We start from the raw sequence: 57,242 nt of genomic DNA on the forward strand, positions 1-57,242 counted from the left end.
ATTGTTGCTGGTATGCCATCAGCGATTGCTGGCACGCTTGAGCTTAGCCGTACAGGCGCTTTGTCGGCCGGCCTTGTGGTTGGCATACTCGTGCTTGCTGTCGCTATTATTGCTTTGATTGTTTTTGTTGAGCGCGCACAACGCCGCTTGCTGATCCAGTATCCGAAGCGTCAAGTCGGCAACAGAATGTTCCAGGGCGATACGTCGCACCTGCCACTAAAGCTTAACACAGCTGGTGTTATTCCTGCGATCTTCGCATCATCACTTCTATTGTTGCCTGCGACACTTGCTGGTTTCTCTGATACCAGCAATCTTCCTGACTGGGCGACAAGCGTTCTTGCTGCCCTTGGTCATGGACAGCCGCTTTATATGGTGTTTTATGCTGCTTTGATTGCGTTCTTTGCTTTCTTCTACACTGCGATTGTTTTCAATCCGCAGGAGACAGCTGACAACCTTAAAAACCATTCTGGCTTTATTCCAGGCATTCGCCCTGGTGCTCGTACAGCTGAGTATATCGATTACGTTTTGACGCGCATCACAGTTGTTGGTGCAATTTACTTGGTTTTGGTTTGTATATTACCCGAATTTCTAATAGCGCGCACAGGCGTACCGTTCTATCTGGGTGGTACATCATTGCTGATCGTGGTCAGCGTCACACTGGATACGGTCGCTCAGGTGCAAGGTCATCTTATCGCCCACCAGTATGAAGGCTTGATCAAGAAGTCTAAATTACGCGGGGGGAAAAAGCGTAGATGAGATTAATTCTTCTAGGGCCGCCGGGTGCGGGTAAGGGAACGCAAGCACAAAAGCTTGTTGAGGCTTACGGCATTCCACAACTTTCGACTGGTGATATGCTTCGTGCAGCTGTTGCAGCTGGCACCGAAGTTGGTCTTCGCGCTAAAAGCGTTATGGATGCAGGTAACCTTGTATCAGATGATATCGTGAATGCGATTGTATCAGAACGCCTTGAGCAACCTGATTGTGACAAAGGGTTCATTCTTGATGGATACCCGCGCACGCTGGTGCAAGCTGATGCCGTAGAGGATCTGCTTGCTGAAAAGGGCATGCCGCTTGATGTCGTGATTGAGCTATCCGTTGAAGACGAAGTTCTTGTTGAACGCATTGCTGGTCGTTTTACCTGCGCAAATTGTGGCGCTGGTTATAATGATACTTTGCAGCCTACGGCTAAAAAGGGCGTGTGCGACAAATGCGGTGGTACAGAGTTTAAACGCCGTAAGGATGATAATCCAGAAGCGCTAAAGACGCGGCTTATGGCCTATTATAAAGAAACATCGCCGCTGCTTGGTTATTACTATGCCAAAGGCATGTTGCAATCAGTTGATGGCCTACAGGCGATTGAGCAAGTGGGCGAAAGCATAAAAAAAGTTTTGGATGAGGTTTAATCCGAAACGATAGAAATCCATACAGTCGGTATGATTCGTGCATACCGGCTGTTGACAGTTGTTCACGTCAGGCTTATAGCCCACCGACTCCCTTAAAAACGCGTGAGTTTTGATTCCTGTTGGGATTGGTTTGCGTATTTGATAGCGAGCCTCGCAAGGGCCGGCCTCCACCGGACGCGAGCAACATAAACGCCATTTTGGCATACATGGAGTATTGAGCATGGCTCGTATTGCCGGGGTTAACATCCCAACACAGAAACGTGTAATTATCTCACTACAATACATTCACGGTATTGGTGCGCAATTCGCGAAAGAAATCATCGAGAAAAACAACATTGCGCCAGAGCGCCGCGTCAACGAATTGTCTGACGCTGAAATTCTCGGCATCCGCGAAACAATCGACCGTGACTATCAGGTTGAAGGCGACCTTCGCCGCGAAACATCTATGAATGTTAAGCGCTTGATGGACCTTGGTTGTTACCGTGGTCTTCGTCACCGTCGTGGTCTTCCTGTTCGTGGTCAGCGTACGCACACAAATGCGCGCACACGTAAGGGCCCAGCAAAAGCGATCGCTGGTAAGAAGAAATAATCATAAATTTTCGGTTTAGCCGCCGGTGCTACGGCGGCGCTTGAAATCAAAGGAACTATTAAATGGCTAAAGAAGCTGGACGCGTTAAACGCCGCGAAAAGAAAAACATTTCATCTGGCATTGCTCATGTGAATTCTACTTTCAACAACACAATGATCACAATCACTGATGCACAGGGCAATGCAATTGCTTGGTCTTCAGCTGGTATGCAGGGTTTTAAAGGCTCTCGTAAATCTACACCGTTTGCTGCTCAGATGGCTGCAGAAGATTGCGCTAAAAAAGCACAAGAACACGGTATGAAGTCTTTGGAAGTTGAAGTTAACGGTCCTGGCTCAGGTCGTGAATCAGCATTGCGTGCGTTGCAGGCTGCGGGTTTCACAATCACGTCTATTCGTGATGTGACAACTATTCCGCATAATGGCTGCCGCCCTAAAAAACGTCGCCGGGTATAAACCCGACCACGATGTGATTTGGGTGTCGTTAATCCAGCGATGCTCGATAAAAGACAGAGCGCTACGATTGGATGGTAGCGTTGTAGTTGAAGGAAAATGCTGTGATACAAAAAAACTGGCAAGAACTGATTAAGCCGAACAAAGTTGAATTCAAAGGCTCTGGTAAGAAAGTGTCTTTGATCGTTGAGCCGCTTGAACGCGGTTTTGGCTTGACTTTGGGTAATGCGCTTCGCCGCGTTTTGCTATCTTCACTTCGTGGTGCTGCTGTTACTGCTGTGCAGATTGACGGCGTTCTACACGAGTTCTCTTCCATTCCTGGTGTTCGCGAAGATGTTACAGACATCATCTTGAACATTAAGGAAATTGCGATCAGCATGGAAGGCGATGGCCCGAAACGTATGGTTGTGCGCAAGCAAGGACCAGGCGCTGTTTTGGCTTCTGACATTCAGACTGTTGGCGATGTTGAAGTTCTCAACCCTGACCATGTCTTGTGTACGCTTGATGAAGGCGCTGAAATCCGTATGGAATTCACCGTTGATGCGGGTAAAGGTTATGTTCCTGCTGAACGTAACCGTGCTGAAGATGCGCCAATCGGTCTTATTCCGGTTGATAGTCTTTATTCACCAGTTCGCAAAGTTTCTTACAAAGTTGAGAACACACGCGAAGGCCAAGTTCTCGATTATGACAAATTGCTCATGACAATCGAAACAAACGGCACTGTTTCAGGTGAAGATGCTGTGGCTTTTGCTGCACGTATTCTACAAGACCAGCTTGGTGTGTTTGTTAACTTTGAAGAGCCAGAAAAAGAAGCGCAGGAAGAACAAGTTCAAGAACTTGCATTCAACCCAGCTCTTCTTAAGAAGGTTGATGAGTTGGAACTTTCTGTTCGCTCTGCAAACTGCTTGAAGAACGACAATATTGTTTATATTGGCGATCTTATTCAGAAGAGCGAAGGCGAAATGCTTCGTACGCCTAACTTCGGTCGTAAGTCTCTTAACGAGATTAAAGAAGTTTTGGCATCTATGGGCCTACATCTCGGTATGGAAGTACCAACTTGGCCACCAGAAAATATCGAAGATCTCGCAAAACGTTACGAAGATCACTATTAATTTTTGAACTTACTCCGGCTGAGCCGGACAACTTAGGAGAAGGCTCATGCGCCACGGTAAATCAGGCCGCAAGCTAAATCGTACAAGCAGCCACCGTAAAGCAATGTTTGCAAACATGGCAGCTTCACTTATCGAACACGAACAAATCGTGACAACTTTGCCAAAAGCAAAGGAATTGCGTCCAATCGTTGAGAAGCTCGTTACTTTGGGCAAACGTGGTGATCTTCACGCACGTCGCCAAGTCGCGTCTTCAATTCGTGACGAAATTCAGACACGTAAATTGTTTGCTTCATTGGCACCGCGCTATGCGGATCGTCACGGCGGCTATTTGCGCATCATGAAAGCGGGCTTCCGCACAGGTGACAATGCGCCTATGGCAGTCATCGAATTCGTTGATCGTGATGTTGATGCACGTGGTGCGGGCGACCGTGCACGTCTTGAAGCAGAAGATCAGAACGAAGAAGCTGCAGCATAATTTCGCCTTTAAAAGCGATTTAAGAAGTAAGGGCCTTTCGGGGCCCTTTTTTCGTTCTATATTGGACTTGCTATAGTGATTTGCTCGGAGACAAGAATGCTTATTCGTTTTGTTGCTACAACTATTATTTTGGCGGCTGCTGCAATTGGCCCAAAGACTGCTCATGCGCAGAGTCCCGATAATAGCATCCGTGGTTTTCTCAACGAGTTATTTCAGCCCAATGAGCCTGAGCAAAATAGTGATGTGGCAGAACCGCAGGCTGAAACAACGTCAATCATGCGGCGTGTGCCACTTGGCCAAGGCGACATTCAGCTTTCCTTTGCGCCGCTTGTTGAAAAAACATCGCCTTCTGTTGTGAACGTTTATGCAGCCCGCAAAGTCGAGCAAAGACAGTCACCTTTTGCTGGTGATCCATTTTTTGAGCAGTTTTTTGGCAATCGTCTTGGGCAGCGCCAGCCACGTGTTGAAGCGTCGCTCGGTTCAGGTGTTATTGTTGACGGTGCAGGGCTCGTTGTAACGAACAATCATGTGATTGATGGTGCTGATGAGATCAAAGTGGCGCTTTCAGATGGCCGCGAGTTTGAAAGCGAAGTTGTGCTGCGTGATGAACGTTCTGACCTTGCTGTATTACGCATTAATGCAGGTGAAGATTTGCCTGCACTTAAATTTGCAGAGTCTGATCAGTTGCTAACAGGCGATTTGGTTTTGGCAATCGGCAATCCATTTGGTGTGGGCCAAACAATTACATCCGGTATTGTTTCAGCCGTTGCGCGTACGCGCGTTGGCGTGTCTGATTTTGGTTTCTTTATCCAAACAGATGCTGCGATTAATCCCGGCAATTCCGGCGGTGCTTTGATTGATATGACGGGTAATTTGGTTGGCATTAACACCGCTATCTTTAGCCGCTCTGGTGGCTCAAACGGTATAGGCTTTGCTATTCCGGCCAATATGGTGCGTGCGGTTGTGGCGCAGGCCAAAGGTGGCAGTGATGCATTTGAACGACCTTATATTGGCGCTGATTTTGAACCTGTTACGCCAGATATTGCTGAAAGCCTGGGCTTGCAGCGTCCATCAGGTGCTATCATTGCAAGTGTTGTTGATAAAGGACCTGCTGATAATGCGGGCTTGAAAGTTGGTGACGTATTGCTGGCGATTAACGGTCACCGGATCGAACATCCTGATGCGCTTGGTTATCGTTTGGCGACACTTTCCCTTGAGGAAGAAGCCGAGGTTGACGTCTTTTCACGTGGCAAGCTTGTAACTGTGAAAGTTAAACTTGCGGCACCTCCGGCTGAAGTTGCTGCGAGGACCTTGATCATCGAGGGACGTAGTCCGTTTGCTGGTGCAAAAATATCTGAGCCGACATCCCAGATTATCCGTAAGCTGCGGATACGCGGTGATGTTCGCGGTGTTGTCATTACAGATATTGAGCGTGGTTCAAATGCTGCGCGTTCAGGCTTTAGGCCCGGCGACATTATCGAAGATGTAAACGGCGAACAGATGAGCAGTATTGACATTGCTAAGGATGTTTTGAACGTTGATCGTCGTTCTTGGCGTTTTCAAATTATTAGAAATGGCCGTTCTATCCGTCAGTTTTTGCGGTATTAAATTGGCTGAACTTTTTGATACTGAAGATAAGCAGAACGCAAACAGTGGCGATTTAAATCGACCGCTGGCAGATCGGCTGCGCCCCAAAGAGCTTTCCGATGTTGTTGGTCAGGACCATTTAACTGGGGATGAGGGTGTTTTAACGCGTCTGTTTTCTACCGGTGGAGCAGGGAGCCTCATTTTATGGGGACCGCCCGGCACTGGCAAAACAACTTTAGCGCGTTTGATTGCTGGTAAGACAGATCATCACTTTGAGCAACTTTCTGCTATTTTTAGTGGTGTCGCTGATTTGAAGAAGATATTTGAATCGGCACGTTTGCGCCGTAGCAATGGCACTGCGACCATTCTTTTCGTGGACGAAATACACCGTTTTAACCGCGCACAGCAGGACAGTTTTTTGCCTGTTATGGAAGATGGTACGATTACCTTGATCGGTGCGACCACTGAAAACCCGTCATTTGAACTTAATGCTGCGCTATTGTCACGGGCGCGGGTGCTTACTTTAAAGCGCCATGATGAGGATAGTCTTTCACTTCTTTTGACCAAAGCTGAAGCGCTTATTGGTCGGCCTCTGCCCGTTGATGAAGATGGGCGCATCGCCATCATCGCTATGGCTGATGGTGATGGACGCGCAGTGCTAACACTTGCAGAAGAGCTTTATCGTTCAACATTGCCGGATGAGCGCATCGGTGTTGATGGTTTACGTAAAATTTTGCAACGCCGTGCGCCGCTTTACGACAAGGGCCAAGACGGTCATTACAATCTCATATCGGCCTTGCATAAGTCTGTGCGGGGTTCTGATCCGGATGCTGCGCTTTACTATCTTGCGCGTATGCTCGATGCTGGCGAAGATCCGCTTTATCTAGGGCGGCGCTTGGTGCGTATGGCGTCAGAAGATATTGGTCTTGCTGATCCGCAAGCGCTGCAAATTACGTTGGCTGCAAAAGATGCGTTTGATTATCTCGGCTCGCCTGAGGGTGAGTTGGCACTGGCGCAAGCGTGCGTCTATTTAGCGTCTGCGCCTAAATCCAATGCCGTTTATAAAGCTTATAAAGCGGCGCGTATATCAGCACAGCAATTTGGTTCATTGTTGCCGCCTAAGCATATTCTAAATGCTCCAACCAAATTGATGGGTGCTGAAGGCTATGGTGTTGGCTATCAATATGACCATGACGCACCGGATGCTTTTTCAGGGCAGGACTATTTTCCAACCGAAATGGGGCGCCAGAAATATTACGAGCCCGTCGAGCGCGGTTTTGAGCGCGATATTGGGAAACGCTTGGACTACTGGTCAAAATTAAGAAGACAGCGTGGCAGTTCTTGATAGCAGGTCAAATTGTAACCTTGCTGATTGAACGATCAATGCGTAAATGAAACACATAAATGAACAAGTGATGGTGCTGCGATGAATCGTGATACAAAAAAGCTTATCAAAAGCATGGCAATCGCCGCTATTGTATTGGCAATTCTATTTTACTTCATACCGTTGATTACGATTTTTTGGCTGATCTGCGGTCTGCTTGATATATCACGCAATAAAGCAAAGACCGGTATGATGTTCCGGCGCTATTTTAGCGGCAACGGATTGCTGACTTGGTTTTTATCGCCATTCAACCTGTTTGTAGATATTATTTCACCGCGCAATCCCGGTGTTCTTAAGCTTGAGGATTTGCCCGAAACACACCGTGCTGAAATAGATGATGTGCTGGACGTATTCCGCGCACAAAAAGATACAATTATCGCCGATATTGACTCTGTTTTTGGCGAAGGCCGACGCGGCATGTATGTGTATCGCTGGTTTGGTAAAAAGCAGATTGATAATGTGCCGGAATTGAACGGCGATTATAAATTTGTCAAAACAATTGCGGTTTCTGTGTTTAGCGGCAAAGAAAAGACAACGTGGCACTATGGTCCACACCGTTTGAGCTATCGCGTTTTGCTTAATTTGTCGCCGATTGAAACAGACAAAGTGTTTATCGAATGTCAGGGCAAAAAGAATTTCTGGCACGAAGACCCGCTTTATATTTTCGACGATACATTGTTCCATCGCTCTATCAATGATCTGGATGCAAGACGTTACGTAGTGTTTATGGATGTGGCGCGCCCAAGTTACGTGCCTGCCTTTATTGATGCTGGTTTGGCTTTTGTGTCATTTGTTGGCGGCCGCTTGAAGAAGTTCTTCTATAAAAATTGGAAGTTGATCGGGGCGAAAGCGAACTGATGCGTTATGTTTAGTTTCTTGCTCATTGGTATTGGCGGCGCTTTGGGCGCAATGCTGCGGCATGGCGTGAATGTGAGCGCCATGCGGGTGCTGGGCGCTGGATTTCCTTATGGCACCATCATCGTCAATATCGCTGGCTCTTTTTTAATGGGGCTTTTGATTGCATGGCTCGCGCGCCGCATGGGCGGTTCGAGCAATGAATTACGACTGTTTCTTGCCACCGGCTTTCTCGGTGGCTTTACGACATTTTCTGCATTCTCTTTGGATGCGGTTGTTTTGTATGAGCGCGGTGATATCGCTCAAGCAGGACTTTATATTGCGATTAGCGTTATCGTTTCGGTCGGCGCGCTTTTCGCCGGTTTGCTGCTTATGCGCAGCTTAGGTTAGGGAATTTTATGGCGGGCGTTGAAAATATTGAAGTTGACGGCGAAGAAGATGGCATGCGCTTAGACCGCTGGTTTAAGTCGCACTATCCAGGGTTAGGCTTCGGGCCGTTGCAAAAACTATTACGCTCTGGCCAAGTGCGGGTTGATGGTGGCCGTGTAAAATCAGATACGCGTCTTCAAAAAGGTCAAAGCGTTCGTATTCCGCCTATGCAGACGGATAGAGCAAGTGATGGCAATATGACGGCGCATTCCATTCGTAATACGGGTGATGCAGAAGCTATTCGCAAGATGACGTTGTTTGAAGATGAGCGCGTGCTGGTTATCAACAAGCCGCCGGGCCTTTCGGTGCAGGGCGGTTCAAATGTGCCGCGTCATATTGACGGAATGCTTGAAGCGCTTCGTAATCAGAAGGGTGAGAAGCCGCGTCTTGTTCACCGTCTTGACCGTGATACATCCGGCGTTCTGATGGTTGCGAAAACACGCAGCGCGGCTCAAAAACTGGCCGAATCGTTTCGTCACCGTGAAACGAAGAAGACCTATTGGGCACTTGTGAAAGCTGCGCCGCCGAAAACTGAAGGCACAATCAAAAGCTGGCTTTTGAAAAAGCAGACACCGGATGGCGACCGCATGGAAGTCGTTCGTCATGGTATTAAAGGCGCAGATCACGCTGTTTCAAACTACCGGATTATTGAGCGGATTGGCCAACGTTTAACATGGCTAGAGCTTGAGCCTTATACAGGGCGCACACACCAGCTTCGTGTTCACACCTTGCAGATGGAATGTCCGATACTGGGTGATCCAAAATATTTTGAAGATGATCCGAACTGGGATTTTCCAGGCGGCATTCAAAATAAATTGCATTTGCATGCACGGCGTCTACGCATACCGCACCCGTCAGGCGGTGCGATGATCGATGTCAGTGCACCAATGCCGCAACATATGGTTCAAAGCTGGAACCTCCTCGGTCTTGAAGAGGCCCGCGGCGATGAAATGGAAGACAGCTAAACCTTAAAGCTGGGATTTTAGTTTGGCCAACAAAGCGCGTCTTTGTTGGTCATTTGTGCTTTTGTCGAGTTTCTTGGTTAGCTCCACGACGAATGCTGCATAATCATTATGCCAATCGGTTTTCATCTCGCTTGTATCAATGCGCGGCGGTTTTGCGCCCAAAGATTCTACGCGGCCTTTAGAGGCGGGATCGCCAGCTTTAAGCGCGTAGCTTTCATCGAATTGCGGCATATGAATGAGTTCAGATTTGATGCCTTTTTCAATCAGCAGGCCTTTTAAAACTGCGCGTGCATCATCGTCGCCGTGATTGAGGAACAGTCCGCCAGCGATTGGCGAGCGTTCCAAAATCCATTCCAGCAATTCGCCCTGATCTGCGTGCGCTGAATAATTTCCGAGGCGGCGAATATCTGCCTTAACGGCATATTCTTGGCCATGAATGCGGACTTTTTCCGCGCCGGATGTGATCACATGACCGAGGCTGCCCGGTGCTTGATAACCAACAAACAAAATAGTCGCATTACGTTTCCATATATTGTTTTTAATATGGTGCTGAATTCGGCCTGCATCGGCCATGCCTGATGCAGAAATGATGATCGCACCACCTTTGATTTTATTGATCGCTTTGCTCTCATCAACGCTTTCAACAAGGCGGAAATCTTCATCACGGAAAAGCTCGCTATTGGCAATTTCGACATCATCAAGCGTATCAGCATGTTTGATGAAAACTTCTGTGACTTTTCGCGCAAGTGGCGAATCTAAAAATACGGTTGTTTGCGGCAGCTCATTTCGAGCAAGCAATACACCAATATCATGCAGAAGCTCTTGGCTTCGCTCAACAGCAAAAGCTGGAATGACAACATTGCCGCCTTTTTCTAAACCGCGCACCAATTCGGCTTTAAGCATTTCGCGGCGCTTTTCCAGCGTGTAATCATCGCGGTCACGGTCGCCATAGGTGCTTTCTGATACAATGTAGTCAAAGCCTGTTTCGCCGCCAGGTTCTGGGTGGAATACTTTTTCCTCTGGCCCAATGTCACCGGAAAACAAAATGCGCATTGTGTTGCCGTTTTCATCGGGAAATTTGATTTCAGCCGAGGCCGAGCCAAGAATATGGCCAGCATTCCAGAAACGGAATTCGATATCTTTGTGCGGTGAAAACCAATTGCCATAATCGACGGCTTCAAGCAGCGGGAAAACACCTTTTGCGTGGTCTTGTGTGTAGAGCGGCTCAACGGGATCGAGCCCTTTACGCGCGCGCTTGCGGTTTTCGCGCTCATTATTGCCTTCTTGAATGCGTGCCGAATCAAGCAGCATGAAACTCAACAAATCGACCGTTGGCGTTGTGGCGTAAATTTTGCCTTTAAAGCCATGTTTAATGAGTTTTGGCAAAAGGCCTGAGTGGTCGATATGAGCGTGCGTAAGGATGAGAAAATCAGCCTTAGCGGCATCGAAAGGAAAATCCTGATCGTTGAGAGCACGGACGGTTTTGTTGCCTTGAAACATGCCGCAATCAACAAGAAAGCTTGCGCCTGCTGTTTCTACCATGGAACAAGAACCGGTAACTGTGCCGGCGGCACCGAAGAATGAGAGCGTGGTCATAGTTGGGATATCCTTGATCATGTGAAAACGGCGGTATTTCTACCGCCGAGTTCTAATCGTTTATGTGACGGAGACAAGCTCAACATCAAAGACAAGGTCTTTACCTGCCAATGGATGGTTTGCATCCATTGTTACAGTCGTTTCATCAACTTCAATGATAGTCAGGTTGATGGCTTGTCCATCTTGGCCTGTTGCTTGAAGCTGCAAACCGACTTCGGTTTGAATTTCTGGTGGCAACTGGCTGCGCTCGACCTTTTGCACGCCTTCAGGGTGGTGCGGGCCATATGCTTCGGCTGCTGGAATTTCGATTGTTTTCTTCGTGCCAACTTCCATGCCGCGCATCGCTTTGTCTAAGCCAGGGATAACTTGTCCTGAACCTAATTCGAAAGTGAGCGGGTCGCGATTTTCAGAGCTGTCGAAGACAGTGCCGTCTGGAAATTTACCCGTATAGTGGATGTGTACGGTGCTGCCGTGTTCTGCTTCTGCCATAATAAATGCTTCTCGGGATAAAGTTCTGGGGAGCGTACTCACCCATTGGATAATCCGCCATGCGGCGGGATGTTCCCTTAACATAATAACCAAGAGCGTGATGTAAAGGTTTGAAGCCCAGCTTATCGTGCTTGTGCACCTTACAATGCCCAATGCGCTGCCTTGTGCGGGCTTTTTAAAGGCATAAAAAAACCGGCAACCATTGCTGGTTGCCGGTTTCACTTAAGAAATCGCTAAAATTAGAGCGAGTAGTACATGTCGAACTCTACCGGGTGCGGTGTTTGTTCGTAACGAAGGTTCTCTTCTCTCTTAAGCGCGATGTAAGCATCGATCTGATCGTCGTCGAATACGCCGCCAGCTTTCAAATATTCACGGTCTTTATCCAAAGAATCCAGTGCTTCACGTAGTGAAGTACAAACTGTTGGAATTGACGCCAGTTCTTCCGCAGGAAGATCGTATAGATCTTTGTCCATTGGTTCACCTGGGTGAATTTTGTTTTTGATACCATCAAGGCCGGCCATCAACATCGCTGCGAATGACAAATATGGGTTCGCCATTGGGTCAGGGAAACGTACTTCCATACGCTTGCCTTTTGGTGATGGTGTGAACGGAATACGGCAAGATGCTGAACGGTTACGTGCAGAATATGCAAGAAGAACCGGTGCTTCATAACCTGGAACCAAACGCTTATATGAGTTGGTTGATGGGTTTGTGAAAGCGTTCAACGATTTAGCATGTTTGATGATGCCGCCGATGTAGAACAAGCAAGCTTCAGATAGGCCAGCATATTCGTCGCCAGCAAATAATGGCTTGCCGTCTCTCCAGATTGACTGGTGAACGTGCATGCCTGTGCCGTTGTCGCCAAAGACAGGTTTTGGCATAAATGTTGCTGTTTTGCCGTAAGCGTGCGCTACGTTCTGAACAACATATTTGTAGATCTGTGTTTCGTCGGCTTTAGCAACCAGCGTGTTAAAGATCATAGAAAGTTCGTGCTGAGCAGCTGCAACTTCATGGTGATGCTTTTCAGTCGCAATACCCATTTCAGCCATAACTGTAAGCATTTCAGAACGCATGTCCTGACAGCTGTCGACTGGGTTTACTGGGAAGTAACCGCCTTTGTTTGTTGGGCGGTGGCCCATATTGCCTGTTTCGTATTCTGTGCCTGTGTTTGAAGGCAGTTCAGACGAGTCAAGCGAGAAGCCTGTGTTGTATGGATCTGTGTTGTAGCGAACATCATCAAAGATGAAAAATTCTGGCTCAGGGCCGAAATAAGCTGTGTCACCGAAACCGCCAGACTTAACATAAGCCTCTGCGCGTTTTGCTGTCATGCGTGGGTCACGGTTGTAGCCTTCGCCAGAAACCGGATCCAAGATGTCACAGATAATAACCATTGTGGACTGCGCGTAGAACGGGTCCATATGGGCTGAAGATACGTCAGGCATCAAAACCATGTCTGATTCATTGATGGCTTTCCAGCCGCCGATTGACGAGCCGTCGAACATAACGCCGTCTGAGAACATGTCTTCATCAACAACAGCAACATCAATTGTTACGTGCTGCAATTTACCGCGTGGATCTGTGAAGCGCAGGTCAACGAACTTTATGTCGTTGTCTTTAATCTGCTTCAGAATATCATTAGCGCTCATTTATTGGCCTTCCTTCTCATTTTAAGTTGGCTCGTTTTAACAACAGACGTTAAACAGCGTCTGCGCCGGTTTCTCCCGTGCGGATGCGCACGACCTCTTCGATTGGCGAGACAAAGATTTTGCCATCGCCAATGCGACCTGTTTGCGCCGCATTGCGGATCGCTTCTATTGCGGCATCGACTGTTTCAGACGTTACCACAACTTCGATTTTAACTTTCGGCAGGAAGTCCACGACATATTCTGCGCCGCGGTACAATTCAGTGTGGCCCTTTTGGCGACCGAAGCCTTTTGCCTCGGTTACTGTAATTCCCTGTAGGCCAACTTCCTGTAGTGCTTCTTTGACTTCATCAAGTTTGAACGGCTTAATGATCGCTTCGATCTTTTTCATTCAGGTGACCTCCGATAGATGTTGTCGCGTGCTATGCAAGGTGCGTGCCAGTTTGAATTTTTGGCTGAGATGAATATTGTGCCTCATTATTGCATCATAGGCGGCTTTTTAGGCTGCGCGAAGGCTCTTGGCAAACTGTCAATTTATCTGTGCGCTTAAACTTTGTGCTTGCTGCCTATAAAATGTGCAATGGCTTATTTTATAGGCAGTAGAGCATTTTGAGCTTGAGGTTCAATCTGCTTATTAAAATTGCGTGGCGGTTATTTTTTCAAGGGGCGGCGTTCAAGAAGTTCTTTCAAGAAGTGCCCCGTGTAAGAGCGTTCAACGGTTGCGATATGTTCCGGCGTTCCTTCTGCAACGATTTCGCCGCCGCCATCGCCGCCTTCAGGGCCAAGGTCGATAACCCAGTCCGCTGTTTTTATAACTTCGAGATTGTGCTCAATAACCACCATCGTGTTGCCGCTATCAACCAGCTCATGCAAAACTTCGAGCAGTTTAGCGATGTCATGGAAATGCAGCCCCGTTGTCGGCTCATCCAAAATATAGAGCGTTCGGCCTGTAGCGCGGCGTGACAATTCTTTAGCCAGTTTAATGCGCTGCGCTTCACCGCCCGATAGGGTGGTTGCTTGCTGACCGACTTTTACATAGCCCAAGCCAACACGGCGCAAGGTTTCCATTTTGTCGCGCACAGCTGGAACGGCGGCAAAGAAATCGACACTTTCATCAACAGTCATATCCAAAACGTCGGAAATTGATTTTCCTTTGAATTCGACCTCTAATGTTTCGCGGTTATAGCGTTTGCCGTGGCACACATCACATGTCACATAAACATCGGGCAAAAAATGCATTTCGATTTTGATGACGCCGTCGCCCTGACAGGCTTCACATCGGCCGCCCTTTACATTGAAGGAGAAGCGGCCCGGCTGATAGCCGCGCACTTTTGATTCCGGCAATTGTGCAAACCATTCGCGGATCGGTGTGAATGCGCCTGTATAGGTTGCTGGGTTTGAGCGCGGTGTCCGGCCAATCGGCGATTGGTCAATATCAATGACCTTGTCGATATGTTCAAAACCTTCAATGCGGTCATGTTCGGCAGGTACATCGCGTGCGCCATTGATGCGCCGTGCGGCAGCTTTGTAGAGTGTTTCGATTAGAAATGTGGATTTGCCGCCGCCAGATACACCGGTAACAGCGGAAAACACGCCGAGCGGCAATGTTGCTGTCACATTCTTTAGATTGTTGCCTTTGGCGCCGATGACTTTAATGCCGCGCTTTTTGTCAATTTTACGCCGCTCGTCGCGCATTGGAATGCTCAGCTCACCGGTCAAATATTTGCCGGTAAGCGATTTCTTATTCTTCATAATTTGCTTGGGCGTACCGCTGGCGATCACTTCGCCGCCGTGAATGCCGGCCGCAGGACCAATATCCAGCACATAGTCAGCCGTTAGGACTGCGTCTTCGTCATGTTCAACGACAATAACTGTGTTGCCGAGGTCACGCAGGTGGCGCAAAGTTTCAAGCAAGCGCGCATTATCACGCTGGTGCAGGCCAATGGATGGTTCATCAAGAACATAAAGAACACCGGTAAGGCCCGAACCAATTTGAGAGGCAAGGCGAATACGCTGACTTTCGCCGCCTGAAAGCGACCCAGAGCCACGCGATAGCGTTAAATAATCAAGTCCAACATCGACAAGAAACTTCAAGCGGTCACGAATTTCTTTCAAAATTCGGCCAGCAATCTCCATTTGTTTGTCGGTCAGGTTATTGGGAAGTTCGCCGAACCAATCATTGGCCGCGCGAATTGACATTTCAGCGACTTGGCTAATGTGCAGCTTATTGATTTTGACCGAAAGAGCTTCTTCCTTAAGCCGGTAGCCATTACAATGAGAGCAAGGATTGCGCGACATGTAGCGTTCAATTTCTTCGCGCATCCATGCAGAATCTGTTTCGCGCCAGCGGCGTTCCAAGCTTGGTATCACGCCTTCAAATGGTTTGCGGGTTTTGTAAGTGCGCAGCCCGTCATCATAAGCAAAGTCAATATTTTGTGTGCCAGTGCCGTAGAGCACAGCATCTTTGCTTTCTTGGGATAAATCATCCCACACATCGTTCATTTTAAAGCCGTATAATTTGCCGACCGCTTGCAATGTTTGTGCGTAATAAGGTGAAGGATTTGTGGATTTTGACCAAGGGGCAATCGCGCCCTTGTGCAAGCTTAGGCTTGAATTGGGCACAACCATGCCCGGATCAACACCTTGTTCGGTGCCCAAACCGTCACAATGCGAACAAGCGCCAAAGGGGTTGTTGAACGAAAATAAGCGCGGCTCGATTTCCGGTATTGTAAAGCCAGACACAGGGCAGGCGAATTTTTCGGAGAAAACCAGCCGTTCATGGGTGTCGTTTGCGGATTTGTTTTTGGCTTCTTTTTTCGTTTCGCTATCAGGAAGCGGTTTGTCGGCAAATTCTGCAATTGCCATGCCTTCTGTCAGGCTAAGGCACTGCTCCAAAGAATCGGCCAGTCGTGACTGCATGTCTTCGCGCACAACGATGCGATCAACAACAACATCAATGTCGTGCTTATATTTCTTATCAAGGGTAGGGGCGTCAGCTAATTCATAGAATTCGCCATCGATTTTGACGCGCTGATAGCCTTTTTTCATCAGCTCTGCGAGTTCCTTCTTATACTCGCCTTTGCGGCCGCGAACGATAGGCGCAAGTATAAAGAGCCTTGTGTCTTCTTCGAGCGCCAAAACCCGATCAACCATTTGACTAACGGTTTGGCTTTCAATCGGTAATCCGGTTGCAGGAGAATAAGGAATGCCAACACGCGCAAACAGCAAGCGCATATAGTCATAAATCTCTGTCACCGTGCCAACCGTTGAGCGCGGGTTTTTCGATGTTGTTTTTTGCTCAATGGAAATTGCAGGCGACAATCCATCAATTTGATCAACATCCGGCTTTTGCATCATCTCCAAGAACTGGCGCGCATAAGCGGACAAACTCTCTACATAGCGGCGTTGGCCTTCTGCATAGATTGTATCAAAAGCGAGTGATGATTTGCCGGAGCCTGAAAGGCCGGTGATGACGATCAATTTATCACGGGGTAAATCAACGTCGATATTTTTGAGATTGTGCTCGCGTGCACCACGTACGGAAATATATTTGCTGTCGGCCATCTTATAATCGCTGTTGTTGCTTCGATGAAGTCGAATTCACCCACCATGTAGGCCGTATTGCTGGCGTGTCGAGGTCGATGAAGTGAATCTTGACAGATTCGCTTCGCTTCAATAGAACAAAAATAGAACGTATGAAAGTCTGTGGACAGATTACATGTCACTGTTTTGCATCTATTCGATGCTTTAGTGTGTTTAGAAAGAATTCGAGTAGGAGTTTCTGCAATGGCAGGCAGCGTGAATAAAGTTATTTTGGTTGGAAATCTGGGCGCTGATCCAGATGTTAAACGCATGTCGAGTGGTGACCCTGTGGTCAACCTTTCGGTGGCAACGTCTGAATCATGGCGTGATAAGGCTTCTGGTGAGCGTAAAGAGCGCACCGAATGGCACCGTGTCGTCATTTTCAATGATCAGCTGGCAAAAGTTGCCGAGCAATATTTGAAAAAAGGCGCGAAGGTTTATCTTGAAGGCGCTTTGCAAACCCGCAAATGGCAGGATCAAAACGGTCAAGATAAATACACGACCGAGATTGTGCTTCAGCGTTATCGCGGCGAGTTGCAAATGCTTGACGGGCGCAATGAGCGTGATGGCGGCGGTTACCAAGGCGGTCAATCAGGTGGCGGCCAACAGCGTAATGTTTCGAATGATAGCGGCTATGGCGGCGGCAATCAGGGTGGCAACCAAGGCGGCCAATCATCTGGCGGCGGCGATTTTTCTAGGGATATGGATGACGAAATTCCGTTCTAGAATCAAACCTAGAAATGAAATTGACGTGCGCGCGGGAGGGTTTTCTCTTCCGCGCGATGCCGGTTTGCACTCGCGTGATTTGGTCGTCGGTGTCGCTCTTGCTGCGCTGGGATTAATATTACTCGCGGGGCAAGCGATTGCTGGGCAGGCCGATATTGTTGGTGTTGATGCATCACAAAGCTCAGATAAATCTTGGCGATTTAGTGTGACTGTCAAACATGATGATGCCGGATGGGATCATTACGCCGATAAATGGGCGGTGTTTGCACCAGATGGAACGATGCTTGGCGAGCGTGTGCTTGCGCATCCCCATGATAATGAACAGCCATTTACACGCTCAAAGAGCGGTATCCTCATTGATGAGGCTATTAATGTCGTCACTGTCAAAGCACATGATAAGGTTCATGGCTGGGGCAGCGATGCTCTCACTTATGAGTTGAAGCGATAGGGCTGTTTAGCTTGCCACAATCGCTTTAATGCCATCGGCAACAAACTGTACTGCTAGCGCAGACAGGATCACCCCCAAAAGGCGTGTGAGTACCGAGCGGCCTGTTTCACCAAGCAATTTGTCTACCTTTTCCGCCACAAGAAAAACGAAATAGGTCACAAGAATTATCAGGCCGATAATTAAAATAAGGCCTGCGCGTAAGGCGGGTGAGGAAAAATCGTTCGATAATAGAATGCCAGCTGAAATTGCACCCGGTCCTGCCAGAAGCGGAATAGCAAGCGGAAACACGGCAACAGAGCGCACCTGATCGGCCGTAATCGCCTTTTGAGCGGTTTCTTCATGCCGTTCCTGTCGTTTCTCGAAAATCATTTCAAACGCAATCCAGAACAGCAGCAGACCGCCAGCGACGCGGAATGCAGGAAGCGTAATGCCGAAAAGTGTTAGAATGCCAGATCCAGCAACGACAAATACAACCAATATGCCAAACCCCATAAGACATGCGCGCATGGCCACTTGTTTGCGCTGTGCGGTGTCCATGCCGCCTGTTACAGCTAGAAATAAGGGCGCTAGGCCTGCTGGGTCGATCGTAACAAGCAATGTCACGACAGCATTTACAATTAGGTCTAAGTTCATAGCGGGCCTATAGTCAGCGGAATCTTGATGCGTCGAATTTATAGTCGACAGCTATGTGTATCGACAAATCTGGTGAAATTCTACCGCTCAAGCAAAATCGTCTAAATAATCCGGCATCAGATTGTTTGATAAGGTCGGCGATAGAGCCATTTACCTGCTGTTTAACCGCGAGTTTGGTCCAACATTGCTTTAGAAAGAGCATTTAAGCAGCGTGACTGTCATCCATCGTGCGAGATGACGTGTTGAATGGTGGATAAATGCCCGTAAACCTTGGATGTTTGGTGTAAACGGGCTAACCTTACTCAATTGATTCTGAATTGAAAGTGGCTAGTTTTGAACGACAAAACACCGATCGATGGCAACGGCGGAAATTCCGGCATTGAACCTATCTCTATTATAGAGGAAATGCAGCGCTCCTATCTCGATTATGCGATGAGCGTAATCGTGTCTCGTGCGCTTCCCGATGTGCGCGATGGCTTGAAGCCTGTCCACCGCCGTATTCTCTATGCAATGCATGACAGTGGTTATCACTGGAACCGCAAATATGTGAAATCGTCGAAAATCGTCGGTGACGTGATGGGTAACTTTCACCCCCATGGCGACAGTGCGATTTACGATTCGCTCGTGCGTATGGCGCAGGATTGGTCTTTGCGTGTGCCGCTTGTCGATGGGCAGGGTAACTTTGGTTCGATTGACGGCGATCCACCTGCTGCGATGCGTTACACAGAATCGCGGCTTCAAAAGGTTGCGCATGAGCTACTTGAAGATATCGACAAGGATACTGTCGATTTTCAAGATAACTATGATGGCTCACGTGAAGAGCCTAAGGTTTTGCCTGCGCGCTTTCCAAATCTGTTGGTCAATGGTTCTGGCGGTATTGCTGTTGGTATGGCGACCAATATTCCGCCGCACAATCTGGGCGAATTGGTTGATGGTTGTATCGCGATGATCGACAATCCGGCAATTACTTTGCCGGAAATGATGCAGCATGTGCCAGGGCCGGACTTTCCGACCGGTGCTATGGTGCTTGGACGTTCTGGTATTCAGTCTGCTTATGAGACAGGCCGCGGTTCGATTATCATGCGCGGCAAAGCTGAAATTGAACAGCGCCCGAACGACCGCGAAGCAATTATCATTACTGAGGTGCCATATCAGGTCAATAAAGCGACCATGATCGAGAAAATGGCTGACCTTGTGCGCGATAAGCGCGTGGAAGGTATTTCTGATCTGCGCGATGAATCTGACCGTACGGGTTACCGTGTGGTTGTTGAGATCAAGCGCGATGCTAATGCGGAAGTGGTTTTGAACCAGCTTTACCGCTATACACCGCTGCAGACTTCGTTCGGCGCCAATATGGTTGCACTGAACGGCGGTAAGCCAGAACTTATGAATATTATGGACATGCTACGCGCATTTGTAGCATTCCGCGAGGTCGTTGTTCAGCGCCGTACCAAGTTCTTGCTGCGTAAAGCGCGTGATCGTGCCCATGTCTTGGTTGGTTTGGCGATTGCAGTGGCCAATATCGACGAAATTATCCATCTTATTCGTGTTGCGCCAAATCCGGCGACTGCGCGTGAACAATTGATGGAACGTCGTTGGCCTGCAAAAGATGTTGCGCCTTTGGTGGAACTGATTGCAGACCCGCGCCATAAGCTCAATGAAGATGGAACTTATTTCCTTTCAGAAGAGCAGGCGCGCGCCATTCTCGAATTACGCCTTGCACGCCTTACTGCGCTTGGACGTGATGAGATTGCCGATGAATTGAACACGATTGGCGTCGAAATTAAAGAATATCTTGAAATTCTGGCTTCACGTCAGCGCATTCAAGATATCGTCAAGGAAGAACTTGCTGCCGTTAAAGAAGAGTTTGGTACACCGCGCCGCACGCTTTTAGCTGAGGGCGGCCCAGACATGGACGATGAAGACCTCATCGCCCGTGAAGAAATGGTCGTCACATTCAGTCACGAAGGATATATCAAACGCGTTCCGCTCGATACGTATCGTGCACAGCGCCGTGGCGGTAAAGGTCGCTCCGGCATGGCAACCAAGGACGAAGATTTCGTCACACGTTTGTTCGTTGCCAATACCCATACGCCGATCTTGTTCTTCTCGTCGCGCGGCATCGTCTATAAAGAAAAAGTATGGCGCTTGCCGATAGGCACGCCAACATCACGCGGTAAATTCTTGCGTAATATGCTTCCGCTTGAAGCTAATGAACGTATCACTTCCATTATGCCGCTTCCTGAGGATGAGGAAAGCTGGGCTGAGTTGGACGTTATGTTCGCGACAACGCGCGGCACTGTGCGCCGAAACAAATTGTCTGACTTTGTTCAGGTTAATCGTAACGGCAAAATTGCGATGAAATTTGAAGAAGGGTCGGGCGACGAAATTCTATCTGTTCAGACCTGTTCTGAAGATGATGATGTGCTTATGACAACCGCGCTCGGCCAATGTATTCGTTTTGCTGTCACCGATATTCGGGTGTTTGCAGGGCGTAATTCGACAGGCGTGCGCGGCATGAATATTGCCAATGGTGATAATGTGATTTCAATGTCCATTCTTGGGCATGTGGACGCAAGTGCACAGGAACGTGCTGGTTATCTGAAACATGCAGCGGCGCTTCGCCGTGCGGATGTAGAAGATGAAGATGTGGCTGTAAGTACTTCTGATGATGAAGAAAATACAGTTGCAGCTGAACTTTCACCTGAACGTTTGGATGAACTTGCAGCACGCGAACAATTTGTGTTGACCATCTCTGAATTTGGTTATGGTAAGCGCTCTTCTTCTTATGATTTCCGTGTTTCAGGACGTGGCGGTAAGGGCATTAAAGCAACCGACACATCCAAGACCAAAGAGATTGGCCAATTGGTTGCGACTTTCCCTGTTGATAGCGATGACCAGATTATGCTGGTGTCGAACAATGGGCAGGTTATTCGTGTGCCGGTTGAGGGAATACGCTTTGCGAGCCGTTCAACTAAGGGCGTTACGATCTTCAAAACGCGCGATGGTGAGCGTGTGGTTTCGGTCGAACGTATCTCTGAACCTGCTGATGATGAAGCCGAAGACGGTGAAGTTATTGAGGGTGTGGTTTTGCCTGAAGGCGGTTCAGGCGGTACTGTTGAAGGTGATGCAGATTTGCCGGATGAAGCTTTACCGGGAGACGATGACTAATGATTGATGCAGCAGTGCTTTGGACTTTTGTTCTTGCCTGCGCAGCAATTGTTCTCGTGCCTGGCCCAACGGTTACGGTGATTATCGCCAACTCGCTCCGGTCAGGCTCTAAGGCTGGCTTTATGAATATTGCTGGCACGCAGTTTGGCCTTGCGATCATGATCGGCGTACTTGCCTTCGGTTTGCAGGCTGTCGTCTCTGTAATGGGTGAGATTTTTGATTACGTGAAGCTGTTCGGGGCAGCTTATCTCATCTATCTGGGTATCATGATGTGGCGTTCAAACGGCGCATTAGCAAACCCTGATGAGATGCGCACAAAGAAGCGTTCAATGAACGGCTATTTTTGGCAAGGATTTTTTGTAATCTGGTCAAATCCTAAAGCGCTGTTCTTCTTTGGCGCATTTATTCCGCAATTTATTGTCGCGGAGGGCAATGCCTCTGTTCAAACAATTATATTGGGCGGTATTTTTATGATTATCGGTGCCGTTGGTGACGGGATTTATGCGCTGGCCGCAGGCAGAACAGGAAGCTGGCTTACACAGTCCAATATCCGTTTGATTGAACGCATATCAGGCACTGCGCTTATTGGCGCTGGCATTTGGTTGGCTCTAACAAAGCGCGCTTAAATTACTTCAATTGCTTTTGGCGCATCAAAAGAGCAGCGGACAAGCCGCTTGTGATTGTTAAAAGCGCGATTGCGAAGGCAGCGGTATAAAGTGCGAACATTTTGCGTTCCTATTCTTACTTGTTTTGCGCGCCGCAACTGCTGGAGGCTCGTGCGGCGCATTTGTTGACTTGCTGATATAACGCCGGATGTGATTTAAAGTTGCATCATTTACGTACACAGATGCGTGTTCAGCCTGTGAGGAGGCATCATTGTTATTGAAACGAGCTATTCTAAAGCTTCTCTTCCTGACTGTTTTTACAGGCATTTTTACTTTTTCTGCGTCCGCATCGGCCAATATTGAGTGCCGCGCGGTTGATGGACGAAGCGGCGAAATATCAATGAATGTTGGGCGTTTGGATGTGCTGTCTGTTTTATCTGCACGGGTGACCGCTTTTGGCAGAACATGGTCCACACGCAATGGCGAAGGCACAACAATCATTGTTGGGCAAGCATTTCAGGATGATAACCGCATGCTGGTCGATTTTACCGATGATAATGTTGATGTTGTTCTTATTTCATTGCGCACGGTGCGTGTTTCGACCGAAGATGAGTATGGTGAAGCCGGAATCTTGCGTATCGGCAAAGCCGTCTATCCTGTTTTGTGTGAAAACGGTTGATTTACGACTTTCAAGCCAGCTGAAATACGGATAAATCAAAATCATGACAAAGCTTAGTATCGGTTTTTATTCAGGTTCCTTCGACCCCATTACCAACGGCCATATGGCTGTTTTGGAAGGCGCGCTCACTTCATTTGACCGCGTTGTCATTGGTATTGGCGTTCATGCTGTTAAAAAAGGCATGTTTGATTTTGATCAGCGCAAAACCCTTATTGAACAATCGCTAAGTGATTCAGCGCTCGATCCTAACCGTATAACAATTGTTGCATTTGACGGTTTGGTGGTTGATGCCGCTCGAAAAGCTGATGCACAAGTCATTGTGCGCGGTCTGCGTGATGCTTCTGATTTTGATTATGAAATGCAGATGGCAGGCATGAATACGCAGCTCGCTCCGGATATTCAAACAATATTTATTCCTGCAACAGTCGAGACACGCCCGATCAGTGCCACATTAGTGCGGCAGATCGCAGTCATGGGCGGCGATGTGTCGTCATTTGTACCGGCGCCGGTGTTGCAGGCGCTCAAAAAACTCAAATAAACAGGATATTTTTATGCGTTTAGGAAAATTCATTGGTGGCGCACTGGCTGCAATTACAATTGCTGCGGCATCCACAATTGCCGCTTTTGCCGCTGAACCAGAAAACACAATGGTTATCACCCTTAAATCGGGCGAAGTGGTTGTTGCCTTGCGTCCAGACCTTGCTCCAAAACATGTTGAGCAAATTAAAAAACTCGCGCGCGCTGGTGAGTATGACAATGTGGCTTTCCACCGCGTGATTGAAGGCTTCATGGCGCAAACGGGCGATGTTCAGTTCGGCGATATGGAAGATGGTTATAGCGCGGAACGTGCGGGCACTGGCGGCTCCAAACTTGGCGATATTGATGCTGAGTTCACAGACACGCATTTTAAACGCGGTGTTGTAGGCATGGCACGATCACAAAATCCGAACTCTGCTAATTCTCAGTTCTTTATCATGTTTGCAGATGGTGACTTTCTCAATGGTGAGTACACTGTTGTTGGTGAAGTTGAAAGCGGAATGGAGTTTGTGGACGAAATCAAGCGCGGTTCTGGTCAATCGGGCTCAGTTTCTGGCCCAGATCGCATGATCAAGGTTGAGATTGCTGCCGACAAATAATAGGGACATGTCACGAATGTTTTCATATCCCAAAACGAAGGAATAAAATTTGGCTTATAAAGATCCAGAAAATACACTCATCCTTGATACAACAAAGGGTGAAGTTGTTATTGAAATGCGTCCTGATTTGGCGCCTAACCATGTTGCGCGTATCAAAGAACTTGCCCGTGCAGGCGAATATGATGGTGTGGTGTTCCACCGCGTTATTGATGGATTTATGGCACAAACTGGCGATGTTAAATTCGGCAAACAGGGTGGCGCATCATTTGATGCTAACCGTGCTGGCATGGGTGGTTCAGACAAGCCTGATCTTGCGCAAGAATTTTCTGACGAGAATCACGGCCGCGGTGCTTGTTCTATGGCGCGTGCGCAGAACCCAAATTCTGCAAACTCACAGTTCTTCATCGTTTTTGATGATGCTAGCTTCTTGAACAAGCAATATACTGTTTGGGGCCAAGTCACAGAAGGCATGGACAATGTTGACCAGCTAAAACGCGGTGAACCTGTTCAAATGCCTGATTCGATTACAACAGCGAAAATTGCTGCTGATTTGTAAGCGGTTACTATAATAGCTTAATGGGCAGGCTTTCAGGTGATGGCCTGCCTTTTGCATGTTTGGACTTGCCTAATGCGCGTAGATGATTTTGATTTTGAGCTTCCTGAAAAGCATATTGCGCTGCGCCCAGCTGAGCCGCGTGACAGTGCAAAATTGCTTGTGGTCAAACCATCGGGCCGCATAGATTCGCAAGTCAGCGAACTGGTTCAGTTTTTAAAGGCCGGTGACTGCCTTGTTTTCAATGACACGAAAGTCATTCCCGCGCAGCTTAACGGTATTCGTGAGCGCGATGGTGCGCCCGGCGCTGAGGTTGGATTTACGCTTCATTTGCGCGGTGCGCCCGATAGCTGGAATGCTTTTGCCAAAGGCGCGAAAAAATTGCGTGTGGGCGATCTTGTTACTTTTGGTTCTGAACTGAATGCACATATTGCTGAAAAGCTAGATGGCGGTGAAGTGCGCCTTGTGTTTAATTGCAGCGGGCCGGAGCTTGATATGGCAATCATGGCCGTGGGCCATGTGCCGCTTCCACCCTATATAGCCGCAAAGCGCGAAGATGATGGCCGAGATTTAAAAGATTATCAGACGATTTATGCGCGCGAAAATGGCGCTGTGGCCGCGCCCACCGCCGGATTGCATTTTACCGACGAGCTTTTTGCCACGTTGGATAAGGCTGGTATCGGGCGTGAATTTGTAACGCTTCACGTTGGCGCAGGGACATTTTTACCTGTCAAAGTGGATGATACAAAAGACCACAAAATGCATTCAGAAATTGGCACGATTACTGGTGATGTTGCCGAGCGGCTCAATGCCGTTAAACAGGCTGGTGGCCGTATTGTTGCCGTTGGCACAACATCATTACGCTTGCTTGAAAGTGCGGCTAAAACGGATGGTAAACTTGAAGCGTGGCGCGGTGCGACAGATATTTTTATAACGCCTGGCTATAAATTTAAATTTGTCGATCTTTTGATGACCAATTTTCATTTGCCGCGTTCAACCCTGATGATGCTTGTGAGTGCTTTTGCAGGCTATGAAAATATGCGCGCAGCTTACGAGCATGCCAAGGCGCATGATTATCGATTTTATTCTTATGGCGATTCAAGCCTGCTTTTTCCTGAAGGTTCTGACGAATGACACAAAATTTTGGTTTCACGCTACACAATAGTGATGGCAAGGCGCGGCGCGGTACGGTTCATACGGGGCGCGGCGATATTCAAACGCCAGCCTTTATGCCGGTTGGTACGGTTGGAACAGTCAAAGGGCTTTATCTTAATCAGGTTAAAGATGCTGGCGCTGATATTATTTTAGGCAATACATATCATTTGATGTTGCGGCCAGGCGCTGAGCGTATGGACCGGCTTGGGGGCTTGCATAAGTTCATCGGATGGGATGGTCCAATCCTGACAGATAGCGGCGGCTTTCAAGTGATGAGCCTGTCTGCTTTGCGCAAAATGAGTGAAGAGGGCGTGACGTTTAAAAGCCATGTGGATGGCAAATTGTTCGAGATGTCACCGGAGCGCTCGATTGAAATTCAGGGGCTTTTGGGTTCTGATATTCAGATGCAGCTTGATGAATGTGTGGCACTGCCTGCCGATCACGACACGATGAAAAGCGCGATGGAATTATCTTTGCGCTGGGCAGAACGTTGTAAAGTCGCCTTTGGTGACCAGCCGGGCAAAGCGATGTTCGGCATTGTGCAGGGCGGCGATAATGTGAAACTGCGTGAGCAATCGGCACAGGCGTTGGTCGATCTGGACCTCAAAGGTTACTCGATTGGCGGCCTTGCTGTTGGTGAGCCGCAAGACGTTATGCTGTCTATGCTCGACGTTGTTTGTCCGATTTTACCTTCTACAAAACCGCGCTATTTGATGGGCGTTGGTACGCCGCAAGATTTGCTGCGCTCGGTTGCTCACGGTGTTGATATGTTTGACTGTGTCATGCCAACGCGCTCGGGGCGTCACGGTTTGGCATTTACAACACGTGGCCGTGTGAACTTGAAGAATGCGCGTCATGCCGAAGACAATCGGCCTTTGGATGAAGGCGTAAATTGCACAGCATCAAACACGTATTCACGCGCTTATTTGCATCACCTTATCCGCTCGAATGAAATGCTCGGCATGATGTTGTTAAGTTGGCATAATATTGCATATTATCAATACCTTATGGCGGGTATTAGAGACGCAATATCAACTAACAATTTTGCGCAATTTGCAGAAGAAACAGAAGCATGCTGGGCTGCTGGTGATATTGATGCACTTTAAGTGCCTTACTTAAAGTAGATGTTTAGGTCATGCCAGCTGCGCCTTTGCGCAGATTAACGGCATCGATTTTCCAGCTACCGTCAGGTTGTCGCTGCATGTAATATATTGCGGTCCAATCTGACCCATCTGGTGCGCGGATTAGTAAGTCTTGTTTGATGCGGCCTTCGGATAAATTATCAGTGTTTCCAAAGGCATAATTGCCGGGTCTTAAAACGGGCAAGTAGCCGCCTTCAACCATCGCCATGAACTGTTCCACCGTCGGGAATATGCCTTTGATATTGTCTGACGCGAATGAATAAGCCAGATCAAAATCACGTGCTATGAAGGCTTCCAGTTGATTGGTGATTATGCCGCGTGCTGCATTATTATCGGACTGCGCATTTGCCCTGGCAGGTGTGAGCAATAAAGCCAGCGCGAAAAAAGCGCTTGGAAACATATTCCTGATCATTCGCATTTCCTCCTATCATCATTATAGAATAGACGGGCAGGTGAGCAACTTAGTTTCAAATTGTCAGTTCATTGGTGCATGCGCTTGCGGATAGTTTGGAAATCGGGCAGAGCTTCATCAACATTAGAAAGCGGAAAATCGATGTCAGCAAAATTCTTTGATCATGCGGTTCTACCAGTCGAAAGTCTTGAGGTTAGCCGTGAGCGCTATCAGGCGCTTGGCTTTACTGTGGCTGCGGATGCGCGCCATCCTTTTGGTACAGAAAATGCCTGTGTTTTCTTTAGTGATGATACATATCTCGAACCGTTGGGCATTGCCCAGCGTGAGGATTGCGAAGCGACGGCAACAAAAGGAAACGTATTCACGAAGCTGGATCAAACGTATCGCTTCCGTGTCGGGCAAGATGGGTTCTCTGCTGTTGCCTTTAAAACCAATGATGCGGATGCGGACCATAAGACATTTCAAAAGCTGGGTATTTCAGCTGGTAAAAAATTATCTTTCGGTCGTAATTTCGTGGACGGTAATGGCAAAAAGGAGCGCGCATCGTTCAAGCTTTCTTTTGCAAGAGATGACCGTGCACCGGATGCTACTTTCTTTACATGTGAACGTATCAACACCCCCAATGTTGATCGCTCATCGCTGACCAGTCATGCCAATGGTGTTACCGGTATTAAAGAGATAATTCTAAGCGAGTTTGTTCCTTCAGATTTTCAATATTTTCTTCAGCCTGTGATTGGAAACCGAGACACGCCGTCTCATTCCTTCGGGATGGAAATCACATCGGCAAATGTGAATTTTAATGTGCTGACGCCGGAAGGTTTGACAGCGATGTTCGGCGCGACGCGTCAAACATTGGACCGCGGCCTTCGTCTTGAAGGGATCGTTTTTGCAGCAGACAAAAGCGCGCTGCTTGCTGCGCTTAAACAAGGCAATATCGAATACCGTGATTCAGGGCGTTATATCATCGTGCCAGCTGCCAATGGGCAGGGCGCGTTTTTTGCTTTTGAAGGCAATTAAGAAGGCGATTTAAAAATGAGTTCTACAGTCAATTCAGTTGTTAAAGCTGGTAATGTTTCGTTCGGCAATGCGCTGCCTTTGTCGCTTATCGCAGGTCCATGCCAAATGGAAAGTCGCGATCATGCGATGGAAATGGCATCTGCATTAAAAGAGATCTGCGCAGAGCTTGGTATCGGGTTTGTTTTTAAAACATCATACGACAAAGCAAATCGCACATCGATTTCTGGTCAGCGTGGCCTTGGCCTTAAAAAGGCGATGGATGTTTTTGCAGAAATTAAGACGAGCCTTGATTTGCCAGTTCTGACCGATGTTCACACGGCTGAACAATGTGCGCCGGTTGGTGAAGTGTGTGACGTTTTGCAAATTCCAGCATTTTTGTGTCGTCAGACCGATCTGCTGGTTGCTGCCGCTGAAACGGGCAAGGTCGTTAATGTCAAAAAAGGTCAGTTTCTTGCGCCGTGGGACATGACGAATGTTTTGAAAAAAGTCACAGATAGCGGCAACCCGAATGTCATGTTGACGGAACGCGGCGCCAGCTTTGGCTATAATACGCTGGTGTCAGATATGCGCGCGCTTCCTATCATGGCTGAAACAGGCGCGCCGATCATTTTTGATGCAACCCATTCGGTTCAACAGCCCGGTGGGCAAGGCACATCTTCTGGCGGGGATCGCCGTATGGTGCCTTATTTATCTAAGGCTGCTGTGGCTGTCGGCGTGGCGGGGCTCTTTATAGAGACGCACCAAGACCCTGATAATGCACCATCTGATGGGCCAAACATGATGCACTTAAAAGACATGAAAGCGCTGCTTGCAAAACTAATGGCTTTTGACGCTTTGGCGAAATCTGCCTGATTTATCAGGCGCAACGATAGGTTTGCGGCCGCTCGCTTGATTATGTCAGGCGCATGAAATCGCTCGCAGGCCTATTTTACTTTTAAACGGTCTCGTTTATGCAAAGACGAGATATATGACTTACGTATGATAAGGATTAAAAAATGACTGCAATTATCGACATTATTGGCCGCCAAATTTTTGATAGCCGCGGCAATCCTACTGTGGAGGTCGATGTTATTCTGGAAGACGGTACGCTTGGCCGTGCAGCGGTACCATCGGGTGCTTCAACTGGTGCTTACGAAGCGGTTGAATTGCGTGACGGTGGTAGCCGTTATGGCGGCAAGGGCGTTTCAAAAGCAATCGACGCAATCAACGGTCCTATCTTTGATGCGATCGGCGGAATGGACGCGACACAGCAGCGCCAAATCGATGAAACAATGATCGAGTTGGACGGCACAGAAAATAAAGCCAATTTTGGCGCTAACGCTATTCTTGGTGTTTCGCTGGCTGTTGCGCATGCCGCAGCAAACTATCTTGGCCTGCCGCTTTATAAATATGTTGGCGGCCCAAATGCTCGCATTTTGCCTGTGCCAATGATGAACATTATCAATGGCGGCGAACATGCTGACAACCCAATTGATTTTCAGGAATTTATGATTTCTCCGGTTGGCGCTGAATCTCTTGAAGATGCTGTGCGCATGGGTTCTGAAGTTTTCCACGTTCTTAAAAAGCGTTTATCTGTTGCTGGCCACAACACATCAGTTGGTGATGAGGGCGGTTTCGCGCCGAACCTTTCCAGTGCAATTGATGCGCTTGATTTCATCATGGATTCAATCAAGGAAGCTGGCTACAAGCCGGGCGAAGACATGTATATTGCACTTGATTGCGCTGCGTCTGAATTCTTTAAAGATGGCAATTATGTTTATAAAGGTGAGGGTGTTACGCGCACGCCATCTGAGCAAGCAAAATATCTTGCTAAACTTGCGGCTGATTACCCAATCATTTCGATTGAAGACGGCATGGACGAAGATGACTGGGATGGCTGGGCTGAGTTGACTGCCCTTATCGGTTCGACTTGCCAGCTTGTTGGCGATGATTTGTTTGTAACCAACACCAAGCGTTTGAAAACTGGCATTGAGAAGGGCGTTGCAAACTCCATTCTTATCAAGGTCAACCAGATTGGCACATTGTCCGAAACTTTGGATGCTGTCGAACTTGCGCATAAAGCTGGTTATACGGCTGTTATGTCTCACCGTTCAGGCGAAACCGAAGATGCAACCATTGCTGATTTGGCTGTTGCTACCAATTGCGGACAAATCAAAACCGGTTCGCTTGCCCGTTCAGACCGGCTCGCGAAATACAACCAGCTCATTCGCATTGAAGAAGAGCTTGGCAATTACGCGCAATATGCAGGCCGCTCAATTTTGCGGAAATAATAACTTCTGATCCTTATTAAAAAAGGCCGCGCTGGATTTTGCTCCATCGCGGCCTTTTACGTTTTGTTAGCTATGTTTTTTGGGTGAGGCTTAACCAAGTCCGTATACCTTCTGGATCAGTTATTACTTTCAGGTGTGTGTATGTGGACCAGACAATATAAGAGATCAAAACTGCGCGTCGTCGTGGTGCCAGTGCTGGCGTGCTGTTTGCTTGGCTATTTTGTATTTCATGCTGTCAATGGTACACTTGGTCTTAATTCAAGTGAACGCTATGATGCTGAAATATCAAGGCTCGGTGTTGAGCTAGCTTCGTTGGAGATACGGCGCAGCGAATTGCAAACGCGCACCAAGCTTTTAAGCGATGGATCGCTGGAGCGTGATTTGATTGATGAAACGGCGCGCAGGTCGCTTGGATTGACTCGTTCTAATGAACTCATAATGCTGCATAGCAGCAATTAACTTGATTTCAGTTAATTGCACTATTTTTCAAATAAAATAGCCACTTAACGTGTCCGTGTTATGCAAAAATGCCTCTTGCAACTCCTTTGCGCTGCGTTAGTGTTAATTCAGATAATAATGTAACGGGAGATCTTCATGGCAGCACGCGCGCGTAAATCTGCACCTAAGAAAGCGGTCGATCATGCTTTGCTTGGTTCTATTCCGGCACCTGAGCCGGCAAAACTTTCCAAAGATGAAGAGCTAAAGGCATATCGCGATATGCTTTTGATCCGCCGCTTTGAAGAAAAAGCGGGCCAGCTGTACGGTATGGGTCAAATCGGCGGCTTCTGTCACCTTTATATCGGCCAAGAAGCTGTTGTTACCGGCATCCAAATGAATATGAATGACGGTGATCAGATGATTACTGCTTACCGTGATCATGGTCATATGTTGGCTATGGGCATGGAAAGCCGCGGCGTTATGGCCGAACTTACAGGTCGCAGCGATGGTTATTCGCGCGGTAAGGGCGGCTCAATGCACATGTTTAGCCGCGAAAAGAACTTTTACGGCGGTCATGGTATCGTTGGCGCGCAGGTTTCGCTCGGCACAGGTTTGGCGTTTGCGAATAAGTACCGCGATAATGGTAATGTCTCTGTCTCGTTCTGCGGTGATGGCGCGGCCAATCAAGGTCAGGTCTATGAGAGCTTTAATATGGCAGCTTTGTGGAAGTTGCCGACAATCTATGTGATTGAAAACAACCGTTATGCGATGGGTACATCGACAAAACGCCATGCAGCGCAGCTTGATTTCTCAATGCGCGGTGTATCTTTCGGTATTCCTGGCATTCAGGTTGATGGCATGGATGTACGTGCGGTGAAATCCGCTTCGGAATATGCGCTTAATCATTGCCGCAATGGCGATGGTCCAATCATTCTTGAAATGATGACATATCGCTATCGCGGTCACTCAATGTCTGACCCTGCGAAATACCGCACCAAAGACGAAGTGCAGAAAATGCGTTCGGAGCAAGATCCGATTGAACAGGTCAAACAGCGTATTATTGCTGAAAAACTGGCTTCGGAAGATGATTTGAAAGTCATCGATAAGGAAATTCGGGAAATCGTGGTGGATGCTGCAGAGTTTGCGCAAAACAGCCCCGAGCCTGATGTTTCTGAACTTTACACCGACATTTTGCTTTAAGGGGAGATACCAGCATGCCTATCGATATTCTTATGCCTGCGCTTTCTCCAACAATGGAAGAAGGCAATCTGGCCAAATGGACTGTTAAAGAGGGCGACAAAGTCGGCCCCGGCGATGTGATCGCTGAAATTGAAACGGACAAGGCAACCATGGAAGTGGAAGCCGTTGAAGAGGGAACTATCGGCAAAATCGTTGTCGCCGAAGGGACTGAAAACGTTAAGGTCAACGCTGTCATCGCCATTCTGTTAGAAGAAGGCGAAAGCGCGGGCGATATTAATGCAGATAAATCATCTGCTGAATCCGAACCATCTGACGACAATTCAGCGCCAGCCAAGGATGACACTAAAGCGGCATCTGTTCCAGCCGAACCAATCGCTGTTGAACCTGCATCTGACCCAGATATTCCTGAAGGCACGAAAATGGTGCCAACAACGGTTCGTGTTGCTTTGCGCGATGCGATGGCGGAAGAAATGCGTGCCAGTGACGATGTGTTTGTCATGGGTGAAGAAGTTGCCGAATATCAAGGTGCGTATAAAATTACGCAGGGCTTGCTTGATGAGTTTGGTCCGCGCCGCGTTGTCGATACACCCATCACAGAGCATGGTTTTGCCGGTGTTGGCGTTGGCGCAGCGATGACAGGTTTGCGTCCAATTGTTGAGTTTATGACATTCAACTTTGCGATGCAGGCGATTGACCAGATTATCAACTCTGCTGCCAAAACACTCTATATGTCTGGCGGCCAAATGGGCGCACCAATGGTGTTTCGTGGTCCAAACGGTGCCGCAGCACGTGTGGGTGCACAGCACTCACAATGTTATGCTGCTTGGTATAGCCATGTGCCGGGCTTGAAAGTTGTCATGCCTTATACGGCGGCTGATGCAAAAGGTTTGCTCAAAGCGGCTATCCGCGACCCGAACCCTGTTATCTTCTTGGAAAACGAGGTTCTTTACGGCCAAACATTTGATGTGCCGGATATGGATGATTTTGTTTTGCCAATCGGCAAGGCACGCATTCATAAAAAGGGTAAAGATTGTACAATAGTTTCCTTCGGCATTGGCATGACCTACGCCATCAAGGCTATGGAAGCGCTGAGCGAGCAGGGCATTGATTGTGAATTGATCGATCTTCGCACAATTCGTCCGATGGATATTCCGACAATTCTGGAAAGCGTTAAAAAGACAGGCCGCTTGGTGACTGTTGAAGAGGGCTTCCCACAATCATCTGTTGGTGATTTCATTGCAAATAAAGTGCAACGCGAAGCATTTGACTATCTTGATGCGCCGATCATTTCGATCTGCGGTAAAGATGTGCCAATGCCTTATGCGGCCAATCTTGAAAAACTGGCATTGCCAAATGTTGATGAAGTCATTGATGCTGTTAAAGCTGTCACTTACGCGGGTTAAGGAGGTCTATCATGCCTATTAATATTACAATGCCCGCACTTTCGCCAACGATGGAAGAGGGTAACCTTGCCAAATGGTTGGTCAAAGAAGGCGACAAAGTCGGCCCCGGCGATGTGATTGCTGAAATCGAAACCGACAAGGCGACGATGGAAGTTGAAGCGGTTGATGAAGGTACGATTGCCAAGATCCTTGTTGAAGAGGGTACTGAAAACGTCAAGGTCAACGCTGTCATCGCGATTTTGGCTGAAGAGGGCGAAGATGCTTCTGAAGCTGCTAAAAGCAGCGGCGGTGCTTCTGCGCCAGCGAAGCAAGAGGCTCCTGCCGAAGTAAAAGCTGAAAGCGCTTCTGAGGCGCCAACACCTGCAGCCAAAACATCGGCGGCTGATTCTAAGCCACTTAGCGACGATAAGGGCGGTTCTGCTGGACCTGTGCCAACAAAAGACGGGAAAAAAGTTTTCGCCTCGCCTCTGGCGCGCCGTATAGCGAAGAACGAAGGTGTCGATATTACAGCTGTTTCAGGCTCCGGTCCGAAAGGCCGTATCGTCAAACGCGATGTTGAAGAAGCAATGGCTGGCGGCGCTCAGCCTAAAGCCGAGGCACCAAAAGCTGCAACAGCAATGCCAGTTGGCGCGTCTGCCGAAGCGGTGCTGAAGAACTTCGAAGAAGGCTCTTACGAACTCGTCAAGCACGACGGTATGCGCAAAACAATTGCCAAGCGTTTACAAGAATCCAAACAGACCATCCCGCATTTCTATGTAACGATGGATTGTGAATTGGATGCACTGCTTTCCTTGCGCTCGCAGCTCAACAAGTCTGCACCTGTTAAAGATGATAAGCCAGCTTACAAGATTTCCGTCAATGATATGGTGATCAAAGCGCTGGCGCTATCTTTGCGTGATGTGCCAGATGCGAATGTGTCTTGGACCGATGAGAATATGGTCAAGCATAAACATGCCGATGTTGGCGTGGCTGTCTCTATTCCAGGCGGTTTGATTACACCAATCGTGCGTTCAGCTGAAACCAAAACTCTATCTGCCATTTCCAATGAAATGAAAGATTTGGGCAAACGCGCCAAAGAGAAGAAACTTAGCCCAACCGAATATCAGGGCGGCACGACTGCTGTATCCAATATGGGTATGATGGGCGTGAAGAACTTCTCTGCTGTTGTTAATCCGCCGCATGCGACAATTCTTGCCATTGGTGCGGGTGAACAGCGTCCGGTTGTTAAAGATGGTGAGTTGACGATCGCAACCGTCATGAGCGTGACGTTATCGACAGACCATCGCTGTGTGGATGGTGCGCTGGGTGCAGAATTGCTCGGTGCATTCAAAAACTACATCGAAAATCCAATGGGCATGTTGGTTTAAACCATCATGACCACGGTTCTCGCATATGGCGACTCGCTCACTTGGGGTTCATGCCCCGAGACTGGCGGTCGTCATCCGGTCAGTCACCGTTGGCCTGATGTGCTTAGTGCAGCTTTGGGCGATGGTGTGACCGTTATAACCAATGGTTTGCGTGGTCGCACAACGGCTTATGATGAATATTTGGCTGATTGTGATCGTAATGGTGTGCGTGTTTTACCGACGGTTTTAAATACCCATGCGCCGATTGATTTGGTTATCATTTTGCTGGGGGCCAATGATATGAAACCTCATATTTGCGGTACGTCAATTGGCGCTTTGCAAGGTGTGCGGCGTTTAACGCAAATTGCTAAAAATCATATGCAAGGACTTTCAAACGGCCATCGCGCTAAAGTTTTAATCGTCGCGCCGCCGCCTTTAGTGGAAAGTGATGATCTTGAGTTTCGCGCTATGTTTGATGGCGGTATCGCCGAAAGTAAGAAGCTCGACGGCCTGTATGAGAAGCTTGCGAAAGATATGGATGTTGCATTTTTTGATGCTGGCACTGTGGCTGAGGCCTCTACATTAGATGGTGTTCATTTGGACGCCGAAAACACAAAGAAAATTGGTGCGGCACTCGCGCCCATCGTGAAAAAATTACTCGCGGTTTAAACCGCTTTGACACGGAGAAGCTAAAATGGCTGACAATAATTATGACGTGCTGATTATCGGTTCCGGTCCCGGCGGTTATGTAACGGCGATCCGTGCTGCGCAATTGGGCATGAAAGTTGGCATCATTGAGCGCGAGCATCTTGGTGGCATCTGTCTCAACTGGGGCTGTATTCCAACCAAAGCGTTGTTGCGTTCTGGCGAAATGCTGGATTATGCAAACCGCGCATCTGAATATGGGTTGAAGCTTGAAGGCAAAATGACGGCTGATGTGAAAGAGGTCGTTAAGCGTTCGCGCGGTGTATCAATGCGTCTTAATGGCGGTGTTGGTTTTCTGATGAAGAAGAACAAGATCGATGTGATTTGGGGCGAAGCCAAACTTGCTGGTAAAGGCAAAGTTACAGTTGGTAAACCGACTAAAAAGATCATGGAGCCACAAAACCCTATTCCTAAGAACATCAAAGGTGAGGGTGACTACACGGCCAAGCACATCATTGTTGCCACAGGAGCGCGTCCACGCGCATTGCCGGGCATTGAGCCAGACGGCAAGCTGATCTGGACTTATTTTGAAGCTATGGTGCCGCAGGAGTTGCCAAAGAAGCTCATCGTTATGGGCTCTGGTGCTATCGGCATTGAGTTTGCATCATTTTATAATTCTATGGGCTGCGACGTTACCGTTGTTGAACTCATGCCAAACATTATGCCGGTTGAAGACCCTGAGATTTCCGGCATAGCGAGAAAAGCGCTTGAGAAGCACGGGCTTAAAATTATCACTGAGGCGAAAGTCACAAAAGTCGAGAAGAAATCCAATTCGATCATTGCCCATGTTGAAGGCAAAGACGGTAAAGTGACGCCGATGGAAGCGGACCGGATGATTTCGGCTGTTGGTGTTCAAGGTAATATTGAAGGCCTTGGCCTTGAAGATCTTGGCATTAAAACTGATCGCGGCTGCGTGGTGATCGACGGCTATGGCAAAACCAATGTCGAAGGCATTTATGCTATTGGTGATGTTGCTGGACCGCCAATGCTAGCACATAAGGCTGAACATGAAGGCGTGATTTGCATCGAAAAGATTGCCGGTGTGCCAAATGTTCATCCGATGGAAAAAGACAAGATTCCAGGCTGTACTTATTGCCACCCGCAAGTTGCCTCTGTTGGTTTGACCGAAGCCAAAGCCAAAGAAGCAGGCATTGAAACTCGTGTTGGCCGTTACATGTTTAATGCAAATGGCAAAGCCATTGCGCTTGGCGAAGATAATGGCATGGTCAAAACGATCTTTAACAAAAAGACGGGCCAGTTAATCGGCGCGCATCTTGTTGGCGCAGAAGTCACAGAACTTATTCAAGGCTTTGTTATCGCGATGAACCTTGAGACGACGGAAGAAGAGCTAATGCACACGATCTTCCCGCACCCGACACTTTCAGAAATGATGAAAGAGAGCGTGCTGGATGCCTATGGACGTGTTTTAAATGCCTAAGCGTTCACGCCGCGGTATCATTCGCGGCGGTAATGCGCGTTGGTGGCAGTCAACAGGCTGGAAAATCATGCGCGTAAGCATCATATTGTTTATGGTGATGGGGTTTCTTGCTTCATTCGCCGCGATGCGCAACGGCGGTGTCACATTTAACGGTGTTCTGGTTGAAGGTTGGACTGGCGTTTGGTACGTGACTGGCATTACGGCGTGTGCAGGATTTTTATTTGGCGCTATTTGGCTGCTTTTATTTAAAGCAATGTCGATGGCATCGAAAAACTAGAAAGTTAGGTTGTCCGAATGGTTACGGTTCTCGATACAACAAGGCCTTCCGGCAAAATGCGTCACCCTGAAAAGGCGCATCGTCCAGATCAGCCAACACGCTTGAAAAAGCCAGACTGGATTCGCGTGAAAGCGCCGACATCGAAGGGCTTTCACGAGACAAATAAAATCGTTAAATCGCATAATCTTGTGACGGTTTGCGGTGAGGCGGGCTGCCCTAATATTGGCGAATGTTGGGATCAGAAGCACGCTTCCTTTATGATTATGGGCGAAATTTGTACCCGTGCTTGTGCTTTTTGTAATGTCGCGACTGGTATGCCCGGTGCGCTTGATAAAGAAGAGCCGGTCAATGTGGCAAAAGCCGTCAAAAAGATGGGGCTTAAGCATGTGGTTATCACATCTGTTGACCGCGATGATTTGGCCGATGGTGGCGCGCAGCATTTTGTAGAAGTTATTCAAGCAATCCGTGAATATTCGCCCGGTACGACGGTTGAAATTCTAACGCCGGACTTTCTTCGCAAAGAAGGTGCGCTTGAGGCTGTCGTGGCCGCTAAGCCTGACGTGTTTAACCACAATCTTGAAACGGTGCCTTCTAACTATTTAAAAGTGCGCCCTGGTGCACGCTATTTCCACTCAATCCGCCTTCTTCAGCGCGTCAAAGAGCTTGATCCTTCGATTTTTACAAAATCAGGAATCATGGTGGGGCTTGGCGAAGAGCGCAATGAAGTGCTGCAATTGATGGATGATTTGCGCATTGCTGATGTCGATTTTCTAACGATCGGCCAGTATTTGCAGCCAACAAAAAAGCACCATGAAGTGATGAGCTTTGTGACACCTGATGAGTTCAAATCATTTGAAACAATTGCTTATACAAAAGGCTTTTTAATGGTTTCGGCTTCGCCGCTTACGCGTTCATCGCACCATGCGGGCTCGGATTTTGAAAAACTGCGGGCGAACCGCGAAGCAAAGCTGGCCTCGATAAAGTAATATGCCGAGTTTTAAGACCACGCGCCGCGTCAATCACAGCGCAGATAAAATGTTTGCGCTGATTGCTGATGTGGAAAAATATCCTGAATTTTTGCCCTTATGTGAGGCGCTCAGTATTCGTGATATCCGCGAACGTGATGGCAAGCAGATGCTGGTTGCGGATATGAGTGTTGGCTATAAGGCAATACGCGAGACATTTACCAGCAGGGTTCTGCTCAATCCTGACGAGAGCCAGATTGATGTGTCCTATATTGATGGACCGTTCAAATATCTCGACAATCGCTGGACGTTCACCGATGTTGATGAACGCAGCTCTGATGTGCATTTTTATATTGATTATGAGTTTAAGAGCAAAATGCTTGGCATGGTTATGGGGTCGATGTTCGACCGTGCTTTTCGAATGTTTGCGGAGGCATTCGAAAAGCGTGCAGACGAGATTTATTCAGAGTCTTGATCTGGCTCTTTGTCGGGTGCTTCTTTTAATGTCTCAATCAAAATCATCAACGCGGTCATAACTGTTTCTGCGCGAATTGCATCGCGGCCATTATCGTCAAAGTAACGGCTGATCGTAAATGTTGGTGCCCAATCGCAGGCACAACCAAACCAGACGAGGCCGACCGGTTTGTCTTCGGTGCCGCCGCCCGGACCAGCAATGCCCGTTACTGAAATCGCAATGTCTGTTGAGCTTTTCTGCAAAGCGTTCTTTGCCATTGCTTCGGCAACTTCTTCGGAGACAGCGCCGGGGCCGCCTTCTTCAAAAAATTCTTCCGGCACGGACAGCATTTCGATTTTGGCATCGTTGGAATAGGTTACATAACCGCGATCCAAAACCTTGCTGGAACCGGGAATATCGGTGATCATGCCAGCGATTAGGCCGCCTGTGCAGCTTTCAGCCGTTGCGATTGTAAATCCACGTGCGGAAAAGTTTTCAACGACCTCAAGTGCAAGTGCGCTAAGCGGATTGTCGTGTGATGGGGTGTCATTCATGATTTTTCTCCATAGACAACACTCGCAGTTGCAAGCGCCATAATGCCTTCTTTACGGCCAATAAAGCCCATTGTTTCGTTCGTCGTTGCCTTCACCGAGCAGCGCTCTAAAGAAATGCCCAGTAGTTCACTTAGCTTCTCACGCATTGCCATACGGTGCGGTGCAATCTTGGGTGCTTCGGTTACGATTGTCACGTCAGCGTTCATGATTGTACCGCCGTTTTGCCGCACAATTTTGACAGCTTCTGATAAAAAGACATGGCTGGCCATGCCGCGCCATTTTTCATCTGTTGGCGGGAAATGATCGCCAATGTCGCCCGCGCCGCAAGTGGCAAGAAGCGCATCGGTTAACGCATGCAATCCAACATCTGCATCTGAATGACCCGATAGTTTTTTATTAAACGGAATATCAATGCCGCATAGAATAACTTTATCGCCGTCTTCAAAACGGTGAACATCATAGCCATTGCCTGTGCGCACATCGGGTAGAGAATTATTGTTCATATTTTCCTGTGCGGTAAAATCTTGAGGGTAGGTGAGTTTGATATTGGAGGCGTCGCCTTCTACAATGCGCACTGTCATTCCTGCCCATTCAAAGATTGCTGCATCATCAGTAAAATCAGAAATGGCTTGCGCGCTCGCTTTATCATGTAGGGCAAGAATAGTTGCAAAGGGAAAAGCTTGAGGCGTTTGTGCGCGGTGCATATCTTTGCGCGATGCTGTGCCAGTCACTATACCATCTGATACGGTTTTGAGGGTTTCTGACACGGCGATTGTCGGCAAAATTCCATCATTGGGATTTGCCCCAATTTCTTCGATAATCCGCAATAAAAAGTCATCATTCACATAAGGGCGGGCAGCGTCATGTATTAGAACATGACTGAAATCTTGCGCCATGTCACGAAGCGCCCGTAGGCCTGCATGCACGGATTCCTGCCGTGTTGTGCCGCCCGTTACAATTGTCATCTGCGCTGTATCAATATTGCATGTTGCTTGTTTGAGCAGCGCTGCATCATCTGCATGAATAACGAGAGCGGTGTTCGCCGCTGGTATAAAGTTTGCAAAACGTGATATTGTTTGTTCGATAACAGTGCTGGCACCGAGTGTACGGTACTGTTTTGGCCCGTTTTGCGTGCCTGCGCGCTCGCCGCGGCCTGCCGCCACAATCACCAGTCCCATTGAGTGTTGCAAATATGCTGACAAAATATCTCGTCCTAGTCGCAGGTTTCGTTGCTTGGTTTGGTTTGTTTAAAGTTTTGCGACCTTTATCATAGGTGGCTAATTGCGCAATTAGTCTATGTTGTATAAAGAATGTGCAGTCGATATAGCTGCTTAAAAAATGGACAATCACTTGACTGCACTCCTTCATGAACCGTTCCAGATTGGAAATGTCGCCGTTCGCAATCGCGTTCTGGCTGCTCCTTTATCTGGTGTGAGTGACTTGCCTTTCCGTCAGCGCACTTGGGCGGCGGGCGCAGGTATCGTGGTCAGTGAAATGATTGCGAGCCGTGAGTTTTGCTCTGAATCCGATGAGTCTGCACGGCGTGCTCTTTCTCATGATGCAGGTCCGGCAATGCTTCAGCTTGCGGGCTTTGAAGCGCACTGGATGGGCGAAGCGGCGAAAATCGCAGAATCAAATGGCGCGGAAATTATAGATATCAATATGGGGTGTCCTGCACGAAAAGTGACAGGAAAAGCATCTGGCTCGGCGCTTATGCGTGATCTTGATCATGCCATGACGCTTGTCAATGCGACGGTTGATGCGGTTCAAGTTCCGGTGACGCTCAAGATGCGCTTGGGCTGGGATGACGAAACAATCAACGCGCCAGAGCTTGCAAGGCGTGCGGTTGATGCAGGGGTGCAAATGATCACCGTGCATGGACGAACGCGCTGTCAATTTTATGACGGTGTTGCTGACTGGCGCGCTGTTGCGGCCGTTCGGGATGTGGTGGATGTGCCTTTGGTGGTCAATGGCGATATTGACGACCTTTCATCCGCGATTGCGGCCTGCGAGCAATCTGGTGCCGATGCTGTAATGATTGGGCGTGCAGGGCAGGGAGCACCGTGGAAAGCGGGAGACATAGCCAATGCGTCTGCTGGGCTTCCACAATTTACACAGGCACCATCCTTTGATGTCGCTGATTATGTGATCTCCCATTACCAAGCAATGCTTGAACATTATGGCGAGCATGTTGGCACGCGCCATGCGCGCAAGCATTTGGGTTGGTATATTGATGGTCTTTTGCCAAAGGCGCAGTCCATAACTGAGCTGCGCACAGAGATTATGAGATCTCATTTGCCGGAGAAAGTTATCCCGCTTTTGCGCGATGTTTTTAACTCAGTAGATCTTGAAAAATCGGAAGCCGCATAATGAGTCCTGCAAGTAAAAATGCCAGTCAGGCAGAGAATGCGCGGCGCGTATTAGATAATCTGCGTGATCCGGTTATCATGATCGATAAGGATAATTTGATCACTTTTGCCAATTTGGAAGCGGAGTATTTCTTCTCTTCGTCGATGGCAAATCTTGCTAATTTTAGAATTGATGAGTTTGTTGGTTTTTCTAATCCACTATTGACGTTGATAGATCAGGTGCGTTCGGCTCAATCGCCGACCAATGAGTACCGCGTGGACGTTTCATCGCCGCGGCTCGGACTTGACCGGATTGTCGATATTCATGTCACGCCTGTTGCCGAAGAAGATGGCGGGATGGTGATTGTTTTCCGTGAACGCTCAATGGCTGAAAAGTTTGATCGGCAAATGACACATCGCGGCGCTGCCCGTTCGGTAACGGGCTTGGCGTCTATGCTGGGCCATGAGATTAAAAATCCACTTTCGGGTATTCGCGGTGCTGCGCAATTGCTTGAAAGTGTTGTCAGCGATGAAGACCGCGCGCTGGCACAGTTGATCAAAGATGAGTGCGACCGGATTGTTCAGCTTGTCGATAAAATGGAAGTGTTTTCTGATGAGCGGCCGCTGGACCGTGATCCGGTTAATATCCATGTGGTTTTGGACCGCGTTCAGAAAATCGCTAAATCGGGGTTTGGACGGAATATAGAGTTCAAGCAGGATTTTGATCCATCACTGCCTTATATTGCTGGCAATCAGGATCAGCTTATTCAAGTGTTTTTGAACCTCGTTAAAAATGCCTGCGAGGCCGTTGCCAATGTGGAAAATCCAAAAATAAGATTGAAAACAGCGTTTCAACCCGGCGTTCGTCTTTCGATCCCCGGCTTGCATGAGCGCGTTTCTTTGCCGCTGGAATTTTCTGTGCAGGACAATGGTCCCGGCGTTCCAGAAGAAATTCAGAGCTATATGTTTGATCCTTTTATCACAACAAAAACAAATGGTTCAGGCCTTGGGCTTGCTTTGGTTGCCAAGATTGTTGGCGCCCATGGCGGCGTTATTGAATGCGATAGCCAGCCTGGAAATACCAAGTTCAAAATTCTAATGCCAACTGCGCCAAAAGCGCCGAGCTAAGGCTTTTAAGGTAAATGCAATGAACGGAACAATTCTAGTTGCAGACGATGATGCAGCCATTCGCACCGTGCTTAGTCAGGCATTGTCGCGTGCTGGCTATGATGTTCGCTTAACGTCAAATGCCTCAACTTTATGGCGATGGGTGGCTGAAGGTGAAGGTGACTGCGTGATCAGTGATGTGGTTATGCCGGATGAAAATCTATTTGATCTTCTGCCGCGCATGAAGAAAATGCGTCCAGATCTGCCTGTTATTGTCATGAGTGCGCAAAACACATTTATGACGGCGATCAGAGCTTCTGAAAACGGTGCTTATGAATATCTTCCAAAGCCGTTCGACCTTGTCGTACTCACTGCGATTATTGAGCGTGCGCTACAGGAAGCGCGGCGCAAACCGACTGATAGCAAGAGTGCTGCAGCAGAAAAAGATGAAGCCATGCCGCTTGTTGGCCGCTCGCCAGCGATGCAGGAAATATACCGCGTTTTGGCGCGCATGATGCAGTCTGATCTAACGGTTTTAATCAATGGCGAATCAGGAACTGGCAAAGAATTGGTTGCGCGTGCGCTGCATGAATATGGCAAGCGCAAAAAGGGCCCTTTTGTTGCGATCAATATGGCGGCTATCCCGCGTGATTTGATTGAGTCTGAGCTATTTGGTCATGAAAAGGGGGCGTTCACTGGCGCCCATAGCCGCGCGACAGGCCGGTTTGAACAAGCCGAAAATGGCACTCTGTTCCTTGATGAAATCGGTGACATGCCGATGGATGCGCAAACGCGTTTGTTGCGTGTGCTTCAGCAAGGCGAATATACGACGGTTGGCGGGCGCACACCGATTAAAACAAATGTGCGTATTGTGACCGCGACGAATAAAGAGCTGCGTAGCCTTATCAATCAAGGTTTGTTTCGCGAAGACTTATATTATCGCTTGAATGTTGTTCCGCTGCGCATACCGCCTTTGCGTGAACGTGTTCAGGATATTCCTGATCTGGTCAGCCATTTCTTGAAGAAAGTTCAAGAAGAGGGACTTGAAGAGAAGGTGTTGCTACCCGATGCGATCGCAGCACTTTTGCATCATTCGTGGCCGGGTAATGTGCGTGAACTTGAAAATCTGGTGCGCAGATTGGCAGCGTTATATCCGCAAGATGAAATAACGGCCGATATCATTTCATCTGAACTTCAAGACCCTGACAATGATAATTTGCCAGATATCGGCAATGCTGAAAACGGTAAAGACATCACAATCGCCCAAGCGGTTGAGTTGAATATGCAAAAATACTTCAATTCATTCGGCGATGGTTTGCCGCCGCCTGGACTGTATCACAGGCTTCTTTCCGAACTGGAATATCCGTTGTTAATGGCAACATTGACCGCAACGCGGGGGAACCAGATTAAAGCTGCGGATATTTTAGGCTTAAATAGGAACACGCTTCGCAAGAAAATCCGCGATTTAGGCGTTAGTGTTTTTAAAGGCCAATAAATGCGTTAAATAAAGTCTGGGAGTGGTCATTTATGTTGCAAAATAGCCACATTCTGTTGCACAATCGCCTCAGTATCACAGGGCTGGATTGAATCGCTAAATGGTCTCTCTCGACAAGGAAATGATGACACCGGTTGCCGGTCTTGCTCCGGGCAGGGCTGTGTTGCGTTACGGCTTCATTCTGGTGTTTGCGGCGGTTATTGTTGCGATTGCCTCTTTCGTTATTCTTATTGGTCTGACACCTATTCTGCCAGATGACACCGTCGCAATTACGGCTGTTATTATTAATGGTATGTTTGTTGCGGGTCTGCTGCTGCTTATCGGTATCGAACTAAAGCGCATTAAGGATGCGCGTCGTTACGGCCATGCGGGTGCGCGTTTGCATGTGCGTATCGTCACACTTTTCTCGATTATTGCTGCCGCGCCAGCTTTGGCCGTTGCTATTGTGGCAGCCATTACCTTGGATCTCGGTTTGGATCGATGGTTTGAAATCCGCACACGGACAATCGTGGAATCATCCAAAGAAGTCGCGGAAAGCTATATCAACGAAAATGCAATCAATTTGCGCGATGCCTCAATCAATATGGCGTTTTCGCTGGATAATCAGGTGCGCCTATTTAGGCTAGATCAACGCGGTTTTCGTAATTTTTTGACACAGCAAGCCAAAGGGCGCGGCATGTTGGGCGCATCGGTTGTGCGGCCTGATGGTAGGGTCATTCACAGCGCAGATATTGAAACAAGTCAGCCTTTGCCATTGCCGCCAGAAGATGCACTTGAGACAGCGAAAGATGGTGCGCCAGTGATTATTCCGCCCGGCGTGACCAATCTAGTGGGCGCGCTAATTATGTTGCGCGATATAGATAATGCAATGCTTTATACCGTGCGAAGCGTTGATGCTGATGCGCTTAATGCTGTTCGGTTGATGGAACAGAACAGACTGGAATACAGTAACCTTGAAGGTAACCGTCCGGTACTACAGCTTGCTTTTGCTATTCTTTATTTTGGGCTGACGCTGATCATGCTGCTTTCTGCAATATGGACCGGCATCGCTGTTGCGAACCGTATTGTGCGCCCGATTCGTCAATTGATCACAGCTTCTGATGAAGTGGCTGGCGGGAATCTTGAAGTGCGGGTGCCTGTTCGTGCCAGCGACGGCGATGTGGCGCATCTGGGCGAAACATTCAATGATATGATTGTTCAGCTCAAGACCCAGCGTAATGACCTTTTGACAGCGCGCGATACAATTGATGAACGCCGACGGTTCTCAGAGGCTGTTCTTTCTGGCGTGTCTGCGGGTGTTCTTGGCGTGAACCGTGCGGGGGTGGTGCATGTTGCCAATAGTTCGGCCGCTCAAATTCTCGTTGGCAATAATCAGGACATTATTGGCCGCCCGCTGAGTGATATTTCACCAGCGCTAGCTGATTCTTATGCGGACATGGTTTCAAATGACCGTGATGATCTTCGCAGGCAGGTGACTTTCATTGATGGCGCGGGACGTGAGCGCGTGCTCAATGTGCAACTGACACTTGAGCAAGAGCCTGCGGGCAGCGCAGAACATGGGCGTTCCGTCACAGATGTTTTAACGATTGATGATATTTCCGACCTCATGGAAGCGCAGCGCTCAAGCGCTTGGGCCGATGTCGCTCGGCGTATTGCCCATGAAATTAAAAACCCATTGACGCCTATTCAGCTTTCCGCAGAGCGTATACGCCGCCGGTTTGGCAAACAAATTGCTGATGAGGACCGAAAAGTTTTTGACCAATGTACAGATACGATCATTAGGCAGGTTGGTGATATTGGCCGTATGGTCGATGAGTTTTCATCATTCGCGCGCATGCCAAAACCTGTCATGGAAATGCAGGATTTGCGGACTGTTATCAAAGAAGCTGCTTTTTTAGTTGAAGTTAGCCGCAATGAAATCAAATTTGACCATGATTTGGGTGCAGAACCTTTAAAATGCCTGCTCGATGATCGTCTGGTTGGGCAGGCTATTGGTAATGTCATCAAGAATGCATCTGAAGCTGTTGAAAGCCGGATTTTTGAAGGACGGCTGGGTGATGAGCAGGGTCATATTTTGATCCGTGCTTATGGGGCAAGTGATCAGTGGATTCATCTGGATGTGACCGATAATGGGCGCGGATTTCCAAAAGCCAATCGCCAACGCTTGCTTGAGCCTTATATGACCACCCGAGAAAAAGGGACGGGGCTTGGTTTGGCAATCGTGCGGAAAATTATGGAAGATCATAATGGGCGATTAGAGCTTCATGATGCGCCGCTTGAGCACCATGAAGGAACGGGTGCCATGGTGCGCATGATCTTCCCAAAAAGCGAAGCTGTGTTTGATGAACAGGGCGAAAATATAACAGATAAAAACACGACAAGTGTGGAGAATTCAGTATGAAAGCAGATATTCTCATCGTCGATGATGAAGCTGACATCCGTGATATCGTATCAGGTATTTTGGAAGATGAAGGGCATGAGACGCGGACCGCTTATGATAGTGACAGTGCACTGGCGGCAATTTCTGACCGTGTGCCGCGCTTAGTTTTTCTTGATATTTGGATGCAGGGCAGCAAGCTGGACGGACTTGGATTGCTTGACGAAATTCAAGCGATGCACCCCGGGCTTCCGGTTGTCATGATTTCAGGTCACGGCAATATTGAAACGGCTGTGTCTGCAATTCGGCGCGGTGCATTCGATTATATTGAAAAGCCATTTAAGGTGGATCGCCTTATTCTGGTTACGGAGCGGGCGCTTGAAACAAGCTCAATGCGCCGCGAAATTTCCGAACTTAAAAAGCGATCTTCTGACTCTGAAGAGCTGCTTGGTAATTCTGCCGCGATGATGAATTTGCGCCAAAGCATTGACCGTGTCGCGCCAACCAATAGCCGTGTGCTTATCAAAGGACCAACAGGCGCAGGAAAAGAGCTTGTCGCACGGGCAATCCATGCTGCTTCATCGCGCGCTAGAAGTTCGTTTGTGTCGATTAATGCGGCTGCGATTACACCAAGCCGGATGGAAATTGAGCTGTTTGGTACAGAACCAGATGGTACGGAGCGAAAAGTTGGCGCATTAGAGCAAGCGCATGGCGGTATACTTTATCTTGATGAAATCGCTGATATGCCGCTTGAAACGCAGTCTAAAATCTTGCGCGTTCTTGTGGAGCAAGAGTTTGAGAGGGTAGGCGGTGTCAGGCGCGTTAAAGTGGATGTGCGTATTATTTCATCGACTGCTTTTGATTTGGAAGCATTGATTGAAGAGGGCAAATTCCGCCGCGATTTGTTTAACCGGCTGGCTGTTGTGCCTATCGAAGTGCCGCCATTAACCGCGCGGCGCGAGGATATTGATGTTCTTGTTCAAGCTTTTATGAAGCAAATATCAGCTCAGACAGGTATTCGGACGAAAATCATTGATGATGATGCGATGGCTGTTTTGCAAGCGCATTCTTGGCCGGGTAATATTCGTCAATTGCGCAACACCATTGAGCGGATCATGATTTTGACTCGCGATGAAAGCGATGAAATTCCGATCACTGTCGGTAAATTACCTGCGGAACTCAGTGATAATTTACCCAAGGCGCCAACTGAGTCAGATACACACATTATGTCATTACCGCTGCGCGAAGCACGCGAGCGCTTTGAACGTGATTATTTGTTGGCCCAAATATCGCGTTTTGGCGGTAATATTTCACGGACGGCTGAATTTATTGGTATGGAGCGCTCTGCACTACACCGTAAACTGAAGTCTTTAGGAGTTTAAACGCCCATGCGGGTTATTATTTGTGGCGCTGGACAGGTCGGTTACGGTATCGCGGAACGATTGGCAGCCGAGGACAATGATGTTTCTGTTATTGATACGTCTGCAGCGTTAATTCAGCGTGTGCGTGATACGCTCGATGTGCGCGGCTTTGTTGGGCATGGCGGCCATCCGGATGTGTTGGCTGCAGCTGGTGCTGACGAAGCTGAAATGATCATTGCGGTTACGCTGTATGATGAAGTGAATATGATTGCTTGTCAGGTTGCACACTCGCTTTTCGATGTGCCAACGAAGATCGCCCGTATTCGTGCGCAATCATATCTTCAAGACCAGTACCGTGACATGTTCAGCCGCGATAATCTTCCGATTGACGTGATCATTTCGCCAGAGCGTGAAGTGGGCGAAGTCGTGTTGAAACGCATCGCTCTACCCGGTGCAACGGACGTTGTTCAGTTTGCCGATGACAATGTCACTATGATGGCGATTGAGTGCCGCGAAGATTGTCCCGTTATTAATACGCCGCTTAGCCAGTTGAGCGAACTTTTCCCTGATCTTGGCGCAACGGTTACCGGTGTGTGGCGTAATGATAAGCTTTTCATTGCCAAATCAAGCGACCAACTATTTGCAGGTGATCTTGTCTATGTGATTTCTGTCAAAGGACAGGTGCGCAGAACGCTTGCACTGTTTGGCCACCAAGAAACACAGGCGCGCCGCATTGTATTTGCAGGCGGCGGTAATATCGGCCTTTATGCTGCTTCCCGTTTGGAAAAGTCGGCCATTAAAGCCAATTTGAAGATTATTGAGGCAAACCGCACCCGCGCGGTTGATGTTGCTGACCAATTGCTTCGCACCATCGTGCTACATGGCAGTGCACTTGACCAGCAGATTTTGCGCGAAGCAGATGTGCAAGATGCCGATCTTATGGTTGCGCTTACCAATGACGATCAGGTCAATGTTTTATCGTCGGTAATGGCCAAAAGATTGGGCTGTAAATCAACGATGACTTTGATCAATGATTTGTCATATCAAAACTTTACAGCGGCGCTTGGTATTGATGCGCAAATTAATCCGCGTGCCGTAACCATATCGCGCGTTTTACAACATATGCGCCGTGGCCGTATCCGTCAGGTACATTCTGTTCAAAAAGGTCAGGCGGAAGTCATCGAAGCGCAAGCTTTGGAAACGTCGCCGCTGGTTGGCAAACCCTTGCGGGACCAAGATCTGCCTGAAGATGTGCGCATCGGTGCAATTTACCGCGATGGCGTTGTCATCAAACCGGACGGTGACACAATCGTAAAGGCAAATGACCGTGTTGTCATGTTTGCCAAAACTACTGCTGTGAAGAGTGTCGAGCAGTTGTTCCGCGTAAGTCTTGAGTTTTTCTAAGCCCTTGGAAGGGAAATAAAATGTCGCGTATTGCTTATGTCAATGGATGCTATGTGCCGCATAACCAAGCGGCTGTGCATATTGAAGATCGTGGCTATCAGTTTGCTGATGGCGTATATGAAGTGTGTGAAATTGCGGATGGTTATATCATTGATATGACACGGCATCTTGCGCGTCTTAACCGCTCTTTGAGCGAGCTTCAAATGGCGTGGCCGGTCGACAAAAAAGCCTTCGTGCGGATCGTCAAGGAAGTGGTTATACGCAACCGCGTGCGCAATGGTCTTGTCTATATTCAGGTCAGCCGCGGTGTGGCTAAGCGCGACCATGTTTTTCCGGCATCTAGCGTTAAGTCGGCGCTGGTTATCACAGCGCGCAGTAGCGACCCTGCGCAAGCAGATTTAAAAACTAAAAATGGCGTTGGGGTTATCACTGTTCCAGAAAATCGCTGGGACCGTGTTGATATTAAAACGGTTGGTCTGCTGCCCAATGTTTTGGCAAAGCAAAAAGCAAAAGAGCAGGGCGCTGCTGAGGCATGGTTTGTCGATGAAGATGGCATGGTGAAAGAGGGTAGCTCCACAAATGCGTGGATCGTCACTCAAGATGGAACGCTAGTGACGCGTCCTGCAGATCATGGCATTTTGCGCGGGATTACCAGAACAACAGCCATCGATGCAGCGGAAAAACTAGGCTTAAAAGTCGAGGAGCGCCACTTTTCTGTGGATGAAGCAAAAAATGCACGCGAAGCATTTATCACGGCTGCGACAACAATATTAATTCCTGTTGTATCTATTGACGGTGATTCTGTTGCAAATGGGCATGCAGGCTCAATAACTGAGCAGCTACGCATTCAGTTTCGTATCGAGGCAGAAAAAACATCTGTCTATAGGTAATGCAGTAGGCAGTTTTTTCTAATAAAGGTCTGCAATTGACGTTGACGTACTGGTTATAATTGAAAATATGCTTATACATGGGCACCTTGAGGTTACGAGTTTGATTGCAAGCTCATTTTACACGGTAAGAAAATGGCAGATAGATCACAAAACTTACAGGACCAGTTTTTAAATTCGGTCCGAAAGCAAAAAATTTCACTGACAATTTTCCTCGTAAACGGCGTAAAGTTGACAGGTGTTGTTACCTCATTTGATAATTTCTGCGTTCTGTTGCGTCGTGATGGTCATGCGCAGCTTGTTTATAAGCATGCCATTTCAACAATCATGCCGGGTCAGCCTGTGCAAATGTTTGAAAGTGAAACGGCTAATCAAGGCGACGAATAATCGGCTTCACATTTGATGATATTGATGGCGACGATGACGACGCCAAAGGACCTCGCGGATCAATCGATCACGCGGTGGAGCCAACACGCGCAATTGTCATTGCGCCGGATATCAGTCAGAGAAATCAGGCAAAATCTACTTTTGCAAGCGGTGCTATCGAGCGTAGCGCTGCTGAAAGACTGGTCGAAGCGGAAGGTTTAGCGCTCGCGATCGATCTGGTTATTGCGCATTCTGCTGTCATTAATGTTGCAAAACCACGCCCCGCAACCTTGCTTGGGTCTGGTAAAGTCATTGAATTAGCGGAAATCGTAAAGGCTGAAAACGCGAAATTGGTCGTCATTGACCATGCGTTGACACCTGTTCAGCAGCGTAACCTTGAAAAAGAGCTGCATGCTAAAGTGGTTGACCGTACAGGTCTTATTTTAGAAATTTTTGGCCGCCGTGCGCGAACAAAAGAAGGCTCCTTGCAAGTTGAGCTCGCGCATCTGAATTATCAGCGTGGCCGTTTGGTCCGCTCATGGACACACTTGGAGCGTCAACGTGGTGGTGCTGGCTTTTTGGGTGGCCCGGGTGAAACGCAGATTGAGGCTGATAGACGGCTTCTGCGCGATAAAATTAAAAGCCTTGAGGTTGAGCTTGAAGCTGTGCGCCGCACGCGCACGCTTCACCGTGCCAAACGCAAAAAAATACCGCTGCCTGTTGTTGCTTTTGTTGGTTATACCAATGCGGGAAAATCCACGCTTTTCAATCGTTTAACCGGCGCAGATGTTCACGCAGAAGATATGTTGTTTGCAACGCTAGACCCAACATTGCGGCGCGTTCAATTGCCTGGTGGTACGTGGATTATTTTGTCCGATACGGTGGGCTTTATTTCCGATTTGCCAACACACCTCGTTGCGGCCTTCCGTGCGACGCTTGAAGAAGTGCAGGAGGCAAATCTCGTGCTGCATGTTCATGATGCCGCCGATAGCGCTGTATCCGCTCAGGCCGATGATGTGCGGCAGGTTCTGAAAGATTTGGAAATTGCTCCTGAAGACACATCTCACATCATTGAAGTGTGGAACAAGATTGATGCTCTTCTGCCTGAAGACCGTGAAGCGATACAAAAACGCTTGGTTCCGAGTAAAGGCGATACGCTCAATCAAGTTGCGGTGAGTGCGCTTGATGGTACGGGACTGCCGGATTTACTCGCGCTTATTGAACAAAAAATTGCTGGATCGCTTGTTTCACGCACTGTAGAAATTTCACCTGACCATTTTGCCGACGTTGCTTGGCTTTATGAAAATGGCATTGTGCGCGGCCGTGAAGCGCTTGACGATGGTATGATTGTTGTGCGTGTGGATTTGACGCCTGAAAACTCTGAAGCCTATGATCGAAGGACTAAAGGTTAGGATATGGCTGCGCAAGAAATCGAATTTCCTGAGTTTTTTGATAGTCTTGATGAAATTTCGCCGCCATGTGCTGCGACCTCTCTCATCGGCCATGAAACGGCGATGGAACAGATATTTTCAGCAATAACTGGCGGTCATCACGCATTGATATTGGATGGTGAGCAGGGGATAGGGAAGGCGAGCGCTGCCTTTCTTACTGCAAATGCTGTGCTTGGAAATGTGCCGCTTGATGATGTTCAAGCACTTTATCAATGCGATGAAAACACAGGCACATATCGCCAGATTGCACAGAACGTGCATCCCAATATGCTCTATTTAACCCGCCCTAAAAAAGATGATGGCAAGGGATTTAAGACGGTTATTACTGTTGATGAAGTGCGCCGTTTGCAGCGCTTCCTCGGCATGACGTCTTCGGCTGGTGATAAGCGTATTATCATTATCGACAGTCTTGGCGATATGAATCGCAACGCTGCCAATGCTGTTCTGAAATTACTTGAAGAACCACCTGTAAATACATTGTTTTTACTTGTTTGTCATGGCTTGGGTGGAATCTTGCCAACCATACGCTCGCGGTGCCAAGTGGTGCGGTTTCAACCGCTTGATAATGAGCAGGTAAAAACGGTTTTAAATGTTGTTGCGGGTACACTTCTTGATTCAGATCAGATTCCGCAGCTTACTGCCTTGTCCGGTGGCTCTGTCCGTCATGCGTTGTTAATGGCGCTTAATGGCGGGTTGGAGCTGAAAGAGAATCTCGATCTGTTTTTAACGTCAGTGCAGTTTGATACGGCACGCGCGCATAAACTTGCAGAAGTTGCAGGAGCGCGGGGCAGTGATACACATAATATTTTGCTACGCCAGATGATGTTTGAGTCCATTCAGCAAGCGGCGATACAGGCTGCTCATAATGGCAATGTTCACCGTGCTGCGCAGATTGCACGGTTTGACGAAGAGTTTGGCGAGCGCGCACGTATGGCCGATGGTTTTAACCTCGACCGCAAGCAAGAATTTCTCATCATGGCCAACAAGGTTCATGCTTTGCTGCATACGGCGTAGTTTAGCGCCTAACCCATGATTTGAGCGCTATTGCCGTGTTGATGTGAGGACTGCGTCAAATATCTCGAAAAATTTGAACAAGTTGCAATTTCAATTCGGGACAATTTGTTCTAAAGCTCCGCTACAAATTTCAATACGATCAGATTGTAGCTTATGAGCGATAAATTCTTCATCACGACGCCAATTTTCTATCCAAACGGTGTTCCGCATATCGGCCACGCCTATACTGCGATTGCCACGGATGTTCTCGCACGTTTCCAGCGCCTTGACGGTAAAGATACCTTCATGTTGACCGGCACGGATGAACACGGGCAAAAAATGCAGCGTACAGCAGAAGAGCGCGGAATTACGCCGCTGCAATTGGCTGATGAAAATGCTGCTGTATTTCAAAAGATGGTTGAGACATTTGGCTGTTCGCACCGTGAATTTATTCGCACGACCGAAGACCGTCATGCCAAGGCCGCACAAGCGCTTTGGAAAAAGATGGAAGCCAATGGTGATATCTATTTAGACACTTATGGCGGCTGGTATTCTGTTCGTCAGGAAGCCTATTTCGACGAAGCTGAAACTACGGTCGGCGAAGATGGTGTGCGCCGCGAGCCGCTTGGCTCTGAAGTTGAGTGGGTGGAAGAGGAAAGCTATTATTTCAAGCTTTCTGCCTATGGTGACAAACTAATAGAATATTACGAAAAGCATCCTGATTTTATTGCGCCGCCTGAGCGCCGCAATGAGGTGATGAGTTTCGTTAAAGGTGGTTTGCGTGATTTGTCTGTTTCGCGCACGACATTTGATTGGGGCATTCCTGTTCCAGGCAATGACGATCATGTCATGTATGTTTGGGTTGATGCGCTGACCAACTATATTACAGCAGCAGGTTATCCGGACGAGCAGGGCGCTGATTGGAGCTATTGGCCTGCGACCCATATTATCGGCAAGGATATTATTCGTTTTCACGCCGTTTATTGGCCTGCATTCTTAATGTCGGCAGGTATTGAATTGCCGAAACGAATTTACGCGCATGGCTTTCTTTTCAGCAAAGGTGAAAAGATGTCGAAATCAGTTGGCAACGTGATTGATCCGTTCGAACTGGTTGATGAATTCGGTCTCGATAAAGTCCGCTATTTCTTCATGCGAGAAGTGCCGTTCGGCAATGATGGTTCCTATAGCAATGATGCGATCATTACGCGCACCAATGCTGATCTTGCTAATGGTCTTGGTAATTTGGCACAGCGTTCATTGTCTATGATTGCTAAAAACCTCGATGGTGTTTTGCCAGAGCCAGGCGCTTTACAGCCTGAAGACAAGGCATTGATCGGCCTATGTGTGCCAGCTTTGGAAACAGCGCGTGCAGCGATGGACAAACAGCAAATACACAAAGCTCTCGAAGCTGTTTTTGATGTTGTTACCGCTGGTGATCGCTATGTCGATACAATGGCGCCGTGGGGCCTTAAAAAGACCGATCCTGAACGTATGGCGACAGTACTTTATACGGTTGCAGAAACGGTACGCCGCATTGCCATTATGTGTCAGCCAATCATGCCGGAATCAGCCGGTAAATTGCTCGATCTTGTGGCTGTGCCAAACGATCAACGTAATTTCTCTAATATAGAAGACGCACTTGTTGGCGGCATATCATTGCCAAAACCGGAAGGTGTTTTCCCGCGCTATGTGGAGACAAAAGCCTGATGCCTGCACTCGTTGACAGTCATTGCCATTTGAACTTCCTCGACTTTGCACCAGAGCTAGATGCGGTTGTTGAGCGTGCACGTAGCGCTGGTTTGGTGCGTATGGTGACCATATCCACGCGTGTGCATGAGTTTGATAAGATACGCGCCATTGCTGATGCTTATGACGATGTGTACTGCTCGGTTGGCACACATCCGCACAATGCCGATGAAGAGCTAGACGTGATGACGAGCGATCTCGTGGCGCATGCTGCGCACCCCAAAGTTGTTGCGATTGGCGAGGCGGGGCTTGATTATTTTTACGACAATGCACCTGTTGAAGCGCAAAAGATTGGCCTTATTCGCCATATAGATGCAGCACGTGAAACCGGATTGCCTTTGGTTATTCATGCGCGTGCGGCTGATGATGATATGATGCAAATCTTGCGTGATGAAACCGCTAAAAATGGTGCGTTTCCGTTTGTTCTTCATTGCTTCTCATCGGGCAAAGCGCTTGCCGAATGCGGTGTTGAACTTGGCGGTTATGTATCGTTTTCAGGTATTTTGACATTCAAAAACAGCCAAGAAATTCGCGATATCGCCAAAGACATTCCGCTTGACCGCATGCTTGTAGAAACCGATGCGCCTTATCTTGCGCCGCCGCCACACCGTGGTCAGCGTAATGAGCCAGCCTTCGTCGTTAATACAGCCAAAGTGCTCGCTGAAACGCTGGATGTGCCTTTTGAGGCCATCGCTCAGCAAACGACGTCAAATTTCTATAATTTATTTTCCAAGGTGCCACGTCACGATGGTTGATAAAGACGCAAGATTGCAAGTGACCATCTTAGGATGCGGTTCATCGCCAGGCGTGCCGCGCCTTAATGGTGATTGGGGCAACTGCGATCCAAATAACACTAAAAACAATCGTTTGCGCGCTGCGGCTCTTATTGAGAGAATTGCGGAAAATGGCGATAAAACAGTTGTTTGCGTCGATACTGGCCCTGATTTTCGTGCGCAGATGATTGCGGCCCAAGTTCAGCAATTGGATGGGGTTGTTTATACGCACGCGCATGCAGACCATGTGCACGGTATTGATGATTTGCGCACATTTGTGATCATGCAAAAACAACGCATGAATATTTACGCTGATGATTTGACGGCTGAACGATTGCGCGATGGTTTTGCCTATTGTTTTGAGACGCCTATTGGCAGTTCTTATCCGCCAATTTTGCACCCGCACCGGATTGAACATGATGTGGCATTTACAATAGATGGAGCAGGGGGCGCATTAGAGTTTGTACCGCTTGTGCAGCAGCATGGCAGCATTCATTCTTTGGGGTTTCGAATAGGTGACTTTGCCTATTGTTCCGACGTGTCCGCTTTTCCAGAAGCAACGCTTGAAAAAATGACTGGTCTTGATGTGTTGATCGTCGATGCCTTGCAATATCGTGAGCACCCAAGCCATTTATCGCTGGAACAAAGTTTGCAGATTATCGAGCGTTTAAAGCCTAAACGCGCATATTTAACGCATATGCATATTCCGCTGGACTATGAAACTGTGCTGCGCGAAACGCCGGATAATGTAGAGCCTTGTTATGATGGGTTGATCATAAAAACATCATAACGCGTTGATTTTCCTAGTATTTGATGGGAATATTTTCGTATGCCGTTCATTGGATCAGCTTTTGCCGGCCATTTGAGAACGACACGCTTTTGCGCATGTTTTAGCGCAACTTGCATTAATTCGACAGCATCGTCATCGGTCCCAACGATTTCGCGAACTTGGCGCAGCTCACGCTTGACCAGAGCCGAGTTTTTACGCGGAGGATGCATCGGATCGATTAAAATAGACTCACATTTTAGCTCAGGCAAAACGTCTTTAGCATCTCCTTTAATAAGCGTCATACGGCCAATAATGTCTCGGAACTCACCACCTTCTTTCAATGCGCGTTCCATGCCTTGAGCCAATAAAGCGTGCATTTCTTGCGAGCGTTCAATCATTGTAACGTGCGCGCCGAGCGACGCTAACAAGAATGAGTCACGGCCCAAACCAGCCGTTGCATCGACAATTGTGGGTGTAATGCCAGAACGGAAACCCATTGCTTTGGGCAGATCCTGTTTTCGTCCGCCGCCAAAACGAAGCCGATGAGCGACAGCGCCACTGACGAAATCTACCTGCAACTCTCCAATATTCTGCGTCATATGTGGCTTATCGCTATTTTCGTATGCTTCAAATTAGCCAATGACTTAACCCATTTGATGCAAATTCCAATTGCTTTTCTATATGTCGTGTTGATTAAAGTGAGGTTTGGAGCTTGTGTATATGCGTTACCTATCCAAGATAGATATACATATTAGTTCCATAATCTATCTTATGCGACAGTTGTATGTAGTGGCAACTTACAGATGCGACAGTTCAGCAAGGTAGACATGCGACACTCCAAGGCTTCCCTTTTGAGAAGTTTTGCAGGACCAACGCATGG

Annotated in this window: 56 protein-coding genes (1 of these 56 running past the window's edge); 46 read left to right on the forward strand and 10 right to left on the reverse strand. The window is 48.2% G+C overall.

The features are described 5' to 3' along the window. The 11 genes from secY to N530_RS0116850 form a co-directional block, all read left to right on the forward strand. Positions 1–756, forward strand: the 3' portion of a protein-coding gene (gene secY / locus N530_RS0116800) for a preprotein translocase subunit SecY (RefSeq protein WP_026481661.1). The gene continues 585 nt to the left of window position 1, outside the view; 756 of the gene's 1,341 nt are visible here — the last part of the coding sequence; its start codon lies off the left edge, out of view; the stop codon is at positions 754–756. Further along, entirely contained in the window at positions 753–1,403 is a 651-nt protein-coding gene (locus N530_RS0116805; protein WP_026481662.1) for an adenylate kinase, read from the forward strand. The genes secY and N530_RS0116805 overlap by 4 nt, the downstream gene beginning before the upstream one ends. Positions 1,404–1,623: 220 nt before the next feature. Continuing rightward, entirely contained in the window at positions 1,624–1,992 is a 369-nt protein-coding gene (rpsM, locus tag N530_RS0116810) for a 30S ribosomal protein S13 (RefSeq protein ID WP_026481663.1), read from the forward strand. Between the two features lie 62 nt (positions 1,993–2,054). Then, a complete protein-coding gene (gene rpsK, locus N530_RS0116815; protein WP_026481664.1) occupies positions 2,055–2,444 on the forward strand; it encodes a 30S ribosomal protein S11 in 390 nt (129 codons plus the stop codon). Between the two features lie 101 nt (positions 2,445–2,545). Then, positions 2,546–3,553, forward strand: a complete 1,008-nt coding sequence (locus N530_RS0116820; RefSeq protein WP_026481665.1) for a DNA-directed RNA polymerase subunit alpha — start codon at positions 2,546–2,548, stop codon at positions 3,551–3,553. 46 nt (positions 3,554–3,599) lie between these two features. Further along, complete coding sequence (rplQ, locus tag N530_RS0116825) at positions 3,600–4,028, forward strand: 50S ribosomal protein L17 (RefSeq protein ID WP_026481666.1); 429 nt, start codon at positions 3,600–3,602, stop codon at positions 4,026–4,028. A gap of 96 nt (positions 4,029–4,124) precedes the next feature. After that, positions 4,125–5,636 carry a DegQ family serine endoprotease gene (locus tag N530_RS18480; RefSeq protein ID WP_081774016.1) on the forward strand — a complete coding sequence of 504 codons (1,512 nt, stop codon included), beginning with the start codon at positions 4,125–4,127 and terminating at the stop codon, positions 5,634–5,636. Position 5,637: 1 nt separating this feature from the next. Continuing rightward, entirely contained in the window at positions 5,638–6,960 is a 1,323-nt protein-coding gene (locus N530_RS0116835) for a replication-associated recombination protein A (RefSeq protein WP_026481667.1), read from the forward strand. Between the two features lie 81 nt (positions 6,961–7,041). Then, positions 7,042–7,857, forward strand: a complete 816-nt coding sequence (locus tag N530_RS0116840; protein ID WP_026481668.1) for an aspartyl/asparaginyl beta-hydroxylase domain-containing protein — start codon at positions 7,042–7,044, stop codon at positions 7,855–7,857. A 6-nt stretch (positions 7,858–7,863) separates the two neighbouring features. Beyond that, entirely contained in the window at positions 7,864–8,244 is a 381-nt protein-coding gene (crcB, locus tag N530_RS0116845) for a fluoride efflux transporter CrcB (RefSeq protein ID WP_026481669.1), read from the forward strand. 8 nt (positions 8,245–8,252) lie between these two features. Next, positions 8,253–9,248 carry an RluA family pseudouridine synthase gene (locus N530_RS0116850; RefSeq protein ID WP_026481670.1) on the forward strand — a complete coding sequence of 332 codons (996 nt, stop codon included), beginning with the start codon at positions 8,253–8,255 and terminating at the stop codon, positions 9,246–9,248. Between the two features lie 3 nt (positions 9,249–9,251). Here the strand turns inward: N530_RS0116850 and N530_RS0116855 are convergent, their stop codons facing one another. The 5 genes from N530_RS0116855 to uvrA form a co-directional block, all read right to left on the reverse strand. Then, positions 9,252–10,844, reverse strand: a complete 1,593-nt coding sequence (locus tag N530_RS0116855; protein ID WP_026481671.1) for an MBL fold metallo-hydrolase — start codon at positions 10,842–10,844, stop codon at positions 9,252–9,254. A 60-nt stretch (positions 10,845–10,904) separates the two neighbouring features. Beyond that, the gene (locus tag N530_RS0116860) at positions 10,905–11,333 is read right to left on the reverse strand and encodes a peptidylprolyl isomerase (protein ID WP_026481672.1); all 429 of its coding nucleotides are present in this window, start codon (positions 11,331–11,333) and stop codon (positions 10,905–10,907) included. A 239-nt stretch (positions 11,334–11,572) separates the two neighbouring features. Further along, on the reverse strand, positions 11,573–12,979 hold the full coding sequence (gene glnA / locus N530_RS0116865) for a type I glutamate--ammonia ligase (protein ID WP_026481673.1): 1,407 nt from the start codon (positions 12,977–12,979) through the stop codon (positions 11,573–11,575). Positions 12,980–13,028: 49 nt separating this feature from the next. Further along, complete coding sequence (locus tag N530_RS0116870; protein WP_018687913.1) at positions 13,029–13,367, reverse strand: P-II family nitrogen regulator; 339 nt, start codon at positions 13,365–13,367, stop codon at positions 13,029–13,031. 260 nt (positions 13,368–13,627) lie between these two features. Then, positions 13,628–16,540, reverse strand: coding sequence for an excinuclease ABC subunit UvrA (gene uvrA / locus N530_RS0116880; protein WP_026481674.1), 2,913 nt, complete (start codon positions 16,538–16,540; stop codon positions 13,628–13,630). Positions 16,541–16,762: 222 nt separating this feature from the next. On the opposite strand from uvrA, the gene ssb reads away from it, so the two are divergent. Beyond that, positions 16,763–17,284, forward strand: a complete 522-nt coding sequence (ssb, locus tag N530_RS0116885) for a single-stranded DNA-binding protein (RefSeq protein ID WP_018687910.1) — start codon at positions 16,763–16,765, stop codon at positions 17,282–17,284. Continuing rightward, complete coding sequence (locus N530_RS0116890) at positions 17,265–17,732, forward strand: hypothetical protein (protein ID WP_247869213.1); 468 nt, start codon at positions 17,265–17,267, stop codon at positions 17,730–17,732. Before ssb ends, N530_RS0116890 begins: the two co-directional genes overlap by 20 nt. 6 nt (positions 17,733–17,738) lie before the next feature. Here the strand turns inward: N530_RS0116890 and N530_RS0116895 are convergent, their stop codons facing one another. Continuing rightward, positions 17,739–18,365 (reverse strand): MarC family protein, encoded by a 627-nt coding sequence (locus N530_RS0116895; protein WP_026481676.1) that lies wholly within the window; start codon positions 18,363–18,365, stop codon positions 17,739–17,741. A 333-nt stretch (positions 18,366–18,698) separates the two neighbouring features. On the opposite strand from N530_RS0116895, the gene gyrA reads away from it, so the two are divergent. From gyrA to tgt, 8 genes are all read left to right on the forward strand, one after another. Then, on the forward strand, positions 18,699–21,536 hold the full coding sequence (gene gyrA, locus N530_RS18485) for a DNA gyrase subunit A (protein ID WP_035267327.1): 2,838 nt from the start codon (positions 18,699–18,701) through the stop codon (positions 21,534–21,536). Beyond that, entirely contained in the window at positions 21,536–22,162 is a 627-nt protein-coding gene (locus tag N530_RS0116905; protein WP_026481677.1) for a LysE family translocator, read from the forward strand. Before gyrA ends, N530_RS0116905 begins: the two co-directional genes overlap by 1 nt. A 250-nt stretch (positions 22,163–22,412) precedes the next feature. Continuing rightward, positions 22,413–22,820: a hypothetical protein gene (locus N530_RS0116915; RefSeq protein ID WP_026481678.1), complete on the forward strand. Its 408-nt coding sequence runs from the start codon at positions 22,413–22,415 to the stop codon at positions 22,818–22,820. Positions 22,821–22,863: 43 nt separating this feature from the next. Then, positions 22,864–23,358: a pantetheine-phosphate adenylyltransferase gene (coaD, locus tag N530_RS0116920; protein WP_026481679.1), complete on the forward strand. Its 495-nt coding sequence runs from the start codon at positions 22,864–22,866 to the stop codon at positions 23,356–23,358. Between the two features lie 13 nt (positions 23,359–23,371). Further along, a complete protein-coding gene (locus N530_RS0116925) occupies positions 23,372–23,956 on the forward strand; it encodes a peptidylprolyl isomerase (protein ID WP_026481680.1) in 585 nt (194 codons plus the stop codon). Between the two features lie 49 nt (positions 23,957–24,005). After that, on the forward strand, positions 24,006–24,512 hold the full coding sequence (locus N530_RS0116930) for a peptidylprolyl isomerase (RefSeq protein WP_026481681.1): 507 nt from the start codon (positions 24,006–24,008) through the stop codon (positions 24,510–24,512). A 72-nt stretch (positions 24,513–24,584) separates the two neighbouring features. Beyond that, entirely contained in the window at positions 24,585–25,643 is a 1,059-nt protein-coding gene (gene queA, locus N530_RS0116935) for a tRNA preQ1(34) S-adenosylmethionine ribosyltransferase-isomerase QueA (RefSeq protein ID WP_026481682.1), read from the forward strand. Beyond that, the gene (gene tgt / locus N530_RS0116940; protein WP_026481683.1) at positions 25,640–26,770 is read left to right on the forward strand and encodes a tRNA guanosine(34) transglycosylase Tgt; all 1,131 of its coding nucleotides are present in this window, start codon (positions 25,640–25,642) and stop codon (positions 26,768–26,770) included. Before queA ends, tgt begins: the two co-directional genes overlap by 4 nt. 22 nt (positions 26,771–26,792) lie before the next feature. On the opposite strand, the gene N530_RS0116945 is transcribed toward tgt, so the two are convergent. Continuing rightward, positions 26,793–27,218 (reverse strand): DUF4864 domain-containing protein, encoded by a 426-nt coding sequence (locus tag N530_RS0116945; protein ID WP_026481684.1) that lies wholly within the window; start codon positions 27,216–27,218, stop codon positions 26,793–26,795. 141 nt (positions 27,219–27,359) lie between these two features. Here N530_RS0116945 and N530_RS0116950 point away from each other — a divergent pair, with 141 nt between their 5' ends. The 12 genes from N530_RS0116950 (at position 27,360) to N530_RS0117005 (ending at position 38,752) form a co-directional block, all read left to right on the forward strand. Further along, positions 27,360–28,235, forward strand: a complete 876-nt coding sequence (locus N530_RS0116950; RefSeq protein ID WP_026481685.1) for a VOC family protein — start codon at positions 27,360–27,362, stop codon at positions 28,233–28,235. Positions 28,236–28,250: 15 nt separating this feature from the next. Further along, the gene (gene kdsA, locus N530_RS0116955; RefSeq protein ID WP_026481686.1) at positions 28,251–29,087 is read left to right on the forward strand and encodes a 3-deoxy-8-phosphooctulonate synthase; all 837 of its coding nucleotides are present in this window, start codon (positions 28,251–28,253) and stop codon (positions 29,085–29,087) included. Positions 29,088–29,230: 143 nt separating this feature from the next. Next, a complete protein-coding gene (gene eno, locus N530_RS0116960) occupies positions 29,231–30,505 on the forward strand; it encodes a phosphopyruvate hydratase (protein WP_018687895.1) in 1,275 nt (424 codons plus the stop codon). A gap of 141 nt (positions 30,506–30,646) precedes the next feature. Beyond that, the gene (locus N530_RS0116965; protein ID WP_026481687.1) at positions 30,647–30,964 is read left to right on the forward strand and encodes a septum formation initiator family protein; all 318 of its coding nucleotides are present in this window, start codon (positions 30,647–30,649) and stop codon (positions 30,962–30,964) included. A 135-nt stretch (positions 30,965–31,099) separates the two neighbouring features. Beyond that, the gene (gene pdhA, locus N530_RS0116970) at positions 31,100–32,143 is read left to right on the forward strand and encodes a pyruvate dehydrogenase (acetyl-transferring) E1 component subunit alpha (protein WP_026481688.1); all 1,044 of its coding nucleotides are present in this window, start codon (positions 31,100–31,102) and stop codon (positions 32,141–32,143) included. A gap of 14 nt (positions 32,144–32,157) precedes the next feature. Next, positions 32,158–33,546 (forward strand): pyruvate dehydrogenase complex E1 component subunit beta, encoded by a 1,389-nt coding sequence (locus N530_RS0116975; RefSeq protein ID WP_026481689.1) that lies wholly within the window; start codon positions 32,158–32,160, stop codon positions 33,544–33,546. Between the two features lie 11 nt (positions 33,547–33,557). Continuing rightward, positions 33,558–34,913 (forward strand): pyruvate dehydrogenase complex dihydrolipoamide acetyltransferase, encoded by a 1,356-nt coding sequence (locus N530_RS0116980; RefSeq protein WP_026481690.1) that lies wholly within the window; start codon positions 33,558–33,560, stop codon positions 34,911–34,913. Positions 34,914–34,919: 6 nt separating this feature from the next. Then, on the forward strand, positions 34,920–35,561 hold the full coding sequence (locus N530_RS0116985; RefSeq protein WP_026481691.1) for an SGNH/GDSL hydrolase family protein: 642 nt from the start codon (positions 34,920–34,922) through the stop codon (positions 35,559–35,561). Positions 35,562–35,586: 25 nt separating this feature from the next. Beyond that, positions 35,587–37,035, forward strand: a complete 1,449-nt coding sequence (gene lpdA / locus N530_RS0116990) for a dihydrolipoyl dehydrogenase (protein WP_026481692.1) — start codon at positions 35,587–35,589, stop codon at positions 37,033–37,035. After that, entirely contained in the window at positions 37,028–37,312 is a 285-nt protein-coding gene (locus N530_RS18490) for a hypothetical protein (RefSeq protein WP_018687888.1), read from the forward strand. The genes lpdA and N530_RS18490 overlap by 8 nt, the downstream gene beginning before the upstream one ends. Before the next feature lie 17 nt (positions 37,313–37,329). Further along, the gene (gene lipA, locus N530_RS0117000) at positions 37,330–38,298 is read left to right on the forward strand and encodes a lipoyl synthase (RefSeq protein ID WP_026481693.1); all 969 of its coding nucleotides are present in this window, start codon (positions 37,330–37,332) and stop codon (positions 38,296–38,298) included. Between the two features lies 1 nt (position 38,299). Beyond that, positions 38,300–38,752, forward strand: coding sequence for a type II toxin-antitoxin system RatA family toxin (locus N530_RS0117005; RefSeq protein WP_026481694.1), 453 nt, complete (start codon positions 38,300–38,302; stop codon positions 38,750–38,752). Here N530_RS0117005 and N530_RS0117010 read toward each other — a convergent pair. Together N530_RS0117010 and N530_RS0117015 are read right to left on the reverse strand one after the other, a co-directional pair. Beyond that, positions 38,737–39,285, reverse strand: a complete 549-nt coding sequence (locus N530_RS0117010) for a CinA family protein (RefSeq protein ID WP_026481695.1) — start codon at positions 39,283–39,285, stop codon at positions 38,737–38,739. The two genes, N530_RS0117005 and N530_RS0117010, sit on opposite strands and share 16 nt — an antisense overlap. After that, the gene (locus N530_RS0117015) at positions 39,282–40,463 is read right to left on the reverse strand and encodes a bifunctional 2-C-methyl-D-erythritol 4-phosphate cytidylyltransferase/2-C-methyl-D-erythritol 2,4-cyclodiphosphate synthase (protein ID WP_026481696.1); all 1,182 of its coding nucleotides are present in this window, start codon (positions 40,461–40,463) and stop codon (positions 39,282–39,284) included. The genes N530_RS0117010 and N530_RS0117015 overlap by 4 nt, the downstream gene beginning before the upstream one ends. A 160-nt stretch (positions 40,464–40,623) precedes the next feature. On the opposite strand from N530_RS0117015, the gene dusB reads away from it, so the two are divergent. From dusB to N530_RS0117080, 13 genes are all read left to right on the forward strand, one after another. Continuing rightward, the gene (gene dusB / locus N530_RS18495) at positions 40,624–41,655 is read left to right on the forward strand and encodes a tRNA dihydrouridine synthase DusB (protein ID WP_035267333.1); all 1,032 of its coding nucleotides are present in this window, start codon (positions 40,624–40,626) and stop codon (positions 41,653–41,655) included. After that, positions 41,655–42,761 (forward strand): nitrogen regulation protein NR(II), encoded by a 1,107-nt coding sequence (locus N530_RS0117025; RefSeq protein ID WP_026481697.1) that lies wholly within the window; start codon positions 41,655–41,657, stop codon positions 42,759–42,761. The genes dusB and N530_RS0117025 overlap by 1 nt, the downstream gene beginning before the upstream one ends. A 19-nt stretch (positions 42,762–42,780) precedes the next feature. Further along, entirely contained in the window at positions 42,781–44,235 is a 1,455-nt protein-coding gene (gene ntrC / locus N530_RS0117030) for a nitrogen regulation protein NR(I) (RefSeq protein ID WP_026481698.1), read from the forward strand. A 100-nt stretch (positions 44,236–44,335) separates the two neighbouring features. Further along, positions 44,336–46,636, forward strand: a complete 2,301-nt coding sequence (locus N530_RS18500; protein ID WP_051541033.1) for a PAS domain-containing sensor histidine kinase — start codon at positions 44,336–44,338, stop codon at positions 46,634–46,636. Continuing rightward, complete coding sequence (locus N530_RS0117040) at positions 46,633–47,994, forward strand: sigma-54 dependent transcriptional regulator (protein ID WP_026481699.1); 1,362 nt, start codon at positions 46,633–46,635, stop codon at positions 47,992–47,994. The genes N530_RS18500 and N530_RS0117040 overlap by 4 nt, the downstream gene beginning before the upstream one ends. 6 nt (positions 47,995–48,000) lie before the next feature. Continuing rightward, the gene (trkA, locus tag N530_RS0117045; RefSeq protein WP_026481700.1) at positions 48,001–49,377 is read left to right on the forward strand and encodes a Trk system potassium transporter TrkA; all 1,377 of its coding nucleotides are present in this window, start codon (positions 48,001–48,003) and stop codon (positions 49,375–49,377) included. 20 nt (positions 49,378–49,397) lie between these two features. Next, complete coding sequence (locus N530_RS0117050) at positions 49,398–50,267, forward strand: D-amino-acid transaminase (protein WP_026481701.1); 870 nt, start codon at positions 49,398–49,400, stop codon at positions 50,265–50,267. 132 nt (positions 50,268–50,399) lie between these two features. Further along, a complete protein-coding gene (gene hfq, locus N530_RS0117055; RefSeq protein ID WP_018687876.1) occupies positions 50,400–50,651 on the forward strand; it encodes an RNA chaperone Hfq in 252 nt (83 codons plus the stop codon). A gap of 74 nt (positions 50,652–50,725) precedes the next feature. Further along, on the forward strand, positions 50,726–52,042 hold the full coding sequence (gene hflX / locus N530_RS0117060) for a GTPase HflX (protein ID WP_035267336.1): 1,317 nt from the start codon (positions 50,726–50,728) through the stop codon (positions 52,040–52,042). A gap of 3 nt (positions 52,043–52,045) precedes the next feature. Next, the gene (locus tag N530_RS0117065; RefSeq protein ID WP_026481703.1) at positions 52,046–53,095 is read left to right on the forward strand and encodes a DNA polymerase III subunit delta'; all 1,050 of its coding nucleotides are present in this window, start codon (positions 52,046–52,048) and stop codon (positions 53,093–53,095) included. Between the two features lie 153 nt (positions 53,096–53,248). Next, a complete protein-coding gene (gene metG / locus N530_RS0117070) occupies positions 53,249–54,781 on the forward strand; it encodes a methionine--tRNA ligase (RefSeq protein WP_026481704.1) in 1,533 nt (510 codons plus the stop codon). After that, positions 54,781–55,575, forward strand: a complete 795-nt coding sequence (locus N530_RS0117075; protein ID WP_026481705.1) for a TatD family hydrolase — start codon at positions 54,781–54,783, stop codon at positions 55,573–55,575. Before metG ends, N530_RS0117075 begins: the two co-directional genes overlap by 1 nt. Then, entirely contained in the window at positions 55,568–56,383 is an 816-nt protein-coding gene (locus N530_RS0117080) for an MBL fold metallo-hydrolase (RefSeq protein WP_026481706.1), read from the forward strand. The genes N530_RS0117075 and N530_RS0117080 overlap by 8 nt, the downstream gene beginning before the upstream one ends. On the opposite strand, the gene N530_RS0117085 is transcribed toward N530_RS0117080, so the two are convergent. Continuing rightward, positions 56,353–56,961 carry a class I SAM-dependent methyltransferase gene (locus N530_RS0117085; RefSeq protein ID WP_026481707.1) on the reverse strand — a complete coding sequence of 203 codons (609 nt, stop codon included), beginning with the start codon at positions 56,959–56,961 and terminating at the stop codon, positions 56,353–56,355. The genes N530_RS0117080 and N530_RS0117085 overlap by 31 nt on opposite strands. Between the last annotated feature and the right edge of the window lie 281 nt (positions 56,962–57,242).

The organism is Ahrensia sp. 13_GOM-1096m (genome assembly GCF_000620605.1).
Classification (GTDB): Bacteria; Pseudomonadota; Alphaproteobacteria; order Rhizobiales; family Rhizobiaceae; genus Ahrensia; species Ahrensia kielensis.

Excerpts from the sequence above, each read along its gene's own strand:
- N530_RS0116965 (WP_026481687.1), top strand. The coding sequence starts at position 30,647 with ATGTGGACCAGACAATATAAGAGATCAAAACTGCGCGTCGTCGTGGTG.
- N530_RS0116925 (WP_026481680.1), top strand. The coding sequence starts at position 23,372 with ATGCGTTTAGGAAAATTCATTGGTGGCGCACTGGCTGCAATTACAATT.
- N530_RS0116945 (WP_026481684.1), bottom strand. The coding sequence starts at position 27,218 with ATGATCAGGAATATGTTTCCAAGCGCTTTTTTCGCGCTGGCTTTATTG.
- lipA (WP_026481693.1), top strand. The coding sequence starts at position 37,330 with ATGGTTACGGTTCTCGATACAACAAGGCCTTCCGGCAAAATGCGTCAC.
- pdhA (WP_026481688.1), top strand. The coding sequence starts at position 31,100 with ATGGCAGCACGCGCGCGTAAATCTGCACCTAAGAAAGCGGTCGATCAT.
- dusB (WP_035267333.1), top strand. The coding sequence starts at position 40,624 with ATGGACAATCACTTGACTGCACTCCTTCATGAACCGTTCCAGATTGGA.
- ntrC (WP_026481698.1), top strand. The coding sequence starts at position 42,781 with ATGAACGGAACAATTCTAGTTGCAGACGATGATGCAGCCATTCGCACC.
- rpsK (WP_026481664.1), top strand. The coding sequence starts at position 2,055 with ATGGCTAAAGAAGCTGGACGCGTTAAACGCCGCGAAAAGAAAAACATT.
- tgt (WP_026481683.1), top strand. The coding sequence starts at position 25,640 with ATGACACAAAATTTTGGTTTCACGCTACACAATAGTGATGGCAAGGCG.
- N530_RS0117085 (WP_026481707.1), bottom strand. The coding sequence starts at position 56,961 with ATGACGCAGAATATTGGAGAGTTGCAGGTAGATTTCGTCAGTGGCGCT.
- N530_RS0117050 (WP_026481701.1), top strand. The coding sequence starts at position 49,398 with ATGTCGCGTATTGCTTATGTCAATGGATGCTATGTGCCGCATAACCAA.
- N530_RS18500 (WP_051541033.1), top strand. The coding sequence starts at position 44,336 with ATGGTCTCTCTCGACAAGGAAATGATGACACCGGTTGCCGGTCTTGCT.
- N530_RS0116975 (WP_026481689.1), top strand. The coding sequence starts at position 32,158 with ATGCCTATCGATATTCTTATGCCTGCGCTTTCTCCAACAATGGAAGAA.
- N530_RS0116855 (WP_026481671.1), bottom strand. The coding sequence starts at position 10,844 with ATGACCACGCTCTCATTCTTCGGTGCCGCCGGCACAGTTACCGGTTCT.
- N530_RS0116950 (WP_026481685.1), top strand. The coding sequence starts at position 27,360 with ATGTCAGCAAAATTCTTTGATCATGCGGTTCTACCAGTCGAAAGTCTT.
- hfq (WP_018687876.1), top strand. The coding sequence starts at position 50,400 with ATGGCAGATAGATCACAAAACTTACAGGACCAGTTTTTAAATTCGGTC.
- N530_RS0117010 (WP_026481695.1), bottom strand. The coding sequence starts at position 39,285 with ATGAATGACACCCCATCACACGACAATCCGCTTAGCGCACTTGCACTT.
- coaD (WP_026481679.1), top strand. The coding sequence starts at position 22,864 with ATGACAAAGCTTAGTATCGGTTTTTATTCAGGTTCCTTCGACCCCATT.
- N530_RS0116895 (WP_026481676.1), bottom strand. The coding sequence starts at position 18,365 with ATGAACTTAGACCTAATTGTAAATGCTGTCGTGACATTGCTTGTTACG.
- N530_RS0116985 (WP_026481691.1), top strand. The coding sequence starts at position 34,920 with ATGACCACGGTTCTCGCATATGGCGACTCGCTCACTTGGGGTTCATGC.
- N530_RS0117065 (WP_026481703.1), top strand. The coding sequence starts at position 52,046 with ATGGCTGCGCAAGAAATCGAATTTCCTGAGTTTTTTGATAGTCTTGAT.
- N530_RS18490 (WP_018687888.1), top strand. The coding sequence starts at position 37,028 with ATGCCTAAGCGTTCACGCCGCGGTATCATTCGCGGCGGTAATGCGCGT.
- N530_RS0117080 (WP_026481706.1), top strand. The coding sequence starts at position 55,568 with ATGGTTGATAAAGACGCAAGATTGCAAGTGACCATCTTAGGATGCGGT.
- N530_RS0116980 (WP_026481690.1), top strand. The coding sequence starts at position 33,558 with ATGCCTATTAATATTACAATGCCCGCACTTTCGCCAACGATGGAAGAG.
- crcB (WP_026481669.1), top strand. The coding sequence starts at position 7,864 with ATGTTTAGTTTCTTGCTCATTGGTATTGGCGGCGCTTTGGGCGCAATG.
- rplQ (WP_026481666.1), top strand. The coding sequence starts at position 3,600 with ATGCGCCACGGTAAATCAGGCCGCAAGCTAAATCGTACAAGCAGCCAC.
- metG (WP_026481704.1), top strand. The coding sequence starts at position 53,249 with ATGAGCGATAAATTCTTCATCACGACGCCAATTTTCTATCCAAACGGT.
- trkA (WP_026481700.1), top strand. The coding sequence starts at position 48,001 with ATGCGGGTTATTATTTGTGGCGCTGGACAGGTCGGTTACGGTATCGCG.
- uvrA (WP_026481674.1), bottom strand. The coding sequence starts at position 16,540 with ATGGCCGACAGCAAATATATTTCCGTACGTGGTGCACGCGAGCACAAT.
- glnA (WP_026481673.1), bottom strand. The coding sequence starts at position 12,979 with ATGAGCGCTAATGATATTCTGAAGCAGATTAAAGACAACGACATAAAG.
- N530_RS0116850 (WP_026481670.1), top strand. The coding sequence starts at position 8,253 with ATGGCGGGCGTTGAAAATATTGAAGTTGACGGCGAAGAAGATGGCATG.
- N530_RS0117075 (WP_026481705.1), top strand. The coding sequence starts at position 54,781 with ATGCCTGCACTCGTTGACAGTCATTGCCATTTGAACTTCCTCGACTTT.
- N530_RS0117025 (WP_026481697.1), top strand. The coding sequence starts at position 41,655 with ATGAGTCCTGCAAGTAAAAATGCCAGTCAGGCAGAGAATGCGCGGCGC.
- N530_RS0116860 (WP_026481672.1), bottom strand. The coding sequence starts at position 11,333 with ATGGCAGAAGCAGAACACGGCAGCACCGTACACATCCACTATACGGGT.
- rpsM (WP_026481663.1), top strand. The coding sequence starts at position 1,624 with ATGGCTCGTATTGCCGGGGTTAACATCCCAACACAGAAACGTGTAATT.
- N530_RS0116890 (WP_247869213.1), top strand. The coding sequence starts at position 17,265 with ATGACGAAATTCCGTTCTAGAATCAAACCTAGAAATGAAATTGACGTG.
- N530_RS0116805 (WP_026481662.1), top strand. The coding sequence starts at position 753 with ATGAGATTAATTCTTCTAGGGCCGCCGGGTGCGGGTAAGGGAACGCAA.
- N530_RS0117015 (WP_026481696.1), bottom strand. The coding sequence starts at position 40,463 with ATGGGACTGGTGATTGTGGCGGCAGGCCGCGGCGAGCGCGCAGGCACG.
- N530_RS18480 (WP_081774016.1), top strand. The coding sequence starts at position 4,125 with ATGCTTATTCGTTTTGTTGCTACAACTATTATTTTGGCGGCTGCTGCA.
- kdsA (WP_026481686.1), top strand. The coding sequence starts at position 28,251 with ATGAGTTCTACAGTCAATTCAGTTGTTAAAGCTGGTAATGTTTCGTTC.
- ssb (WP_018687910.1), top strand. The coding sequence starts at position 16,763 with ATGGCAGGCAGCGTGAATAAAGTTATTTTGGTTGGAAATCTGGGCGCT.
- N530_RS0116840 (WP_026481668.1), top strand. The coding sequence starts at position 7,042 with ATGAATCGTGATACAAAAAAGCTTATCAAAAGCATGGCAATCGCCGCT.
- lpdA (WP_026481692.1), top strand. The coding sequence starts at position 35,587 with ATGGCTGACAATAATTATGACGTGCTGATTATCGGTTCCGGTCCCGGC.
- queA (WP_026481682.1), top strand. The coding sequence starts at position 24,585 with ATGCGCGTAGATGATTTTGATTTTGAGCTTCCTGAAAAGCATATTGCG.
- N530_RS0116905 (WP_026481677.1), top strand. The coding sequence starts at position 21,536 with ATGATTGATGCAGCAGTGCTTTGGACTTTTGTTCTTGCCTGCGCAGCA.
- N530_RS0117005 (WP_026481694.1), top strand. The coding sequence starts at position 38,300 with ATGCCGAGTTTTAAGACCACGCGCCGCGTCAATCACAGCGCAGATAAA.
- N530_RS0117040 (WP_026481699.1), top strand. The coding sequence starts at position 46,633 with ATGAAAGCAGATATTCTCATCGTCGATGATGAAGCTGACATCCGTGAT.
- N530_RS0116870 (WP_018687913.1), bottom strand. The coding sequence starts at position 13,367 with ATGAAAAAGATCGAAGCGATCATTAAGCCGTTCAAACTTGATGAAGTC.
- eno (WP_018687895.1), top strand. The coding sequence starts at position 29,231 with ATGACTGCAATTATCGACATTATTGGCCGCCAAATTTTTGATAGCCGC.